Origin of the sequence: Bacillus cereus group sp. MYBK108-1, from assembly GCF_051917185.1 — a bacterium.
GTDB classification, from domain to species: Bacteria; Bacillota; Bacilli; order Bacillales; family Bacillaceae_G; genus Bacillus_A; species Bacillus_A cereus.
In genome coordinates, this window is sequence record NZ_JBQAHZ010000020.1 from 1 (window position 1) to 56,159 (window position 56,159).

Sequence of the window (56,159 nt, forward strand, 5' to 3'; positions counted from 1 at the left end):
TGATGGCAGAGAGGTCACACCCGTTCCCATACCGAACACGGAAGTTAAGCTCTCTAGCGCCGATGGTAGTTGGGACCTTGTCCCTGTGAGAGTAGGACGTTGCCAGGCAAAATGGAGGATTAGCTCAGCTGGGAGAGCACCTGCCTTACAAGCAGGGGGTCGGCGGTTCGATCCCGTCATCCTCCACCATATATGTCGGAGGGGTAGCGAAGTGGCTAAACGCGGCGGACTGTAAATCCGCTCCTTCGGGTTCGGCAGTTCGAATCTGCCCCCCTCCACCATTCTTAATTAATGGGCTATAGCCAAGCGGTAAGGCAACGGACTTTGACTCCGTCATGCGCTGGTTCGAATCCAGCTAGCCCAGCCATTAAGAGCCATTAGCTCAGTTGGTAGAGCATCTGACTTTTAATCAGAGGGTCGAAGGTTCGAGTCCTTCATGGCTCACCATTTTAATGAAATATGCGGGTGTGGCGGAATTGGCAGACGCACTAGACTTAGGATCTAGCGCCTTTGGCGTGGGGGTTCGACTCCCTTCACCCGCACTTTTAATAAAATAACTCATACATGTCTTGCGGAAGTAGTTCAGTGGTAGAATACAACCTTGCCAAGGTTGGGGTCGCGGGTTCGAATCCCGTCTTCCGCTCCAATTTTCAATATGACATGCCGGGGTGGCGGAACAGGCAGACGCACAGGACTTAAAATCCTGCGGTGGGTGACCACCGTGCGGGTTCGACCCCCGCCCTCGGCACCATATGCGCCCGTAGCTCAATTGGATAGAGCGTTTGACTACGGATCAAGAGGTTAGGGGTTCGACTCCTCTCGGGCGCGCTTTTATTAACGGGAAGTGGCTCAGCTTGGTAGAGCACCTGGTTTGGGACCAGGGGGTCGCAGGTTCAAATCCTGTCTTCCCGATATTCCCAAAAAACATGGGGCCTTAGCTCAGCTGGGAGAGCGCCTGCCTTGCACGCAGGAGGTCAGCGGTTCGATCCCGCTAGGCTCCACTTTATTTAATATATGTCTCGGAGGTATACCCAAGTTCGGCTGAAGGGATCGGTCTTGAAAACCGACAGGCGGTGAGAATCGCGCGGGGGTTCGAATCCCTCTACCTCCTCCATTTTTTCTTTAATGGCTTAGACATATAATAATAAAATATTTATTTTTCCCTTCATGGAGGTATACCCAAGTTCGGCTGAAGGGATCGGTCTTGAAAACCGACAGGCGGCGAGAGTCGCGCGGGGGTTCGAATCCCTCTACCTCCTCCATTTTTAAAACTTTATATTGTCGCGGGGTGGAGCAGCACGGTAGCTCGTCGGGCTCATAACCCGAAGGTCGCAGGTTCAAATCCTGTCCCCGCAACCAAATGGTCCCGTGGTGTAGTGGTTAACATGCCTGCCTGTCACGCAGGAGATCGCCGGTTCGACCCCGGTCGGGACCGCCATTTATGTTGGCTCGGTAGCTCAGTCGGTAGAGCAGAGGACTGAAAATCCTCGTGTCGGCGGTTCGATTCCGTCCCGAGCCACCATTTTTTTATGCCGGCTTAGCTCAATTGGTAGAGCAACTGACTTGTAATCAGTAGGTTGGGGGTTCAAGTCCTCTAGCCGGCATCATTTAGGGGCATAGTTTAAAGGTAGAACTGAGGTCTCCAAAACCTCCAGTGTGGGTTCGATTCCTACTGCCCCTGTAAAGTATATGGGCCTATAGCTCAGCTGGTTAGAGCGCACGCCTGATAAGCGTGAGGTCGATGGTTCGAGTCCATTTAGGCCCACCATATATTATTCCGCAGTAGCTCAGTGGTAGAGCTATCGGCTGTTAACCGATCGGTCGTAGGTTCGAGTCCTACCTGCGGAGCCATGGCCCGTTGGTCAAGTGGTTAAGACACCGCCCTTTCACGGCGGTAACACGGGTTCGAATCCCGTACGGGTCATACAAAAAAGAGTCAGCATTATGCTGGCTCTTTTTTATTTTGTTAATCCTTTTTATTACGTTACTTTCCAGAAATAAATAAAGGAATTTTGGAAAAGCTATGGTATGTATAAAAAGGAGGAAATCATAATGACACGAGTGAGAGACTTAATGAGTACCCATATTGTACATTGTACACCGCTAGACAATGTATATGAGGCAGCTGTAAAAATGAAGGAAGAATCGATTGGATTAATTCCTGTTGTTGAAAATGAGCAAGTTGTTGGGCTTGTTACTGATCGTGATTTAGTCGTTCGAGGGATTGCTGAAAAACATCCTGGATCTAATAAGATTACAAATGTAATGACAACAAATATTATCTCAGTTTCTCCAAATGATTCTATTGAAAAAGCTACAGAGCTAATGGCACAGCATCAAATTAGACGATTACCAGTAGTTGATAGTGGTCAACTTATTGGCATGTTAGCACTAGGAGATTTAGCTATAAGGGAATCAGCAGATGATCAAGCTGGATTTGCCTTGAGCGAAATCTCAGAGCGTACAGAGTAAATTGAAACTTTCATTAACCGAGAGTTTAATGGTCACTCATAAAGAGCTAAATTATATATAAATTTCAGATACATTATTCTAGTATATATGGATTAAACTAATATGTTAGCGTGATGTATCTGAGACATTATATAATAAGTATGTGGTTAATAATTTCAACATTTTTTTAAAATTTGTTATTCTTAATTTTTAATAAGAGAAAAGATGATATACTGATAGATATAAGTATTATGAGAGATTTTGAATATAACAATATTAATTTTTAGTGGTGCGATAATAAATTAATATTTCCTACATAGATGAAAAGGGAAGGGGAATTATATGAAGGCTGTACAGGGCGATCCAAATTGGAATTTGGTTACAGATACATATATAGAACCAAATAATTTCGCTGAATTATTTTCTTTGCTTGTACCTTGTCACCCAAAAGGTGAGGGGAAAGAACGAACTATATTAGTATGGAAAGAGAAAGAATTTTATAAAGAAGAAAATTTAGCGGCATTTATCGTATATGGCATGAATAAAGCAAAGAAATTACCGCAGTTTCATAAAGATGAAATTCCAACTTTAGTGCGTATTCTTCGCTTATGCCAAGAGATTGGTTGGTATGAAGAGGCAAATGATTTTATGATAGCGCAAGGATTAGCTGAGTTTGTTCATACTTCATTGGAATATGAAACATGGGATCTTTTGACGCAATCAGTTGCTTTAAATTATTTAATTATTAAATATCGTATAGGTGAATTGACAGATAGGGATATTGAAATTTGGGATAGAGTTAAATTTAATGAGAAGTGTATAACCGATTGTAAACATTTATTATCTCATAAAGAAGTATTGGAATTTACATTCTTTTATATGTGCAAGAGAGCGAAATCATTATCAAAAGAGCAATTAAATAGTGATATGATGAGTTTAGCAATGTATTGTAATACTTTTGTATATGATTTGTATACACATGATTTATTACGGAAATATCGTAAGTGTACAGATTTCCTATCATATTATGGACCTAGTCAGGCAGTTTTAGCATGTCAAAGAGCTGTATTATCTCAAATTTCCGATCGCTTAGACCCATTAAAGACAACGCATGTAGATGATTATTTATATGTGATGAAAGAAATGATGGAGCATATGACGATAGGAGTAATGGATCGATATGGTCATTTTATTGGAAAGCTACTATCTTATGTACCATTTTTCGAAATGATACAAGTTCCACAGCATGCATATTATTGTGAAGAATTACTGTATATTTGTAAGGGGATTGAATATAAAGAAGAAACACTACGCAATTATATATTTATACAATTACATGATTGTTTACCATCATTCTTTAGGCTATTTCTTAAAAATAAGCGTTACGCAACGATTCATGATATTCTTTTCTATTGGTGCGATGACGAACAACGAATGAGCTTAGAGAAAAAATATAATCTGAGCTTTATTTATGAAAAATATGCTTGTGGATAAACAATATTTTCGATATGAAAAATTAATATAAATTAAAAAGGATCTCCAGTTTATGTGAGATCCTTTTTTGTTAGTAAAACAAGGAGAAAGTGATTAAGACAAGAAACAACATTCCATATAGGAGAAGTTGTGCAGTATAACTTCCTTGTATACCAAAAAAAGTATTGGCTTTCTTATACAAATTCAATATGTATTTTATTGGAGTATCTTTGAAAGATTGGTACACAGTGTCTCCTCTTTCTAAGCTTCTTGTTTTTGTTTTTGGTTATAAGGGACATTAATATATCTAGCTACAAATAATAAAACAGCCATAAAGAATACTGGAAATACAGTAGATAAATAAAAGCCATTACTAATTATATTTGTTATGAGAGCACTCAAAAGAAAAATAGCATTATAAATATGGGCAATTTTTTGTTTTAGTTGCACTTGAAATGATTCCATCATAATTTCTAATGCAACAAAAGCAATAATAATAGATAAAAATACAATGTTTGTATTGTAAATGATTAAACAACAGATTAAACCTAAAAAGGCTACGTATTCAATTATAAGAGGTATATTGCGTGGCATACAATTTACCTAACTAAATATGGCAGTGGATTTACTGCATTTGTTTTTTCAAAATTCCATTCTCCATTATGTAATTCAAAATGAAGATGTTGCCCGTATGAATGACCTGTGTTTCCCATATGACCTATTAATTGTCCAGTTTGTACTTGATCACCAGCTTGTACAGTGCGATCCTTCATATGAGCATAAACAGTTGTATATAATTTCCCATTGATTTGATGCGCAATGAAAACAACATTGCCATAGCTAGCTGAATAATAAGATTTCACAACTTTACCTGCAGCAGCAGCTTGGATAGAGACGTTTCCTGGAGCGGCAATATCTATACCATAATGCATTTGTTCCCAGCGTATATCAAAGGTTGAGCTAATTCTTCCTTGAGCGGGGAATTTGAAAGCAGCTGGAATTGATGAAGGCTGATCTGTTTTAGCTTGTGGTTGATTTTGTACTACATAGTGTTTTGCTACATATCCGTATCCTGTGCCAAAACGAATTTTATACCAAGTACCTACAGTTTCTACTACTTGTACTTGTGTACCGTTTTGTAATGAACCGAGTAGAGCGCTACTTGTACTAGCGGTGCTACGTACATTTAGATTAGGTGTTGCAACAGTATATTTTGTATTATTTTGAACGGTGATTCCTTTTACTAAGGGTTGTGAACCATTAGAGATGAATGCTTTTTGTACGTAACCTGTTTGGCCATTATGTGATATTTTATACCATTCGCCTTGATCTTCTTGAACGGTAATAAACTTACCATTTGGTAATACATCTAAAATGGAAGATTCTAAATTAGGTTCAGAGCGAACGTTTAATGCATTAGCATTAACGATGTATTGATCATTAGATTGAAGTTTGTTTTTTAGTAAAATAGCATCTTTTTGTACATAACCTACTTTATTATGAACAGATACTTTATACCAACCATTAGTTGTTTCAAGGATGTTCACTTTTGTATTAAAGCGAATTGTATCAATTGATGTGCTTTTTACGTTATCTTCTGTATGTAATGCTACTTGATCGACTTTGACATACCCAGTTTTAATATTAGATAATTGTTCAGCGTTTGCTTTTTGTACATTTGTTTCACCCATAGAAGGAAGTAAAGAAGCAATCGCTACAGTAGTTGCTGTTAAAGCAGTAGCTTTCATATTCATGGAATAGAGACCTCCTCTAGTTGTATAGTTGTAATTTTATTATAGTATAAAGATATAATATAGTGGGGGTATTCACATAAATGTAATATGAAATCAATATAAAAATAAATTTTTTGAGGATAATGATTCCTTTTTATACAATTAATTGGGGTTTTATTTTCCAAAATAGAATGTATGTATTGTATAATTTTGATATTATGTTGATAATTAAGAAAATTAAAAAAGTTGATGATGTCTTATTAGGGTGTTATACTGACAGTGATAATTTTATAGTTTGCTAGGAGAGCTGGTGTTGCCAGCTGAGAGTAGGCCGTAAGCCTTTGATCCTTTTTATTACCTGATCTAGATTATGCTAGCGTAGGGAAGCAATTCGGACACTAACAATGAGTCCCCGTTTCTTTGCGTATAGAAACGGGGCTTTTTTATTTGAAAATTTCATATTGAAACCACTAGGGGTGCTTGACTTGCTGAGAGAGGAATAATCCTTAACCCTTACAACACCTGATCTAGGTAATACTAGCGAAGGGAAGTGGAACATCGAATAAATGTATAACTTTATTTGCTGTAACCACTTCTTATATATAGAAGTGGTTTTTTATTTAGATACATATATTGAAAGGGGATAGAGAAATGAAATTTTGCGATAGATTATTAGAAACTGTGCAACCGGTTTGGGAGATGAGTCATAATCATCCGTTTGTAGTGGGTATGGGAGATGGCACGTTAGAAAAAGATAAATTCCAGTATTATATTATTCAAGATTATTTATATCTGCTAGATTATGCAAAGTTATATGCGATTGGTGTTGTAAAAGCAACGAATCCACAAGTAATGGGAAAGTTCGCTGAACAAATTGATGGAATATTAAATGGCGAAATGACAATCCATAAACAATATGCAAAAAGACTTGGAATTTCTATAGAGGAGATAGAGTCTGCGAAACCATCTGCTAAAAATTTAGCTTATACAAATTACATGATGTCTGTATCTCAAAATGGCACACTTGCGGAATTAATAGCAGCGCTTCTTCCATGTATGTGGAGCTATTGGGAAATTGGAAAGCGTTTAAATGATATTCCTGGAGCAAGAGATCATGAGTTTTTTGGTGAGTGGATTCAAGGATATAGTTCGGAAGAATACGGTAATCTTTGTATTTGGTTAATAGATTTATTAAATGAAATGGCAGTTGGAAAGTCTGAGAAAGAACTAGAAAGATTAGAGGAGATCTTCTTATATTCCAGTCGATTTGAATATTTATTCTGGGATATGTCCTATCGTAAGGAGATGTGGGGATTTGAGGAGCAAGAACATACTACAGTTTCATAATGTTTCTTTTCATTACGATGAGAAACCAATCATCCATGAATTAAATGCTTCTATACATGAGAAAGAGTTTGTCAGTATTATCGGACCGAGTGGATGTGGAAAAAGTACTTTATTTCGCCTTATTACAGGTCTAGAAAAGGTAAGTACTGGACAGATAGAACTGACAGAAACAAAGAACCATCCTGTAGGATATATGCCGCAAAAAGATATGCTTTTGCCGTGGAGAACAATTATTGAGAATGCTGCCCTGCCGCTAGAGTGCCAAGGTGTACAGAAGAAAGAAGCAGAAGTAAAGGCAAAGGAACTGTTACATAAATTTGGTTTGCAAGGGTATGAGCAAAAATATCCGAAAGATTTATCTGGTGGTATGAGACAACGTGTATCTTTTATTCGAACTTTATTAACAGGCGGGGAGATATTGCTGTTAGATGAACCATTTAGTGCGTTGGATGCTTTAACGAAGACCTCTTTGCAAGAATGGTTGTTTGAACAATGGCAAGAGTGGGAAAAAACAATTTTATTCATTACTCATGATGTTGAAGAAGCGTTATTTCTTTCAAACCGAGTTTTAGTAGTGGAACAGCAGCCGATAACGACTTTGACTGAGCGGACTGTACCGCTTGATCATAACAGAACACGAAAAGATTTATATAAACCGGAAGTATTAGCGCTGAAAGATGAGCTTCTTAGTATGTTACAAAGGCAGGTACTTGTGTGATGAACCGATTGAAAGAATTAGTTCCTGCTATTACACTTTCTAGTATTTTACTAGCTGTGTGGGAAATAGGAGCAAGAATTGTAGATGAGATGTACATTTTACCGTCACCTTCTGCGATTTTAATGAAGATATGGAAACTAAAAGACATATTATTTACAGTTCATTTACCTGCAACGTTATACGTCGTTTTAATAGGTGTTGTTATCTCTATCGTATTAGGTGTAGGGCTAGCGATGTTAATGAATGCGAGTACATGGATGGAGAGAGCATTTTATCCATTATTAGTTGCTTCACAAACGATTCCGATTACTGCGCTTGCTCCGCTATTTGTTTTATGGTTTGGATATACAATTTGGAGTAAGGTTGTTGTCACAGTTTTAATTACGTTTTTCCCAATTGCGGTCAATACGTATGATGGACTGCGTAGTACGAAAAAAGAATGGGAGGAGCTCTTAGTTACATATGGAGCAACAAAAAGAGATATTTTTCTTAAATTAAAGTTGCCGTCTGCTCTTCCTTATTTTTTCTCAGCTTTAAAAATTGCAGTTCCGCTTAGTGTTATCGGAGCAGCAATTGGAGAATGGCTCGGTGCACAAGCTGGGCTTGGATATTTCAGTAAGAGGATGATGACGCAGTTAGATGGAGCTGGCGTATTTGCACCTATTGTATTGTTATCATTATTAGCTATTTTCTTCGTCGTAATTATTTCCATATTAGAAAAGAAATTCATTAGTTGGAGGAAGCATTCATGAAATTTTTAAAGCGCATCTTTGTGTTTACATTATTAATTGCAATAATTGCAGGATGTTCGAGTAATTCAGCATCAGACAAAAGTAAAAAAGAGAAAGAAATAACAGTCATGTTAGATTGGTATCCAAATGCGGTACATAGCTTTATCTATGCAGCAATTGAAAAAGGATACTTTAAAGAAGAAGGTGTAAAGGTAAATATTAAATTCCCTTCTAATCCGACTGATCCATTAACGCTAGCAGCAGCAGGGAAGGTGACAGTTGGCTTGTATTATCAGCCAGATGTTGTTATGGCGAGAGTGAATGAGCAAATTCCAGTGAAATCAATTGGGGCTGTCGTACGTTCACCATTAAATCATGTTGTATCACTGAAATCAGCGGGCATTCAATCACCGAAAGATTTAGAAGGAAAAACAGTAGGATACTCTGGAACACCATTAAGTGAGATGTATTTAAAAACGATGGTAAAAGAAGCTGGTGGTAATCCTGATACAGTGAAAGTAGTAGATGTTGGCTTTGATTTAGTACCAGCATTAATTACGAAGAAAGTAGATGCGGTAACAGGGGCATACATTAACCATGAAGTACCTGTTATGCGTCATGAAGGCCATGAACCAGCGTACTTTAATCCAGCTGATTACGGAGTACCAAACTATCATGAGCTTGTGTTTGTAACAGGTGATAAAACGTTGAAAAAAGATAAAGAGGCGTTGCAAGCTTTCTTACGTGGTACGAAAAAAGGCTATGATTTCATGAAGAAAAACCCAGATGAAGCATTGAATATTTTATTAAATCATCAAGAAAAAGAAAACTTCCCACTTGTGCCAGAAGTTGAAAAGGAAAGTATGAAAATTTTATTAGAGAAGATGGAAACGAAAGATGAGCCATTCTTATCAGATTCAAAAGAATCTTGGGAGAAACAAAATAAGTGGCTGAAGGACAAAGGAATGACGAAAGAAACCGTCCCAGCCGATGAATTATTCGAAAATATTTTAAAGTAGGCGAATGAATATGAAAAATGAGCTCCACGTAATCTCAAATGGCCATATGCCATTCGAAGAGTTAGTGAATGTAGCGATGCAAATTGAGAGTGAGATTGATTATTTGCATATTCGTGAGCGTGAGAAGAGTACGAAGGAATTATATGAAGGTGTGGAAAGTCTATTAATGGAGGGCTTTCCAGCTTCTAAAATTGTCATAAACGATCGAATTGATATTGCAATTTTATTAAATATTCCTCGTGTTCAACTAGGATATCGAAGTACAGATGTAAAGTCAGTGAAAGAAAAGTTTTCGTATTTGCATGTCGGTTATTCTGTGCATTCGCTAGATGAAGCAATAGTAGCTTTTAAAAATGGAGCGGATTCACTCGTTTATGGCCATGTATTTCCGACAGATTGTAAAAAAGGTGTGCCAGCGAGAGGGCTTGAAGAAATTTCAGACATTGCAAGGTGTTTATCTATACCGATTACAGCAATTGGAGGAATTACCCCAGAAAACACAGTGGATGTTCTTACTAACGGTGTAAGCGGTATAGCAGTTATGTCTGGAATTGTAAGTAGTAGTAACCCGTATAGCAAAGCGAAATCTTATAAGGAATCAATAAGAAAGTGGGCGGAAAAACATGTGTGAGAAGTATGATGTAGCGATTATTGGTGGTGGTGTAATTGGTAGTTCAGTTGCACATTTTCTAGCAGAAAGAGGACATAAAGTAGCGATTGTGGAGAAGCAAAGTATTGCATCGGAAGCTTCAAAAGCAGCTGCTGGTTTACTTGGTGTTCAGGCAGAATGGGATGCGTATGATCCGCTATTTGAACTTGCTAGAGAAAGCCGAGCTATATTTCCACAACTTGCAGCAGTTTTACGTGAAAAGACGGGTGTTGATATTGGATATGAAGAAAAAGGAATTTATCGTATTGCTCAAAATGAAGATGAGAAGGAAAGAATTCTTCACATTATGGATTGGCAGCAGAAAACAGGTGAAGATTCTTATTTTCTAACGGGAGACCATGTGCGGGAAAAAGAGCCATATCTATCCGAATCTATTATAGGAGCAGTATATTATCCGAAAGACGGTCATGTTATTGCACCAGAGCTTACGAAAGCATTCGCACATTCTGCAGCGATTTCCGGTGCTGATATATATGAACAGACAGAAGTATTTGATATCCGTATTGAAAATAATAAAGTGACTGGAGTTATTACAAGTGAAGGTATTGTCACATGTGAGAAAGTCGTTATTGCAGGAGGTTCATGGAGCACGAAGTTACTCAGTTATTTTCACCGCGATTGGGGTACATATCCAGTTAAAGGAGAAGTGGTTGCGGTAAGAAGTAGAAAACAACTTTTAAAAGCACCTATTTTTCAAGAAAGATTTTACATTACTCCAAAGCGCGGTGGACGTTACGTAATTGGGGCAACAATGAAGCCACATACGTTCAATAAAACTGTGCAGCCAGAAAGTATAACTTCTATATTAGAGCGTGCTTATACAATATTGCCAGCTTTAAAAGAAGCAGAATGGGAAAGCACGTGGGCAGGATTAAGACCACAATCGAATCATGAAGCTCCTTATATGGGAGAGCATGAAGAAATAAAAGGTTTATATGCTTGCACGGGCCATTATCGAAACGGTATTTTATTAAGTCCTATTTCTGGCCAATATATGGCTGATTTAATAGAAGGAAAGCAAGAGAATCATTTGCTAGATTCATTGCTTTCTAGAAGAGTTTAGAAAGGGGATGGAAGTTTGAATTTAAAAATTAATGGTAACCAAATTGAAGTGCCAGCGAGTGTAAAAACAGTAGCTGAGCTACTTACACATTTAGAGCTAGATAACAGAATTGTTGTAGTAGAGCGTAATAAAGATATTTTACAAAAAGATGATCATACAGATACATCTGTTTTTGATGGAGACCAAATTGAGATTGTAACTTTCGTAGGAGGCGGTTGATTATGTTAAACATTGGACCATTTTCATTTCATTCTAGACTTTTATTAGGAACAGGTAAATTCCCTGATTTTGACGTACAGCAAAAGGCAATTGACGTTTCTGAAGCTGAAATTTTAACGTTTGCAGTACGTCGTATGGATATCTTTGATGCAAAGCAACCTAATTTATTAGAGAAACTTGATGTGAAAAAATATACGTTATTACCAAATACAGCAGGAGCAAAAAACGCTGAAGAGGCTGTTCGTATTGCAAAATTAGCAAAAGCTTCTGGGCTTTGTGACATGATAAAGGTAGAAGTTATTGGTGATGATAGAACGTTATTACCTGATCCGGTAGAAACATTAAAGGCATCTGAAATGTTACTGGAAGAAGGATTTATCGTACTTCCGTATACATCTGATGATGTTGTATTAGCACGTAAATTACAAGAGCTTGGCGTGCATGCGATTATGCCAGGAGCATCTCCAATCGGATCAGGACTTGGTATTGTAAATCCATTAAATTTGAGCTTCATTATTGAACAAGCGACAGTACCAGTTATCGTTGATGCCGGTATTGGTAGCCCAGCTGATGCGGCATTTGCAATGGAATTAGGAGCAGATGGCGTGTTATTAAATACAGCTGTATCAGGAGCAAAAGATCCTATTAAAATGGCACAAGCAATGAAATTAAGTATTGAAGCAGGCCGTTTAGGATTTGAAGCAGGTCGCATTGCACGTAAGCGTTGTGCAACTGCAAGTAGTCCTTTAGAAGGAATGAGCGTAGTTGAATAATCGATATTCTCGCCAAGAACTATTTTCTCCAATTGGAGAAGAAGGACAGCAAAAGATAAGAGAAAAGCATGTGCTTATTATCGGTGCAGGTGCATTAGGTAGTGCAAATGCAGAGATGTTTGTAAGAGCAGGTGTTGGCAAGATAACAATTGTTGACCGTGATTATGTAGATTGGAGTAATTTACAAAGACAACAATTGTATGCAGAGAGCGACGTAAAGAATAATCTTCCAAAAGCTATAGCGGCTAAAAAACGTTTAGAAGAGATTAATAGTGATGTAACAATAGAAGCTCTCGTTCAAGATGTAACAGCTGAAGAGCTAGAAGAACTTGTTATAAATGTTGATGTAATTATTGATGCGACTGATAATTTCGAAACGCGCTTTATTGTAAATGATATATCACAAAAATATTCTATTCCATGGATTTACGGTGCATGTGTAGGTAGTTACGGTCTTTCTTACACAATCCTTCCTAGTAAAACACCATGTTTATCATGTTTATTACAGTCGATTCCGCTTGGCGGGGCAACATGTGATACAGCGGGTATTATATCACCTGCTGTATCTCTTGTCGTTTCTCATCAAGTAACAGAAGCTCTTAAACTGTTAGTAGAAGATTACGAATCACTTCGAGATGGGCTTGTATCGTTTGATATGTGGAAGAATGAGTATTCATGTATGAATGTGCAAAAACTTCGCCAGCATAATTGTCCTTCATGCGGAGAGAATGCATTATATCCGTATTTAAATAAAGAAAACACATCAAAAACAGCAGTCTTATGCGGGCGAAATACAGTTCAAATTAGACCACCTCATAAAGATGAAATGAATTTTGAACAATATAAAAAGTTGTTGGAAGGTCGTGTAAATGATTTAAATATAAATCCATATTTACTATCATTTTCTGTTGAAGACAAGAGGTTAGTAGCCTTTAAAGATGGCCGTGTGCTCGTACATGGAACGAAAGATATAAGCGAAGCAAAAACAATTTATCATCGCTATTTTGGATAGAAAAGGATGAGTGGGATGAAAGTGAATAAAGCTTTAACAATTGCAGGGTCTGATAGCGGCGGCGGTGCTGGAATTCAGGCAGATTTAAAAACATTCCAAGAGCTTGGTGTATACGGAATGACGGCTATTACGGCAATTACTGCTCAAAACACGCTTGGCGTTCAAGGGGTATATCCTGTTCCGTTAGAAGGTATTACAGAACAGCTGAATTCAATTGGTACGGATTTAACACCAGATGCAGTGAAACTAGGAATGTTATTTAGTAGGGAAATAATTCAAATTGTTGCAGAACAAATTAAAAAATTTGGCTGGAATAATATTGTGCTAGATCCCGTTATGATCGCAAAAGGCGGTGCATCATTATTACAGCAAGAAGCAGTTCATGCATTAAAAGAATATTTATTACCAGTAGCAACCGTTATAACACCGAATGTTCCAGAAGCAGAAGTGTTAACTGGGGTGGAGATTCATAATGTTGAAGATAGTAAGGAAGCTGCAAAAGTATTGCACGAATTAGGTGCTAAATATGTGCTTATGAAGGGCGGACATGCAGAATATCAAGGTAATGAAGTAATTGATTTCCTCTTTGATGGAGAAGAATTTATTGAGTTTAGAAGCGAGCGAATTCCTTCAAAGCAAACGCACGGAAGTGGGTGCACATTTGCTTCAGCGGTTACAGCAGGACTTGCGAAAGGATACTCAATTGAAGATGCTGTTCAAGAAGCAAAACGATTTATTAGTATAGCAATTGAAGAGCCATTGAATATTGGTAGTGGTCATGGACCAACGAATCATTTTGCGTATAAAGTGAATAGAACGCGTGTATAGATAAGTGAAAAGCCAGTTTTATAACTGGCTTTTTTTCTGTTTACTTTTTCAAAATACAGGAGTAATATATCAGCCAGAATATATTTTTTTGTAAACGCTGAGTCCAATTATATGGAGCGGAGGAACCAATTTGTGCAGTGTCACTAGGGGTGAATCTTTCAAATTTGAAAGTAGGGCTACTCTCAAAGCCCGAATCCGACAGCTAACTTCGTAAGCGTCTTGAGAGAGGACGGTGCCATGATGGATACATCACTTCATCGATCTGATTAGTATAGGGGAATATCAATCTATGTTTGATTTCTTTTATACTAAGGAGGATGAGGTACATGGAACTAACACTTATTTGTGTTGGAGAAGAAAGTAAGGTAAATAGTTTAAGAGATCTAGTTGCATTTCAACATGAGTTAGTTATTTTTACAGCAAATGAAGAGGTAGCGGCTGAAGTTAGGAATTGTGGGTTTGATTGGACTTATAGTTGTAGTAAGGAGCAGGATTTTACTAGTATTTGTGAGTGTATTAAGAAGGTCATTTTACTAGGGGATGAGCTTCCAATCGTTAGTTTCTTCACAGAACACATTCGTTTTTCTTTTCAAGCACCTATTACTGTTGTTACAAGGAATAAACGATATCCAGCGAGGCTCTATGAAACCATTGGAGCTAAGTTTGTCGTGTTTACAAATTGTGATAATATTTCTTTTTTATTTTTTGAATAGGGCGGGGGAAGAAATGATGAAGGTACTATTACTTGGAGATATAGCAAATCGTTGGGCAGTATCGGTAGAGCGAGTTCAAGAATTGGTCCAGATTGATCCCCTTTTTCCAGGGCCATATATTATATTACCATCAAAAGATGCTTTGTATTTAGAGATGGATATTACCGAGTATGAGCAGCTACATGCAGAATTGACACAAGTTTATATTCGTGGGAGAAATTTACGTGCATTTTTACGAGGAGAATAAAGGTTGAATAAAAAAGAGCGAATGCTGAGTGCAACAAGCTATGCACTTCATGTCATTCGCTCTTTTTATTTCATATTTAAAAGGTCATTTTTAAGAAAAGAAAAGAGAAATAAAGAAAATAGATGAAATAACAGTAATAATCTTCAATGTAAGCGTTTAAATGAATGTAAATATTATTATTTTCAGTAATTTACCCCTTTACAAGTGAAATATAGAGGAGTATATTTACTCTCATAAATCATTCATAAAATTTCCAAAAAAACCTAAAATCGCTGAGTTCCAGAAATGGAGCGGGGGAACCAATTTTGTGCATCGTCACTTGGGGTGAATCTTTCAGTTTTGAAAGTAGGGCTACTCTTTAGGCCCGAATCCGACAGCTAACCTCGTAAGCGTTTAGAGAGGAGGTTTACTTTTTGTTGTTCATTTTTTGAACACTGAGTAGAGCTCAGTGTTCTTTTTTAATATTTAAATGGTAAATTTTAACAAAAAGAGAGGGATAGTTATGTTAGATGTTGTAATGGTCGGGATTTTTATTTTATTAGTTGCATCGATGGCAAGTCTTGCAAGTTGGTCAGATAAAGTTGTGAAAGAAGGAAAGCAATCATGATGATTGTCTTATCGGTTATTGTCGCAGCAATTACAGTGTATTTAGTGTATGCATTATTAAATCCAGAGAAGTTTTAATTAGGGGGAATCATTCATTATGATTTGGGTTGCAGTCATTATTACAATGCTCTTGTTTATTTTAGTAGCAAAGCCAACGGGGATTTATTTAGAAAAAGCTTTTCAAGGTAGCAAAACGTTAGATAAAGTATTCGGGCCTTTTGAAAAACTTATTTTTAAAATTACGGGTGTAAAAGCATACAATCAAACGTGGAAACAGTACGCATTATCATTAGTTTTATTAAATGGATTTATGATCGTTGTCGTATACTTCATTTTCAGATTACAAGGTGTGCTGCCACTAAATCCAGCGCATATTGAAGGGATGGAGCCTACGCTCGCTTTTAATACAGCAATTAGTTTTATGGCTGATACAAACTTACAGCATTATAGCGGTGAAAATGGTTTATCTTATTTATCACAATTAATCGGAATTACATTTTTAATGTTTGCGGCACCAGCAACGACATTAGCGCTCGTTATGGCTTTTATAAGAGGACTTGCTGGAAAAGAACTTGGTAACTTTTTCGTTGATTTTACGAGAGCGTTAACGAGAGTGTTTCTTCCTATTGCATTTATTGCGGCACTAGTTTTTGTCGCACTTGGCGTACCACAAACGTTAGATGGGGCGGTTACAGCACAAACGATTGAAGGTGCAAAGCAAAGTATTTTACGTGGACCTGTTGCATCATTCGTTTCCATTAAGGAACTTGGAAATAATGGCGGTGGATTTTTCGGAGCAAACTCTACGCATCCTTTCGAAAATCCAGGACAAATGAGTAATATTTTGCAAATGATGCTTATGATGTTATTACCAACAGCACTTCCATTTACGTACGGACGAATGGTCGGAAATAAAAAACAAGGCCGCATCCTTTTCGTGTCACTATTTATGGTATTTTTACTAGGGTTTATAACGATTACGACATCTGAACTAAACGGGAACCCGGCATTAAATGGAATGGGTATCGAACATGTACAAGGAAGTACAGAAGGGAAAGAAGTACGATTTGGAACAGTATTTTCTTCACTATACGCAACGGTAACGACAGCTGCTGAAACAGGCGCTGTTAATACGATGCATGATACGTTAACACCAATTGGCGGTTTAGTTCCGCTTGTAAATATGATGTTAAATACTGTGTATGGCGGCGTTGGAGCAGGTTTTGTAAACATTATTATGTATGCAATTATCGCGGTGTTTATATCTGGGTTAATGGTTGGACGGACACCAGAGTTTTTAGGTAAAAAGATTGAAGGTAAGGAAATGAAATTAATCGCGGTCACGATTTTATTTCATCCATTGCTCATTTTAGGATTTTCGGCATTAGCTCTTTCAACAAATTTAGGGACGGATGCTATTTCTCATTCCGGTTTCCACGGTTTGACGCAAGTGGTATATGAATATACATCGTCAGCTGCGAATAACGGATCTGGATTTGAAGGATTAGGAGATAATACACCGTTTTGGAATATTACGACTGGTTTAGTTATGTTTTTAGGACGTTACTTCAGTTTAATTACGATGCTAGCTGTGGCAGCTTCATTGAAAGAAAAAACGGTAGTGCCAGAAACAGTCGGAACGTTCCGTACAGATAATAGTTTATTTGGTGGCATCTTCATCGGAACAATTGTAATTGTCGGTGCATTAACATTCTTCCCGATGTTAGTACTCGGTCCAATTGCAGAATTTCTTACATTGAAGTAATGGAGGGTAAATGATGAGACCGGTAGTAGTAAAAGAAAAACAATTAAATGAGTCACAAATACATGCTGTAGAAGATGAAGTTAGACAAGCGAAAACGATGGATCGTGATATCGTAACACATGCGATGAAGCAATCCGTTGCGAAATTGAATCCGAAAGTCATGATAAAGAATCCGATTATGTTCGTTGTGGAAATTGGATTTATCATTACGTTCATTTTATCTTTTCTTCCAAGCAGTTCTAGTAGTATACCAGGATGGTTTAATATAACAGTTTCTCTCATTCTATTATTTACAGTTTTATTTGCGAATTTTGCAGAAGCATTAGCAGAAGGTCGTGGTAAAGCGCAAGCCGATTCTTTAAAGCAGTCGAAGAAAGATGTGTTTGCAAATGTAGTAAAAGAAAATGGAGACATTGTCCAAGTTTCAGCAACTGATCTTAGAAAAGGTGACGTTGTTATCGTAAAACAAGGAGAAATGATTCCAAGTGATGGCGAAGTAATCAAAGGATTAGCATCTGTAGATGAATCTGCAATTACAGGTGAATCAGCTCCTGTTATAAAAGAAGCAGGCGGTGATTTTTGTTCCGTAACAGGTGGAACGATGGTCGTAAGTGATGAAATTACAATTGTCATTACGAGTAATCCTGGTGAATCATTTATCGATAAAATGATTTCTTTAGTAGAAGGAGCTGCTCGTCAAAAAACGCCGAATGAGATTGCTTTAAATACAGTATTAACGAGCTTAACTCTTATTTTCTTAATCGTCGTTGTGACGTTGCCGATTTTCACAAATTATTTAGGTTTTCAAATTGATACTGCTGTACTTGTAGCGTTGTTAGTATGTTTAATTCCAACGACAATTGGTGGTTTGCTATCAGCGATTGGTATTGCGGGGATGGATCGGGTGACAAAATTTAACGTGCTAGCGATGTCAGGGAAAGCAGTAGAAGCTGCGGGCGATATTAATACAATTATTTTAGATAAAACAGGTACAATTACTTTTGGGAACCGAATGGCTCATACATTATTGCCTGTAGGAAATGAAACGATTGAGCAAGTTGGAAAGTGGGCCGCTATTAGTTCTGTTTTAGATGAAACACCAGAAGGTCGATCTGTTATCGAGTATGTGCAGGGAAAATCTATATCATATAATAGAGAACTTGCAGAACAAGGTGAGTTTGTTCCGTTTAAAGCAGAAACGAGAATGAGTGGTGTTGATTTACAAGACGGAACGAAAGTGAGAAAAGGTGCTGTAGGTGCCGTTATTGAATGGGTTGAGTCACAAGGCGGAACAATTCCGAAAGATGTAAATCAAAAAGCAGACTTAATTTCAAAAGAGGGCGGAACACCACTTGTAGTTGCAGTAGATAATCGTATTTACGGTTTAATTTATTTAAAGGATACAGTAAAACCGGGTATGCGTGAGCGTTTTGAACAGTTACGCCAAATGGGGATTAAAACGGTTATGTGTACAGGTGATAATCCGTTAACAGCAGCAACCATTGCAAAAGAAGCTGGAGTAGATGAATTCGTTGCCGAGTGTAAACCGGAAGATAAAATTGCTGTCATTAAAGCAGAGCAAGATAAAGGGAAACTTGTAGCGATGACAGGTGATGGTACAAATGATGCTCCAGCATTAGCACAGGCGGACGTTGGATTAGCGATGAACAGTGGTACGACAGCAGCGAAAGAAGCGGCAAACATGATTGATCTAGACTCGAATCCAACGAAAATTATTGAGGTTGTAGGAATCGGTAAGCAATTGTTAATGACGCGAGGTGCTTTAACGACGTTTAGTATTGCGAATGATATAGCAAAATATTTTGCAATCATTCCAGCAATGTTTACACTTGCGATTCCGCAAATGGAGGCATTGAACATTATGAAATTAACATCACCACTGTCAGCGATTTTATCAGCATTAATATTTAACGCTGTTATTATTCCATTACTCATTCCGTTAGCGATGAAAGGTATTGCATATAAACCGATGAGTTCTAATGCATTGCTTAGCCGAAACTTACTTATTTATGGGCTTGGCGGAGTTATCGTTCCGTTCATTGGAATTAAGTTAATTGATATGATTATCGGCTTGTTTATATAAGGAAGAGGGGAAAAAGATGGAGAAGAAACAAAGTATACTATCACCAATTATCCGTATTACTTTTACATTTCTAGTGTTGTGCGGACTTGTATACCCGCTTATTGTTACTGGTATTGCACAAGCCGTGATGAAGGATAATGCGGATGGAAGTCTAATATATAATGATAAAAATGAAGTGATTGGTTCTAAATTAATCGGGCAAAACTTCACGGATCCACGTTATTTTCAAGGGCGTGTTTCTAGTATTGAATATAAGGCTGAAGCATCTGGTTCAAATAACTATGCACCATCTAATCCAGATTTAGAGAAACGAGTAGAGAAAAGTATTGAAGAGTGGAAGAAACAAAATCCGAGCGTTCCAGTTACAGAAGTACCGATTGATTTAGTGACAAATTCAGGTTCAGGGCTTGATCCTGATATTAGTCCGAAGGCAGCTTCTGTGCAGGTGGATCGCATATCGAAATTAACGAATATTCCGAAAGAAAAACTTAATCAATTGATTAAAGATCAAACAGAAGGTGCTGCGCTTGGTTTATTTGGAGAGACCCGCGTAAACGTCTTAAAGCTAAATTTGGCATTACAGGAATTAATGAAATAGTAACAGTGCTACCTCAATCTAACGGATTGAGGTAGCGTTGTTTCGAATGAAAGGTAGTGTTTATTTTGTATGCGGATGATTATGAACCGAAGTTTCAAAGGCGAACGCCAGAGGAATATTTAGAATATATTCGTCAGCAAAATCGCGGAAAGTTAAAGTTATATGTAGGAGCAGCTCCAGGCGTAGGAAAAAGTTATAAAATGCTCTTTGATGCAAGGGAAATGAAAAAAGATGGAATTGATATTGTAATTGGTTTAATTGAAACGCATGGAAGAAAAGAGACGGAAGAAGCAATTGCTGATTTAGAAAAAGTTCCTTTGAAAGAAATACAGTATAAAGGAAAGGTATTTTATGAGCTTGATGTGGAAGGAATAAAAAAACGCGCGCCGCAAGTAGTCGTAGTGGATGAACTTGCGCATAGTAATGTTCCTGGTTCTAAGCATAAAAAACGTTATATGGATGTGCAGGAATTGTTAGAGGCTGGTATATCGGTATTATCAGCTTTTAATATTCAACATTTAGAAAGTGTTCATGATATTGTAGCTCAAATTACGAATGTAAAAGTAAGAGAACGAGTTCCAGATTTTATTTTACAAAAAGCAAATGAAATTCAGCTCGTTGATGCAACACCGGAAGTACTTCGGAAGAGGTTAATAGACGGAAAGATATATAAAGAAGAAAAAATTCAGCAAAGCTTACAAAATTTCTTTACGCTTAATAATTTAGGAGCACTTAGGGAATTATCACTTCGCGAGGTTGCCGATGATATGGACGAGAAAATTAGCCAAACAGTAATAGAACCAATTGGCGTAAAAGAAAAAATTCTTGTTTGTGTACAATACAGTTCAACAGCGGAGAAATTAATAAGACGGGGATGGCGCATGGCTGATCGGTTAAATGCTGAATTGTATGTATTAAATGTTGAAAGAGAAAATATAGACTCTCTTTCAGCTGGTAAAAAACAAACAATTGAAGAGTGGAAGACGCTCACGAATCAATTTGATGCGAGTTTTGTATTAGAAGAAGCAAAGGGAAGAAAGCCAGCGGATGTTATTATTGAAGTCGCGAAAAGATTGCAAGTAACACAAATTTTACTTGGGCAATCAGCGAGAACGCGGTGGGAAGAAATTCGAAAAGGTTCTATTGTAAATGAAATTATGAGACAAACAAAGTATATTGATATTCATATTGTTGCGGATCAAAGAGGGTAAAATAGAGCCGACATTTTTGGGGCTCTATTTTAATTTTTGTACAGCATGAAGGCTTAGCATTTTCATTGTATATAAGATTACAAGTAAAAACATAATTGCGCCTAGGAAGAAAATCCAAAAGTAATTTTGGTTAAATAAAAGAAATCCACCTATAAGTGGCCCTGTGCCCATACCAAGATAGCGGATGAAGTTGTACATACCGATAGCTGTTGCGCGTTCTTGTACGAATTCTTCTGTTAATAAAGTAGTGTGAGTTGGCATAGAAAGTCCCATACTAAAACCGTACAAAGATGTAACGATAATAATGAATGGGATATTGATGCTATATGTGAAAGAGAATAAAACGACACATATAATATTGAAGAAACTCGTAATAAATAAAGCTTGCTTTGTTGTGAGTCGTTTTTGCAAAAACTTGTAGCAAAAACTTCCTAGCATGATAGAAAGAGACATTGGTACAAACATAAGACCAATTTTATTTACAGTTAAATGAAATGAATTTGTTAAAATACTCGGTAAAAAAACGAGAAAGCAAAAGTAAATACAAAATTGAATGAAGCCAATAAGAGTAATAGAAAATCCAGTTTTATTTTTTAAGATAAGAGAGTAATTCTTTTGTGCTTTAGATTGTTTAATTATATTTGGCTTTGTTTCTGGGAGTAGTGAAATGTTTATAATTAATAAGATAATGCCAAGTGTAGATAAAAAGAGAAATACAGATAAGTGACCATTTATACTGCCAAGATAACCACCTATGAGAGGAGCCATTGCAGGTGCGAGGGCAAGTAACATTTGGTATAGGCTCATCGCTTCTCCGCGTTCTTTTCCTTCAAATAAATCGCCGATAATCGTTGCTGAAACTACAGGTATAGCCGCTATTCCTATAGCTTGAACAGCTCTAAAAAAGAGAAATAAATAAATGTTTGCCGAAAAAGCACATCCGATTGAACCAATTGTACTAATGACTAAACTAGGGATAAGGACAGATTTTCTCCCTTTTGTATCAATTAAAGGTCCATATACGAGCTGCATAATTGCAAGAACGAATGTGAAAAGTGAAACTGTTACATTTACAAGATAAAGAGAAGTGTGAAAAGAATTTTGAATCATCGGTAAGATAGGTGTGTAAATATTTTGAGCGAAGGAACCGAGTAAGGCACTAATACAGACAACATATAAAATGAAAGTTAGTTTAGATTTTTTCATCTTGTTAACCTCCTTGTATTTTAGTTTCCTTAGAAACTAAATTTATTTTAACATGATTTTCTTACTTGTAAAGATGAAAAAATGGTTTTAAAATGGTATATAGTTAAATTGTTTCTTTGGAAACTTAGGAGGCGAACGGATTGAAGCATGCAACGAAGCAAATGGAAATACTGTCGGACATTCGTACACTTTTGCATAAAAAAGAAGAACATTTAAAACGACAAAATGAGAAGTTTCTTCGTGAGACAGGCGTAAGTAGTATGTCTTTATCTGAGTTACATGTAATCGAATGTATCGGAAAAAATGGTTTGATGAATGTAACGGCAATTACGACAGAAATGGGCATGACGAAGGGAGCAATCTCTAAAATTTGTACAAAGTTGTTTCAAAAACAATTCGTTGAGAAGATGCAAATGTTAGATAATCAAAAAGAAATCTTCTTCAGCTTAACGGAGAGTGGGAATGAAATATATAAAGCTCATGAAAAATTGCATAAGCAAGCTGAAGAAAAGTGGTTGTTACTTTTAGATGGATATACGAAAGAAGAGCAAGACTTTATTCAAAGGTTTATAAAGGATGTCTCCGGTCATTTGGAAATATAATTGGAAGAAAAAACTCCTTTTTCTCAAGTCTTTTAAATATAATTTCTGAAAGAACTCATATATAATAGAAAAAGATACTTAACATGGTGAATAATTAAAGAGTCAATATATATAGAGGAGAGAGTAACATGCTTGAAAATACGGGGTTAGTATTAGAAGGCGGCGGTATGCGTGGTGTATACACGGGCGGGATATTAGAATACTTTATGGAACAAGATTTATATTTTCCATATGTAATCGGTGTATCAGCTGGTGCTTGTCATGCAGCGTCGTATCTTTCCAGACAAAGAAATAGAAATAAAACGGTCAATATTGATTATGCATCACATCCGAAATATTTATCGTATAAAAACTTATGGAGAAAACGTCAGCTATTTGATATGGATTTCATTTTCCACGAAATCCCAGAAAAGCATGTGCCGTTTGATTTTGAAACATACTTTAATAGCCCGGAACGTTTCCTTGTAGGAACGACGGATTGTGAAACAGGGCAATCAGTTTATTTTGAAAAAGAAGGCACGAATGATGATGCGCTAAATTTATTACAAGCGTCTAGTTCATTGCCTTTCATTGCACCAGTAGTAAATTATCGTGGTAAGCAACTGTTAGATGGCGGGATTTCTGATCCAATTCCAGTTCGTAAAGCACAGGAAGATGGATTTAAAAAATCAGTCGTAATTTTAACGAGAAATCATGGTTACGCAAAGAAAAAATCAAGATTTGGGTGGATTGCTGCGAAAGCTTATAAAAAATATCCGAACCTTGTGAACACGATGCTAAATCGTTATGAAGTGTATAATGAAACACTTCACTATATTGAAAAAGAAGAACAAGCTGGCAATTTATTTGTTATTCGCCCAGAAGTGCCGCTTCAAGTAGATCGTATGGAAAAAGATACAGCAAAACTACAAAATTTATACGAGCAAGGCTATGAAGATGCAAAGAGGCAATTTGAAGATTTGCAGGCGTTCTTGCAAAAATAAATATTAGGCTGTGGAGATGGAGTTCTCTGCAGTCTTTTTATATTGCTTTTAAAAAAGGAAAATAGAGCATCGAATTTCGATGCTCTACTTTTTATGTATAAAAAAATCCCTCTTTATGAGAGATTTTAATGTGGTAAGAATATCAATTGATAAGCAAACAAAATTCCAAATACATATACAAGTGGGTGAACAGCACGGAATTTACCTTTTGCCACTTTCATAAGTGGATATGAAATAAATCCAAGTGCGATACCTGTTGCGATACTTGATGTAAGTGGCATGCTTAAGATTACTAAAAATGCTGGGAATGCTTCATCAAATGCGTCCCAATCGATGTGGCGAACTGAACCCATCATAAGACTACCAACGATAATTAATGATGGTGCAGTAATAGCTGATACACCAGAAACAGCACTTACTAATGGGCCGAAGAATGCTGCTAGTGCGAATAGAACCGCTACTGTAACAGTTGTTAAACCAGTACGACCACCAGCTGCAACACCAGCAGATGATTCAATGTAAGCTGTTGATGGTGTCGTTCCGAACATAGAACCAATAGTTGCTGAGAATGAGTCAGATAGAAGAGCTCGTCCTGCTTTTGGAAGCTTTCCGTCTTTCATAAATCCACCTTGTTGTGCAACGCCAAGTAATGTACCTGTTGTATCGAATAGTGTAACAAGGAAGAATGAGAATACAACGCCGTATAATCCGTAGTTAATTACGTCAGATACAGCAGTAATTGGATTTGAAACGATAATTCCTTCTGGTAAACCAGGCATTGATGTAACACCGTTTGAGAATGATAATTGTCCCGTGAAGAAAGCGATAATACCAGTTAATAGCATCCCGATAAATAGTGCGCCATTTACATTTAAAGACATAAGGACAATTGTAATTCCAAGTCCAGCTAATGCTAGTAGTACTGGAGCAGAGTGAAGATCACCAAGTCCAACTAAGTTTGCATCATTTTTTGTAACGATACCTGTTAAACGTAAACCGATAAAGGCGATAAATAGCCCGATACCAGCAGTAATTGCATGTTTTAAGTTTTCAGGAATTGCTTCCATTAATTTTGTACGGAAAGATGTAAATGATAGCAAAATTAAAATCATACCTGCTACGAATACAGCAGAGAATGCAATTGCGAAAGTCATGCCTTCATGCGCTTTTACAACAGAGTAAGAGAAGTAAGCATTTAATCCCATACCTGGCGCGATTGCGATTGGTAAGTTTGTAAAGATTGCCATAAATAATGTTCCGACAACAGCAGCGATAATTGTTGCTGTAAATGCTTGTTCAAATGGAACACCTGCATCTCCAAGGATAACAGGGTTTACGACAATGATATATGCCATTGTTAAGAAGGTAATAATACCTGCCATAATTTCAGTTTTAATAGAAGTTTTATGTTTTGAAAGGTTAAACATATAAACATCCTTTCTGTTTACGAATAATTTTCACAACAGTTATATATAATATTCGTTTTTTATCTATTTTGCAATAGTTTTGCATAAAAAGTTTATAACAATTCATATTTTGTGTCTTAAATTCGAATATTAATCGTAAAACGATGTGTGAATTTCAGCTTTTTATTGTGCACATGCTAAGGAAAAGGAGTTGAAAGCAGCTATGCCACAGCAAAAAAACTTTATAACAATGCCTGCGCAACATCAAAATAAGCAGCCAGGTATTGAATCATTAATGAGCCCCCTTCCGCAGTTTGAAGATGCAAACTATAAAGGAAGTGAAAAGTTAAAAGGGAAGAATGTGTTAATTACGGGAGGAGATAGCGGAATTGGACGAGCAGTTTCCATCGCTTTTGCAAAAGAGGGAGCAAATGTTGCGATTGCTTATTTAGATGAGGAAGAAGATGCAAATGAGACGAAACAACGTGTTGAAAAAGAAGGTGTAAAGTGTGTATTGTTGCCGGGGGATTTGAGTAATGAACAGCATTGTAAAGATATTGTGGAAGAGACCGCCCGGCAGTTAGGTAGTTTAAATATTTTAGTGAATAACGTTGCACAGCAATATCCGCAGCAAGGGCTAGAGTATATTACAGCAGAACAGCTAGAAAAAACATTTCGTATTAATATTTTTTCTTATTTTCACGTTACGAAAGCAGCCCTTTCTCATTTGAAGAAAGGGGATGTCATTATAAATACGGCATCTATCGTTGCATATGAAGGAAATGAAACGTTAATTGATTATTCCGCAACGAAAGGAGCAATCGTAGCTTTTACAAGATCACTTTCTCAATCGTTAGTGCAAAAAGGGATTCGGGTAAATGGTGTTGCACCAGGCCCGATTTGGACACCGCTTATTCCATCGAGCTTTGATGAGAAGAAAGTCTCTCAGTTTGGGAGCAATGTTCCGATGCAACGGCCTGGTCAACCATATGAATTAGCGCCGGCATACGTATACTTGGCATCTGGTGATTCATCCTATGTTACTGGGCAAATGATACATGTAAATGGGGGCGTTATTGTAAATGGATAGTTTTCATTTATAAGAGCAAAGTAATGTTAATTCCACTTATTATAGGGAGCGCTAGGGGGGATATAGCTGAAAAAGTTATGTTTCATCATACTATTATTTTTCATCCTACCGGTTAGTGCTTTTGCTAATACAGATCATTTAATATTAGTAAATCTTACGACGAACCAGTTGTCTTTTTTTGAAAATGGAAATTACACAAAAACATTTCCAGTAACGACTGGAAGAGATCGTACACCTACGCCTGAAGGTAATTTTTGTATTATAACTAAATTTAAAAATAAAGAATACCATCGAAAAAAAATACCTGGGGGTGCACCGAATAACCCTCTTGGTACGAGGTGGCTTGGACTAGATAAGAATGAATATGCAATTCACGGGACGAACCGGGAATGGACGATTGGAAGTAGGGAATCAAATGGCTGTATTCGTATGCATGACAGGGATATACAATGGTTATATGACCGAGTACAATTACAAACAAAAGTAATCATTTCTCGTTTTCATACGAGCCCCGAATATGAAGCGAATAAACTTGGTTATCGCGTTGTGAGCTGGAATGGTCGAAAAATAGAAAAAGAACAAATTGGAGTACTTACGTTAGTAGACCGCGCGGATATATATTGGCAAGAACCAAATGGACAGTTAACGAAAGTGAAAACGGTATTGCCAAATGAAAGATATCCAGTGTACTCAAAACGAAAAGATGGAATATATTATATAGGAAACAATTCGTATATTATAGATGAAACAGGAGAGAAAGTTCGTTACGAGCAAATTCCTTCTTCGATTTTAAGTAATATATATAAACGGAAATACAATGTTCCGTAATGGCTACCGTATTATAGACGGTAGCTTATTTATACTTGGAGTTTAACTGCAACTATTGTATTTTGCTGAATATAATACAGTACAGATAGGGGGCGGTTATATTATGAAAAGTGAATTTGCGTTTAAAGTTTTCTTAGTAACGACCTGTTTATTTATCGTGTATTTATATGCGTTTCTCGTCTTTTCTTTTTATGTTCCATATGTTGATTTAATATTATTCTTCGGATTTATTTGGGCGTTTGTGAAAGCGAGGGAAGGAGAGAAGAGTATATATCGGCGCATTACCCTATGCGGGACGGCCGTTCTCGTTATTTTGTACTTTTTTATTATGCATGATTTTTGGAGAGGAATGTAAAAAAAGCATACGATTAATCGTATGCTTTTATATCTGTTAATGATGGAAGAGAGGCAATTGCACCGTAATTTGTACATGTGATAGCGCCTACTTTATTGGCAAAGGAGATAAATGCTGTTAAGTCTTTGAAATGATACGAAAGTGTATGTTCACTTTGGGCAATCTGATATAACATTGCTCCAACGAAAGCGTCACCAGCACCAGTTGTATCGACTTGTTGAATGGAAATAGAAGAGACAATAGTTTGACCTTCATTTGTCGCAAGAAGGGTACCGTCTTTTCCAAGTGTAATAGCTACTACTTTTGCGCCATAATTTAATAATTTGAGTGCAGCTTGTTGTAAATCACTCTCTTTAGAGAGCATAGTAGCTTCCTCTTGACTTACTTTTACGAAGTGTGCATGTTTTATAAAGGTTAGACAATCTTGAGAGAATTGTTCTGTATTTGTAATGAGTGCACTTCGATAATTTGGATCAAAAGAAATGAAATGGCCTTTATCTTTCGCATATTGTAACAACTGAAAATACGTTTCTTTTAATGGGCTTGATAGTAAAGCTGTCGCTGAACCGAAATGTATTAAATCATTCGTTTGTATTTTTGATAAATCAATGCTATTGAATTGATATTCACCATCTGCACCACGCATAAAAGTAAAATCACGTTCGCCATCTTGATCGATGGATACGAATGCAAGTGTTGTTTGTTTATCTTTTATGAGCATGGATGTATCGACTTGCGCACGCTGTAAAGTTTGTTCAAGAAACTCACCAAATGGGTCGTTTCCTACTTGCCCCATAAATGTAGCGTGTCCACCTAATTTTGTAATCGCAGCAGCAACGTTAGCGGGTGCTCCACCAGCTTTTTTTTCGAAATCTGAACCGTTTACTAAAGAAACATTAGTATTTCGGCACACAAAATCAATTAATAGTTCACCTATACAAAAGACATTTCTCATACAATCCCTCTTTTCAGCTTATATTGTGTGATGGTAAAGTTTAGTTTTGCATCTGAAAAGATTGCGATATGATGTTTCATGTCTTTTCGAGGAAAAACTCGGGACGTAAAGACTGTTGAACCATCGTATAAGAAAATTTCCACGATGCTTTTATCTACAAATATTTGTAGTTCTATCGTATCTTGAATATCGATTTTTTTACAGCGTTCAAATCCATATTCTCCGCCAAATTGATGGTAGAAGTTGCCCCTGTCTATAGAAATAGTACCTTGTTCCCGATTAAATGTAATGGGGAAACATTCCTCCTCATTGTGGAAGAGAGAAAGACCAAAACGTTTTGCATCTTCTGTTTTAAGTGTAACAATTAATTCATAGGAGTCTTCATCATCAAGCGTTGATAATACATTTAATCCAGCTGTTATATCTCCTGAAATGTCTTTTTTTGTTGTTCGTAGTTTTGTTAATTCTGAAACTGGTTTTTGTTTTAAGATGTTATCTTCTAATGTTAATTCACGTGGAAGTGTTAGGCAATGAGCCCACATATAATCATCAGAAGGATATGTGATTTCACTTGATCCTGCCCAAGCAAACAATAGGCGACGACTAGTAGAGTCTTCTAAAGTTTGAGGGGCATAAAAATCGAACCCTTTATCAGCTTCGTAATAGGAATCAACATGGAAATATAAATTTTTAATATCGAAATGGCCTATAGCATAAACGACATTGTATACATTGTGAAAGTTTTCTCCGTCTTTTTCAATTCCTTGCGGTGAAAAGAGAAGTACATCTTTCCCTGATAATTGGAAGTAATCGGGGCATTCCCACATAAATCCGGATTCTTTTAAGTTTGTTGTAATTTCGCCTTGGAAATGCCAATTGTATAGGTCTTGTGATTTGTATAGTAATAGAGTTCCTGTTTTATTTTCACGTTGGGCACCGAGTAACATATAGTACATATCATTATGTTTCCAGACTTTTGGATCACGTACATGTTTTGTATATCCGTCAGGAATTATATCAATAACAGGATTATTACTATATTTCGTCATCGTATATTGTGAATCCATTGTTGCCATACATTGTTTTGCATCACGGGAATCATCAGGCTTTTTTATATTCCCTGTATAAAGTAGATGAAGAAGGCCATCTTTTACGATAGCACTACCAGAATATGCACCGTGTGATTCATAGCTTTCAGTAGGGATGATGGCTACAGGCATACGCTCCCAGTTAATAAGGTCTTTTGACCTCACATGCCCCCAATGCTTCATTCCATGAATGGGACCAAATGGATACCACTGATAAAAAACGTGATATTCATCATTGTAGTATGATACACCGTTAGGATCATTCATTAATCCAAATGGTGGGTGGATATGATAAATTGGTTTCCATGAATCTTGGTTTGCAATTTCATATAAAGAATGTAATTCGTCTTTATTAGATTGCAGTATTGTTTTATATTTTGACATAGGTTTTCACCCCGTTATTATTTACTTTCTTTATATAAAATGAATGTGGCAACAAAAGCAGTGATAACTGCAATAGCGAAACCAATTATATAGTGAATCATGTTCATCATGCCAAGAGGTGCAACAATTGTAAGCATCGGAATACCTGTTAAACCGTATGCATTAGCCGCTACTTGCATCCAAACAACGTAAGCGCCTCCAATTGCGCCGCCAATAGCTGCTGCAATAAATGGTTTACCAAGTTTTAAATTGACACCAAAAATAGCTGGTTCTGTAATTCCTAAAAATGCTGAAGCTGCTGCTGGAATTGCAATTTCTTTCGTTTTTTTGTTTTTTGTTTTGAAATAGACAGCTAAAGTAGCACCGCCCTGTGCAACGTTCGCCATTGACCAAATAGGGAGTAAGAAATTGACACCGATATCTTTATTTGCGAGTAAGCCCGCTTCAATAGCGTGGAAGCTATGATGTAAGCCAGTAAGAACAATTGTTGAATACAATCCACCGAATATAAGTCCAGCTACTGGTCCTGCAAATTGATAAATTGTATTTAAAAGGTACGTAATGCCGTCACCGATTTTATATCCAATTGGTCCGATAATAATAAGTGATAAAAAGCCAGTTATAATAATTGTTAAGAATGGTGTAACTAATAAATCTAAAGAGTTCGGAACACGTTTTCGAAGTTCTTTTTCAATTGTACTCATAACATATACACATAATAAAATAGGTAAAACAGTACCTTGATAGCCAATCATATCAATATCCATACCAAGGAAATGTAAAACTGTGGGTTTTGCATTTGAAAGAGTCCAAGGATTTGTTAAGCTTGGGTGAGTTAATATACCACCAACAACTGCACCTAAGAAAATGTTTCCACCAAATTCTTTAGCGGCACTAACTCCAATTAAAATAGGTAAAATGATGAAAGCTGCACTTGAGAACATATCAAGTAATTGGATAAGTGAGTGATCTCCAGGAACTAATTTAAACGCTTTCAACATTCCGAGTAGACCCATAAGTAAACCGCTTGCAACGATAGCTGGAATAATTGGAACAAAAATATTAGATAGTGTCTTTGCTAGGCGGGCGACAGGATTCATTTTTTTCTTAGGTATATCGTTTGATGTTGTAGAATCTAGTTCGGCTATTCCAATTAGTTTTGAGAATTCATCATATACTTTGTTTACTATGCCAGTTCCAAAAATAATTTGATATTGCTCGGTCGTTGCAAAAGCACCTTTTACTCCATCGATGTTTTCGATTTCTGCAGCGTTTATTTTCGTATCATCCTTTAATATAAGACGAAGGCGAGTCGCACAATGTGTGGCACGAACAATGTTTTCCTTTCCACCAATATTCTGTATTACTTGAGTTGCAATTTGTTTCATATCCATAAAAATTCCCCCTTACTATAAATTCTCTTTTATGGAACCGGTTCCGCAATAAGTTAAAATAAAAAACAGGGAAATGATGTTGAAAATCCTGTTTTTAAAATGTGGAACCGGTTTTAATTTTATTATAGAGCGCCTTTATATTTTGTCAACGCTTTCTTGGATTTTTAATGTATAACGGGAGTGTAATATTTTTGGTATAGTTTTGTTTTCAACAAGCTGTGAAAGAGAAGTGGCAGCAAGCTTTCCAGCATACTCATAGTCAAACGCAATTGTCGTTAAACTAGGGTGTACCATTTCTGAAATATCATATCCACCGAATCCTGTTACAGAAATATCACCTGGTACAGAAAGAGAGTGGGAGTGAATGACTTTCATTGCGCCAAGTGCGATGTTATCTGTAGCACATACGATAAGAGTTGGGCGATTATTATCTAAAATATGTTGTACTTGTTTCATGGCATCTTCTATGCGGAAAGTTGTTTCGTAATATGAAACGTTGCAAGTCGGTTCTAAATTTTCAATTGCTTTTTGAAAACCATTTTTTCGATTTATTCCAACAGAAATATCATCTTTTTCTATCCCTAAATAGGCAATATGTCGATGGCCTTGCGATAAAACGTATGCCCCTAACTCATAAGCTGCATCATAATCATCGTGAACGAGGCAATATTGATCTTTATATTCTTGCCCGACGAATAAAATAGGGATGTTTGAATTAGCCATAATTTTTTGATGTTCATTCGTCAATGTTTTTGTTAATAAAATAATGCCAGCTACCTTTTGTTTTATAAAGTTTTCAATTGCTTGTATTTCAGTTCCGGTTGTTTGATTTGCATTTGCTACAAGCATTTGATAGTTATTTTCCTGTAATGTTTTATCGATCCCGATAAGTGTTTTCATTGTAGCGAAGGAGTCTAATCGGGGGATGATGACACCAATTAAATTTGTTGTTTTTGCTTTTAAACTTTGAGCAAATGTATTGGGAGAGAAATTTGTTTCTTGAATAATACCTTCGATTTTAAGTTTTGTTTTATCACTTACATATCCGCCGTTTAAGTAACGAGAGACTGTGCTTTTTGCAACTCCAGCCAATTTGGCGATATCTGCAATTGTTTTAGCCATAGTATTTCACCTTCGTATTCATAAAAATGTTAACTTTATTATAGGGAGAATTAGAGATGACGTAAACAAGAAGAGGAAAAGAAAAAACCACCTCACGTATATGAGGTGGAATAATTGTTAATATCTAGGCTTAAATGTATGACAACAAGTCTCTACACTCGTTGCTACAGAACTTTCTAGCGTCTCGTTTGTTAAAACAGCAGCTGTATATGAATCATTTTCAGTTTGACCAGTTTCATCTGCATCAGGCTGAACGATGATCGCACTTGCTTGACAAAAGTTACCTTGTCCCCAAAAAGAACAGTTGGAAACAGAACATCTTACTTCTGGCATAAAACCCCCTCCTTATACATTAGTGTGGGATTTTACGCCCATTTCATGTGTAGAAGGAGTTTCCTTTTCTAATTACTTTTTCGTTTGTTCAAGCCATTCTTTTAATTTGTCTTTCGGCTGTTCACCGCTAATACGGCTCACTTCTTTGCCATCTTTAAAATGAATGATTGTTGGTGTACCTTGAATTTTATATTCATCCCAAGGAGCATCTAATTTTTCAATATCCATAACTTTCATATCAACGTTCAAGTCTTTAGCCATTGGCACTACGACAGGAGATAATTTTTGGCAATGAACGCAAGATGTTTGATAAAAGTATACTGTTTCTTCTTTTTTCTCTTTTAAGTTCTTTTGAAGATCTGAAAGAGAAATTTTATTTGTGTAGTAGTCAGGACCATCTGTTTGACTACCAGTAGCATTATCAATTTTTTGGCTAGTTGAAGCGTTTTTTTCTTCCATTTGTGTTACAGCGAAAATTGCCGCAAACAAGGCGATAATAATACCACCAAATATAAGCATTTTTTTCATTCTTTCATCTCCTTATTTGTTTTTGATGACAATAAAGCTACAAACAGCGATTGTAATAAAGCCGATAAGTGCTAAAAACGGGATTGTCACAAAACCGAACCAGTTTATGTATTCTCCCGTACATGGTACACGTCCACAAGCTGCCCCAGCAGCTGAAAATGCTGCGACTTTTTGAATTGCATAGTGATATAAAGAAATACAAGCACCAATAGTTGCGATTGGTAAAGAATAACTTGCAATGCGATAATCTTTCTTTGCTACAGCGATACCAAGCCATAAAACGAATGGATACATAAAAATACGTTGATACCAACAAAGAACACAAGGCTCAAATTTCATGATTTCGGAAAAGTACAGACTTCCTAGTGTAGCGATAAAAGAAGCTCCCCATGCGGTAAGTAAAGCATATTCTTGCTTTTTTTCTCGTCCCATATTTTATACCTCTCTTATAATAGTTACATACTAAATTATAGTATGAAGTAGTATGGAAAAGAAAGAAAAAATATGTTTATCAATAAAAGTTTTATAAGGAGAAACTTTTATTGATATAAACATTTTAAAAAAGCGCCATTCTCCGGAAGAGAATAGCGCTATATTTTACATTTGAATTTGTTCTACTTCTTCTACATGCGACTTTTGGGATGCGTGGTCAATATATTGAAATAGGAGCTGCAATTGTTTATCAACTTCTGGAAGTTCTTTACTGTATTGATAAGCGTGTAAAAAATGCTCAATACGTTTAGAAAATAATTGATCGTTCGTTTGAACCATGAGAACGAGTAATTTATCCCAATTACAGCAATACGTGTAATAGAGAGCTTTATCATAGTCGTTATATGTTTGCACTGTGTACCCTCCTTACCGAGAGTTATATATAGTGTGTGATAAGTAAGGGGAAATACACTTGAAAGAATTTGTTAAGAAAAAAAGTGAATGAAAAGAAAAAACGAGGAGTTTCCTCGTTTTTTAAGCTTTTGGCATTGGCGTAGGTGTTGGTTTGCCATAGCCTTCTTTGTATTTATTATCGATATAGTTACGAATTTCAAGCGTTGATTTTCCTTTTTGTTTCATGGAAGCAGATTCAACTGCGATTTCTAGGCAATTGACGCAAGTCGTTGCATGGGAGTCCCAAACAACTTCACCATTCTTTTTAATTTCACGAATAAAGCAGTTTTTATTATTTTTATGTCCTACACTTTCACCGCAACCACAATAGCATGGAATCCAATCTAATAGTTCTGCATTTTGTCCAGCGACAGTGTAGATATCTTTCATTTGTGGATCAAGCTTGTCTAGGAAGGTAGGAAGTGTGTCGACTCCTTTTGTTTTCTCTTGAATGTCAGCTTGCTGAGTGTGCGATGCGTGGTCATGTTCTTCTTTTTTTGATTCAGAAGATTTTTGGTCATTTGTACTAGTACTTCCGCATCCAGCAAGAATTAAGCTTAGTACTGCAAGTAAAGAAAATACATACTTTTTCATTCGCTTGTCCCCTTTATAAATGTATTAATCAAATTGTATCAGACTAAGGGACACCTAGGGAGAAGTTTTTTTTGAACGATTTTTGAAGTACCATCTTAGTGAATGAAACAAAAATAAAATTGGGATATAAGCGTATACAATATATAAACCTGCTTGAGATAGTACGGTATTTAATGTGTTGATACTTTCACGGTTTGTGAAAAGTAGAGAAGCTGAAAATATGATGAAAATAAAAAACGGTAATGTAAATTTAAATGAAATATGAAAGGAACGCTTCATCGTTTGACATGATGACCAAATGGTTAAGCAGAGGTTTGGTAAAATAATTAAAAACCAAACGAAAATAATAATATATTCAAAGCGCTGGATAAAAGGAACTTTAATTATTTTTAACATCGTTAAAGTAGGCCAAATAGTACGGTTTAATTGTCCCTCGCTGTAATACATAAAAGATACGATAGCTAAAACTACATAAATTAAGGTGCTAAAAGCAATTCCAGCATGGGCCCATCGCTTTAAAGATTTTCCTTTTTCAATAAAGGGATAAAAGATAAGAATTGTTTCAAACCCCAGAAATTCCAATGCGGATTGTTTTGCAGATATAAGCATGTCAAAAGGTGAATGTGTAAAAATAGGTAAAATATTACGAAAATGAGCATATTTCATTGGATAGATTAAAAAGAATACAACGAAAATAGGAAGAACAATACCCCAAAAACATATCCCTGTCACAGAACGGAAGCCACCTTTTATAATGTAGTAAGTGACTAATAAAAACATAAGCGTAAGTTTCCATAACTTAATGGTAGGGAAAATCCAAACTTGTATCACTTCCATATACGTACGAAGAACCGTAAGGCAAAATAATAAGCAATAAAGAGTGAAAATTACAGAAAATATAGAGCCAACCCATTTTCCAAAGGTTGTTGTATGAATGCTAATTAAATCTCCGTCTTTTTCAAGCATTTTTAACATACAAAACAGCACAATATGAGTTGCAATTCCCGCAATAATAAGAGAAATCCAGGCATCATAACCAGCGTTTTTTAAAATTACACGTTGATATCCGAGAATTCCTATACCAATCTGGAGAGAATGCAATAAAATAAATGCAAAATATGGAGAGACTGTCTTTGTTTTATTCATTGTATTCATTGCTTATTTCACCTCACTATTCTCCGATTCCAGATTGTACAATATTAAGATCTAAATTTACATCCACCGCTACATTTTTATACATATTTCGAATTTGTGTTATATTCCATTTTCTCGTATGGCTTCTAATTTCATCTCGTATTCCTAAAGGATCAATTTCCTTTTCTTGAAATTGTTTTATTAGATCTTCACAGTCTTTTTCAACATTTCGTTCAATTTGTTTTTTTATATAGTTGATATTTGTTTCTTTTCTTAAATCAATCCAATTAGGAGAGTTTTTAATTAATCCATTTAATTTTAAATGGATTTTTACTTTTGGTATGTCGCCAGTTTGATCTATATTATACTTATTTTCCCCAGCTAAGTTTTGTATAACAACCATACCTTTATGTTTATCCTTTTTTATCGCTGCTTCGTAACGTCCATTTTTCGTAGGATTAATAAGTAATTTTGCTAAAACAGAATGTCTTTTATCCGTATACATAACGACTTTATCGCCTTTTAAAAAGGCAAGCCCTTTGACAGCGACAGAATGATTATCGTCCATTTTAATATAAGGAACATAGGCATCACATACGGAAGAGTAATAATTATATAAAAAAATGTTTAATTCGGTTTGTGGAATGTTTTCATTTCTTATATTTTGTTCGAGTAAATCAGCAATATATAAAGACCCATTTTTTTTTCCGTAATTTAAAAGCTCTTCAGCTGATCCATCTACAATTGCTAGTTGTACATCACGCCCGATATTTGGGTCACGTTGTAAGTTAGTAATAATCTCTCCCATTCCGCGTTCTCCTAGAGCTTTTCCAAATAGGACGACACGCATTTGACCTACAACGACATTGTGAGGAGATTTTGCATTTAATCGTGAAGCGATTGTCTCAAGTGAACGGGCAGATGTTGATTGCGTTTCTGGTTTAGACTTTACACCATGTGTGTACTCTGGGAATAGAATAGTTCCTTGGAATCTTTTGTTTTTTGTGATGTCAAATCCAGCGATATGAATGATACGCTGCGTATCCACTATATAGGTTTGTGTACAGCCAGTTTGTAAAATGAAGAAGATAATTATAATAAGGTGCAATAAAAATTTTTTCATTCATTCTCACCATCACGTTTTTGCTTCGCTTTGTTTGGATTATAGCGCCATTTTGATTTTGGTCTAAGAAAAGAAGGTCTTTGAGCTGTTTGACTAAATGGTAATCGAAGAAAACCTTCTGCTGTACCTAAACCACGAAATGGATATAAAGGTAACAAATAAGGTGATCCAAGTGATTTTAATTTAATTAAATGAGCTAAAATAAATACAAATCCGACAATAAGGCCTAATCCTCCGAATGCACCGGCTAAAAGAATAAGGGGAAAGCGTAACAACCGGATAGTAGAAGACATCTTTACTGTTGGTGTTGTGAAAGATGCAAGAGCGGATAAAGCAACTGCAATTAATAAAATTGTACTTGTCAAAGCTGCCTCCACGGATGCTTGGCCAATTACAATCCCCCCAACAATCCCGATCGTTTGTCCGACTTTTGTCGGTAAACGCGCTCCCGCTTCACGAAGCAATTCGATTGTAATTTCTAAAAAGAGTGCTTCTAGAATAGGAGGAAAAGGTACGTTAGCTCTCGAGAAAATAATAGGACCTAGTAAATCGGCAGGAATCATTTGATAATGATATGTTAAAGCCGCTGTATAAATAGCGGAGGAAAAAAGAGAAAATATAGCTCCGAAAAAACGAATAATACGAAAGAACGATCCAATCATCCACGGTAAATAATAATCTTCTGGTGAAATGAAAAAATCCAGTAACGTGGTTGGTCCTGATAAAGCATATGGAGAGCCATCTGTTAAAATTAAAACTTCCCCGTTAATTAATGCAAATACAGCTCGATCTAATCGTTCTGTAGGTAATAGAACAGGAAAAGGTGAATTGCTATTATCACTAATAAATTGCTCAATCATAGTTGAATCAAATGGGACATCAAAGTCAATGTCTTCTAGCCGTTGAATTGCGGTGTTGATGAATTGTTCATTTGTAACTCCTTCTATATAAGCAACTGCTACTTTCGTTTTTGACATAGATCCGACGGTAACTTCTTTAAAAATGAGTTGCTCCGTTACGATATTTCGGCGTAATAAGTGTATATTTGTATCAAGGTTTTCAACGAAACCGATTTTAGGCCCGATTACGCTATACTCATTTTCTGTATCGTTATATAATCGTGTTCCTAAAACAGTACTTTCGGCACGAATTAAAGCATATTGATCAGGATTCGAATTGTTTTTTAAGCGTATTAAAATATATCCACCTAATAATTTCTCACGAATATCATCAATAGAAGGGGAGGTAATAATGTCTTCAATAGAGACGATATTACATAAATCAGAGATGTTTTGGATTTGTTCCGATTCCTTTTTTAGAGGAGTTAAAATGAATTGTTTAATAATAAGTGCTTCCACGACAGATTTATAATAAAACAAGCACAATGTTTCATTTTCAAGTACGTTATGAGAAACAAAGTCGCTTGATTCTTTCATGGTTTGTATAAATTCTGGAATAGAACAAAGTGTTTTTGTATTAGTCTTTTTTGATTTTTTAGATGATAAACCGAACATTTTCTCACCCCTAACTTACATCATTTACTTGTGTTAGTTTTTGGGAAAGACGGGAATTTATACTTAAAAATTGAAAGTTCATAAAGAAAAGGAAGAGTGGTGAATGCCTCTTCCTTTTTAGCATTTTAATTTGTTTTTTGTTCTTTAATAGACTTCACTAATTTCATCATTTCCGCTCGTATATCTTCTCTTTTTACATTTAATGTTTCGGCAATTTGTTTAATGTCCATTCCATCTTTTTTCATCTTTAATACATCATCAAGAGGAGTATTGCTTTTTTGAGAGATGATTGTTAACACAGTAAGATGACGCAATTTGATGTTATATTCTTTCATTTTTTGCTTTAGCTGATCCGGTGTGGATTTTTGCATAGTTGCTAACTGTTGTAGCAGTGCTTGCTTTGTTTCTTTATTCATATGATGCTTTTTCAGCTTACTTGGATCTATACCGAAATGCTCGGCTGTTTTCTCCCAAGATTTATTTTGCTTATAGTAAGCTAAAACATCTTTTATTTCTTTATTACTAATTCTTGCAATATGAGCAGCTTTCCAAATTTCATGTTTGTTATAGCCGAGTTTTTCTAGCGATTGTATTTCTTCATCTGAAATTGGTTTATGGTGATGCATTGTTACTTCTTTTGGGGTGGCAGCGGAAGCGGGGAAGATAATTGCTCCGCATAATAATGCTGCCATAGTCATACTTACCGCGATTTTTTTGTACATGTAAACTCCTCCTAGATGGATAATGTAGAAAACTGTACACATATCATTTCCATAAAATGTGAAATACTTGTGAACAAGTTAAGTTTTTTTATTCACAGCATGGAATGACGTTTTTAGAAGTTTTCCAACATAAAACATTGATTAATAGTAAAAAACTAAGGTATAATCGAAATTGAAAATCAATATCAATACTAATGATAAACTTATACATATAGATAAAAATAAGGGAGAGATAAATATGACTACATATACTTCCATCGCTAATGTGATTAAAGAAAGACGCTCTGTTCGTACATTTACAGACAAAGCAGTAGAAAAAGATTTATTAATTGAACTATTAAACGATGCAACATGGGCACCAAATCATAAGCACCGTGAACCATGGAATTGTAAACTATACATCGGAGAAGGCCGCAAGAAATTAGTAGATGCGGTATTAAACTCTTTCACGGAAGAAGAAAGAGCGAAACGCGGTAAAATTTTATCAGATCGTTTCTTAAGCACGCCTGCACAAATCGTTGTATATATAAATGAAGATCCACGTCAAATTCAACGTGATGAAGATTACGCTGCAACATGTGCATTTATGCAAAACTTCCAACTTCTTGCTTGGGAACGTGGATTAGGTTGCGTTTGGAAATCAGGCGGATTAAACTACAATCCATTATTTATAGAAGGAATCGGTTTAACAAGAGGCCAACGTATCGTTGGAATTCTTCATATCGGCTATTTCGATAAAGCACCAGAAGGAAAAGCTCGTACTCCGATTACGGAGAAGATGGAGATTATTGAAGGTTAATAGATAAGACATTCTCGTTTTTGCGGGGGTGTCTTTTTATTATGCAATCAATCCTCATGAAAGCTTGTTTTTCATCATACACTTTCTTAAGGGAAAGTGTAAGGAGGGAAAATAATGAGAGCAAGTGACGATAAAGCACTGCAATATGCGATTGCGGAAATTACGGAAATTGCGACTGGATTTGGGCTTGATTTTTATCCGATGCGTTATGAAATATGTCCAGCGGAAATTATTTATACATTTGGTGCATATGGGATGCCGACAAGGTTTTCACATTGGAGTTTTGGAAAACAATTTTTCAGAATGAAATTACAATACGATTTAGGACTTAGTAAAATATACGAACTCGTTATTAACTCTGATCCATGTTACGCCTTTTTATTAGATACGAACTCTTTAATTCAAAACAAATTAATTGTAGCGCACGTTTTAGCACACTGTGATTTCTTCAAAAATAATATTCGTTTTTCAAATACGAAGCGAGACATGGTGGAGAGTATGGCGGCAACAGCGGACCGTGTGAAAGCGTATGAGCATAAGTACGGAAAGGCAGAGGTAGAAACATTTTTAGATGCCGTACTTGCCATTCAAGAGCATATTGATCCGTCGCTTATGCGTCCGAAGCTCGCATGGAGTATTGATGATTTAGAAGATGAAGAAGTAGAAAAGAAAAAGGTGTCGCAATACGATGATTTATGGAATTTAGATAATCGCAATAAAAAGCAGGAACGTTCTAATGTGCGTAAAAAGAAGAAAATTCCACCACAACCAGAGAAAGATTTACTGCTCTTTATTGAAGAATATAGCCGTGAGTTAGAAGATTGGCAGCGTGATATATTAACGATGATGCGCGAAGAAATGTTATATTTTTGGCCACAGCTTGAAACGAAAATCATGAACGAAGGATGGGCATCCTACTGGCATCAACGCATACTTCGTGAAATGGACTTAACATCTGATGAGGCTATTGAATTTGCGAAATTAAATGCAGGTGTTGTACAGCCGTCAAAAACAAGTATTAATCCATACTACCTAGGTATTAAAATCTTTGAAGATATTGAAGAACGGTACAACAATCCAACAGAAGAAATGAAACGACGAGGCGTAAAACCAGGATCTGGCCGTGATAAAATGTTTGAAGTACGCGAAATTGAATGGGACGTATCGTTCCTAAGAAACTACTTAAATAAAGATCTTGTTATGCGAGAAGATATGTACTTATTCCAGCGCCAAGGAAAAGAATATAAAGTCATAGATAAAGAATGGGAAAATGTGCGTGATCAACTCGTAAATATGCGGACAAATGGTGGGTTCCCGTACTTAGTAGTAGAAGATGGAGACTACTTAAAGAACGGAGAATTATACATTAAACATAGTTACGAAGGAATCGAGCTCGATTTAAAATACTTAGAAAAGGTATTACCATATCTTCATCAGCTATGGGGAAGAACGGTGCATATGGAGTCCATTGTGGAGAGTAAGGGCGTTGTGTTTTCTTATGATGGGAAGATGGTGCATCGGAAGTATGTGTGAGGGGAAGAACGGACATAGGATACTGTGTCCGTTCTTTTTTATTTAAAATAGGAAAAATATGCTATTCTTGAAAAAAGGGAGTTACATAGAGAAATGGAGAGGTTCAAATGAGCAAAGTAGGGGTATGTAAGGTGGATATTACGCCGCCTATAGGTATTGATTTTGTCGGATACCATAGAGAGACAGGAATAAATAATATTGAAGAACGTATTTATGGAACGGTTTTTGTATTTGAAAAAGATGAAATGAAAACTGTGTTTATAAGTATTGATAATATTGGAATGTTAGTAGAAGATACGAATATGATTCGTGAGCGAGTAGCAAGTAGGCTTCATGTGCCATTTGAGCGAATAACTGTTGTTTATACACATACACACTCTGGGCCGGAAACAGTCGGTGATCATCCTTTAGTAAAGTCGTATAAAACGATTTTAGTAAATAATGTAGTGCATGGTGCTGTTACTGCGAATAACAACTTGAAGCTATGTGAAGTTGGCTGGGGTGTTACGACAGGTGATATTGGGGTAAATCGAAGAGAGAGAACATCTGATGGAAAAGCGAAGATGGGCATAAATATAGAAGGTGTTGTAGATAACCGAATTGGCATGTTAGCAATAAGAGATGCTGAAACGAAGAAGTTATCTGGGATTTTAGTATTTTGTACTGCGCATCCGAATGTTTTAAAAGAAAATAGTGATGAATTATCAGCGGATTATCCTGGAATGACGAGAGAGATTTTAGAGCAGATAGTGAACTGCCCTGTTATTATCGTTCAAGGTGCCGCTGGAAATGTGAATGCGAAGTACCGCGGTTCAAGTGAAGCGTTAAAACAAATGGCTTATTTACTTAGTGGACATGTATTAACGATGTTACCAACAGTTACATATAGCCCAATTGTAAATTTAAGAACAGTTTCAAGTATGCTGCAAATGAAGTTGAAGGATATTCCTGAAATTGATGAGATACGAAGCATGGCTCAATTAGCCGAGAAGCAGTGGGGCGTGAATACGGATGAATGGCTTACTATCGTTTTAGAGAAATTTGAGCAAGGTATTCGGCGGTTAAGTATTGATTTAGAAGTGCAACTGTTTCAAGTTAATGATGGGATTTTCTCTGGTATACCGATGGAACCTTTTTCAGAAACTGCCCTAGAAATGAAAGAGATCCTTCAAAATGAATTAGCTTTCTTTGGTGGATATACGAACGGATATATTGGTTATTTACCAACGAAGGAAGAATTCGCATATGGTGGATATGAAGTGGAATTAAGTCCTGTAGTGTATGGACCGATTACGAATTTATTGATGCCACCGGAGGAAACTACTGCGGAGCTGATTGTGAAGAAGGTTACGAGTTTATGTAATAAAGTGAACCTTTAATGAGACAGATTTTTGAACGCGGAGTAAAGAATATGACTAATTGTGTGATTTTGTTAAGTCAATGTAATTAATAATGATTATCATTATTAATTACATTGACTTCTAAAAAAAGAAAAACTAGAATTTATAAAGGGATCTTCAATTGTTCGCTATCATTTGTATAGGAGGTAAGTTATGTTGGATAGCCTTATTTCTATAAGATGTAGGTTGGCTCTTTATAGTTTTGGTGTTCTTTTTATCTTTTTTTGTATAGTATTTTTGGTGAATCAAAAGGTGTATGCAGAAGATGTACCGTGGACATCAGTTTCAAATGAGGGAGAGCGTGTACTTTTTCAAGAACAATCTTTGTATAGTAATGATCGAAGGGGAGAAGATCTTGTTTCGCCTTCATTTGAAGGGCGAAAACATGGTAGGGAAGATTTGGGATACTTATTAAGAGACAGTAATTTTAATTATCCATTCTCGTACGGGTGTAACAATAATAGCTACCCATACAGTTGGAAGTAATTATTGGAATTCTGGAAACTGGGTGACAGAAGATGTTTTTAATAATCTTAAAAAATGGTCTGAATAAATATAATAAGCTTTTATGGATTTTATGTTGTGTACTGGTCATAATCATAATGTCTAGTTCTATAGCAAATAATGAAAAGAAGTTTAGTAAGGTTGTTAATTTTGTAACTTTTCACGTGGAAAATAAAGAAAAACAGCCAATAAAAGATTTTGAAATTATACTTATGAAAGACGAATCACCTCAGCCCAGTAAAGAAATTGGGATTTCAATAGGGAAAACAGACGAAGAAGGAAAAGTTATTTGGAGGAATGTGAGAACGGGAAAATATATCTTATTTTTGCCAAATAACGAGACACAGATGGTTATGATTAATGATAGAGGTGCAACGAAAAAAATAAATATATCATTGTAGAAAAAGAGTCCATTGGGATTCGTTTTCTTAGGTTGTGGCATTAAAGAATTTTACGTGGAATGGATTTAACCTTATGTGAAGAAGCTATTGATTTTGAAAATTTAAATACAGGTGTATTTCAGTTATTAAAACACGTATTTATACATTGGTTTAATCGTACAGAAAGTTATAGAACTATACGTAAAAGAACTTGGAGATATCTAAGTTCTTTTTTATCTCGCTATTTGCCAGGCAGTAAGACCCCCACCTCAAAATTCAGCGAAAGCAAAGAAGTTAGGTGGGGGATGATTAAAGTTTCACTTTATTTGTTTCAAATTTGTGAAAGAAAGACATATTGATTGAAATTAAATTTTTTATAATTTATTATATACCCGTACAGGTATAGGTTTTATATGTGTGATATATGAAGGAATTAAATAATAAATAATATGGAGGTTTGACATATGTCTAGAAAAATTGTTGTAGTAGGCGGAGTTGCTGGCGGGGCATCAGTAGCTGCAAGGCTTCGTCGTTTAAGTGAGGAAGATGAAATTATTATGTTTGAACGCGGTGAATACATTTCGTTCGCAAACTGTGGATTGCCATATTATATTGGCGGTGTCATTACAGAAAGACAAAAGTTATTAGTACAAACTGTTGAAAGGATGTCAAAACGTTTTAATTTAGATATACGTGTATTGAGTGAAGTTGTAAAGATTAATAAAGAAGAGAAAACAATTACGATAAAGAATGTAACTACAGATGAAACATATAACGAGGAATATGATGTTTTGATTCTTTCACCAGGGGCGAAACCAATTGTTCCACCTATTCCGGGCATTGAAGAAGCGAAGGCGTTGTTTACGTTACGAAATGTACCTGATACAGATCGTATAAAAGCGTATATTGATGAGAAGAAACCACGTCATGCGACGGTTATTGGTGGAGGATTTATTGGAGTGGAAATGGTTGAGAATTTAAGAGAACGCGGGATTGAGGTTACTCTTGTAGAGATGGCAAATCAAGTGATGCCACCAATTGATTACGAAATGGCGGCATATGTACATGAGCATATGAAGGTGCACAATGTTGAGCTTGTTTTTGAAGATAGTGTAGATGCGTTAGAAGAGAATGGGACTGTTGTACGTTTAAAAAGTGGCTCAGTTATAAAAACAGATATGATTATTTTAGCAATTGGTGTACAACCAGAGAGTAGTTTAGCGAAAGATGCAGGATTAGCATTAGGAGTTAGAGGAACGATAAAGGTAAATGAGAAATTTCAAACATCTGACCCATATGTATATGCAATTGGTGATGCGATTGAAGTGAAAGATTTTGTTACAGAAACAGAAACGATGATTCCTTTAGCGTGGCCCGCGAATCGTCAAGGTCGCATGTTAGCAGATATTATTCATGGTCATACGGATTCTTTATATAAAGGTACGATGGGAACTTCTGTGGCTAAAGTTTTTGATTTAACAGTTGCTTCGACTGGAGTAAATGAGAAAATATTAAAACGATTAAATATACCCTATGAGGTAGTACATGTACAGGCAAATTCTCATGCGGGATACTATCCGAATGCTACGCCAGTGCTAATAAAATTAATCTTTAATAAAGAAAGCGGAAAAATTTACGGAGCACAGGCTTTAGGGCGTGACGGGGTAGATAAGCGTATAGATGTTATCGCGACGGCAATGAAGGCAAACTTAACTGTAATCGATTTACCGGATTTAGAATTATCATATGCCCCGCCGTATTCTTCTGCAAAAGATCCAGTAAACATGGTGGGGTATGCTGCAAGTAATATAGTAGATGGTTTTGTGGAAACGGTACAATGGCATGAAATAGATCGTATTGTTGACAATGGTGGATATCTTATAGATGTTCGGGAGCCCAATGAACTAAAACAAGGAATGATTAAAGGCTCTATTAATATTCCGTTAGATGAATTACGTGATCGATTGGATGAAGTGCCAATGGACAAAGAAATATATATCACTTGTCAACTTGGTATGAGAGGGTATGTTGCAGCGCGTATGTTAATGGAAAAGGGATATAAGGTAAAGAATGTAGATGGTGGTTTTAAATTGTATGGGACAGTATTGCCAGAACGTGTTGTATATTGATATTTTTCATTTTCTATTTCAAGATTTAGTGGAAGATGAAAATCTATAGATTAAGGTTTTACTTTTTGTTTTGCGAACATATAAGGCGAAAAATAAAAATAGGGGTTTACAAAATACCCTATAGGGTATAATATATTGTCATAGGTTATAAATAGTGACATAATGGTAATGAGGTGATTATAGGATGGAATATAATCAAGATATGAAAAATAGATTGAAACGTATTGAAGGTCAAGTTCGTGGTGTGCTTCGTATGATGGAAGAAGGAAAAGATTGCCGAGAGGTTATTACACAGTTAACGGCATCTCGTTCTGCACTTGATCGTACAATTGGACTCGTTGTTGGAACGAATTTAGAGCAATGTTTGCGTGAACAGTTTGAAAGTGGAAATGGTTCAAATGAAGAGTTAATTAAAGAAGCCGTTCAATTACTTGTAAAAAGCCGATAATCTGTCAAACGTAAGTGTTGACAGATTTTCAAAAACGCTTTAATATACCCCTACAGGTATATGTATATAAATTGTGGAGGAATCAATTATGAGTATAAAAGTGGATATGAGTTTAGATTGTAAAGGTTTGGCTTGTCCGATGCCTATTGTGAAAACGAAGAAGGCGATAGAAGGATTAGCACCAGGGCAAGTGATTGAAGTTAAGGCAACAGATAAAGGATCTACGGTAGATATAAAAAGTTGGGCGAGTAAAGTAGGACATCAATATATCGGGACGAAACACGAGGGTGATGTATTGGTGCATTATGTTAGGAAAGTAAACGAGCATGAAGTGAATGAAGTTGTGAAATATCCACATACAATTACGAATGCAGAATTACAGTCTATATTGTCTCATGGAGAAGAGAGCATTGTATTAGATGTTCGCGAAGCAGCGGAATTTGCTTTTGGCCATATTCCATCCGCCATTTCGATACCATTAGGTGAATTAGACAGCGCAGTATTAGATAAGATGAAGCAAATTTATGTTATTTGTCGAACTGGTAACCGTAGTGATGTAGCTTGCCACATGTTGAAAGAGAAAGGTTATGCAAATGTGAAAAATGTCATCCCAGGCATGTTAGAGTGGAAAGGGAATGTGGAAAAATAAAATTTTTTAAATAAAAATATACCTACGGGGGTAATGAGATGGATGTTAAAGCATTACAAGAAAAAGATGTTGCAGAGAAAGTTTTATTCGGAGAGTTATTCATTTTAGATGTTCGTAATGAGGCGGATTATGAAGATTGGAAAATTGAAGGGAAACAAGTTTCTTCTATTAATAAACCTTATTTTGACTTGTTAGATGGTGTAGATCATATTGTCAGTGAACTACCTAAAGATAAAGATGTTTTAGTAGTATGTGCAAAAGAAGGGTCTTCTATATTTGTGGCAGAGCAATTAACAGAGGCTGGATTAGAAAATATTTATTATTTATCTGGTGGTATGAAGGCTTGGAGTGAATATGTAAAGCCTATAAAAGTGGGAGATTTAAAAGATGGCGGAAGTATGTATCAGTTTAACCGTCTTGGAAAAGGTTGTTTATCATATATGGTTATTTCAAACGGTGAAGCAGCAGTTATTGATGCAGTAAGAACAGCCGAGGCATATGAAGAATTTGCGAAAGAGCATGCTGTTACGATTACGAATGTAATGGATACACATTTACATGCAGACCATATTTCCGGAGGACGTAAGTTAGCGGAAAAGGTAGGTGGTACGTATTGGTTACCACCAAAAGATGCAGAGGAAGTTGTTTTCTCATACGAACCGCTTGTTGAAGGATCTGTTATTACGGTGGGGGGTACTAAAATTGTAATTGACGCATTATACTCACCAGGGCATACGATTGGAAGTACGTCATTCATTGTAGATGATTCTTATTTATTATCAGGCGATATTTTATTTGTAGATTCAATTGGGCGTCCTGATCTTGCTGGTAAGGCTGAAGATTGGGTGAGTGATTTACGTAATACTTTGTATAGCCGATATAAAGAGCTATCTCAAAACTTAGTTGTGTTACCGGCTCATTATTCAAAAATAAGTGAAATGAACGAAAGTAGTATTGTTAGCGCAAAATTAAAAGATTTATTTGAGCATAATGCAGGATTAAATATTGAGGATGAGGGAGAGTTCCGTAAAGTTGTAACAGAAAACTTACCACCTCAGCCAAATGCATATGAAGAAATTCGTCAAACCAATATGGGTAAAATTCACCCAAGTGTGGATAAAGAGCGTGAAATGGAGATTGGTCCAAATCGTTGTGCAGTGCACGAATAATGAAATAAATAAAAAATGGAGGAATTGATGATGAATATAAAACAAGTGTTAGATGCGAAAGGTTTAGCATGTCCAATGCCGATTGTAAGAACAAAGAGAGCAATGGATGCTCTACAAACTGGAGAAGTGTTAGAAATACATGTAACGGATAAAGGGTCAGTTAAGGATATTCCAGCGTGGGCAAATAAATGTGGCCATGACATCGTAAAGCTTGAAGAAGAAGGCGATGTGCTGAAGTTTTGGATTAGGAAGGCGTAGTGAAGCAATAGTTTTGTAAATATAGAGAGGTTGGTTATATGAACACAATATTAAGTACGCTTTTCATTGTACTTGCTGCATGGTTTGTTATTTCACGATTTTTACCAGTAAAAGGTGTTCAAAATATAAATGGCAAAGAATTGAAAAGTATAGTGGGGAAAAAGGGGAAGTATTTTATTGATGTCCGTACAGTAGGTGAATATAGAGGGAATCATATGAAAGGCTTTCAAAATATCCCCCTAAATGATCTAGCAAGTAAGGCGAATCAATTAGATAAGAATAAGGAAGTAATCGTTATTTGCCAAAGTGGAATGAGAAGTAAGCAAGCAGCAAAGGTATTGAAAAAACTAGGGTTTCAGCAAGTAATAAACGTTTCAGGCGGGATGAATAGTTTGTGAGGAGGAAATTTAAAATGAAAGAAATGACTACAAAAGAATTAGAAGAAAAATTGTTGCGTAAAGAAGTGGTAAATATTGTGGATGTACGTGAAGTAGAAGAAGTAGCTGAAGGGAAAATTCCAGAAGCATGTAATATTCCACTAGGACTATTAGAGTTTCGTATGCATGAATTAAATAAAAATCAGGAATATATTATCGTTTGTCGTTCAGGCGGGAGAAGTGCAAGAGCTGTTCAATTTTTAGAAAGTTACGGTTTTCAAGTGATCAATATGGTAGGTGGTATGTTAGCTTGGGAAGGTAAAGTAGAGTAGAGCGAACATAAACGATTTTTTATAACAATCAAAATACCCCTATAGGTAATTCGGAGGAGAGAAAACATGGAACAGAAGAAAACAACAATCGTTTTATTTAGCGGAGATTATGATAAAGCAATGGCTGCTTATATTATTGCAAATGGTGCAGCGGCGTATGATCAAGAGGTAACTATTTTTCATACTTTTTGGGGATTAAATGCTTTAAGGAAAGATGAGCATGTGAAGGTAAAGAAAACTTTTATAGAAAAAGTGTTTGGAAAAATGATGCCACGCGGTGCGGATAAGATGGGATTATCAAAAATGAATTTTGCAGGTATGGGACCAAAGATGATTAAAGGTATTATGAAAAAACATAATGCGATGCCTTTACCAGATTTAATCGATTTGGCGAAAGAACAGGGGATTAAACTTGTCGCTTGTCAAATGACAGTAGATTTATTAGGGTTAAAAGAGGAAGAGATTATGGAAGGGGTAGAGTTTGCAGGTGTAGGGGCATATTTAGCAGATGCTTCGGATGGGAATGTAAACTTATTCATTTAATCACCTTCTTTTTAGAAGGAGGGGGATGTAAGGTGAGTGGAGTATTATTACTTTTTATAATTGGGTTTATAGGATCGTTTATATCAGGAATGGTTGGAATTGGCGGTGCAATTATTAATTATCCGATGATCTTATATATTCCAGTATTGTTAGGATTTACTGGCTATACGTCACATGAAGTGAGCGGTATTACAGCAGTACAAGTATTCTTTGCAACTTTTGCAGGTGCCTGGGCATATCGGAAAAGTACTGATATGAATAAAATGTTAGTTGTGTATATGGGAGCTAGTATATTAATAGGAAGTTTTATAGGAAGTTTTAGTGCAAATCTATTAGATGAACACGCTGTAAATGTTGTTTATACAGTATTGGCGACCATTGCAGCTATGATGATGTTTGTACCGAAGAAAAATAATAGTGGAGCAGTTAAGTATAATAAATGGTTAGCAAGTGTGTTAGCGTTTATTGTAGGAGGTGTTTCGGGCATTATTGGAGCTGGAGGTGCGTTTCTTTTAGTTCCTATTATGCTAGTTATTTTAAAATTACCATTGCGCATGACGATAGCGACATCTATCGCTATTACGTTTATTTCCTCAGTAGGGATTACGACTGGAAAAGTGATTACTGGACAAGTAGTTATCATTCCAGCTCTAATTATTGCGGTTGCAAGTATATTTGCTGCGCCACTTGGAGCGCGAGTCGGGAAGAGGATAAATCAAAAAGTACTACAATATATGTTATCGATTTTAATTGTCGGCACTGCTATTAAGATGTGGATTGATATGATATCGAAATAAAAGGATGGGCTGCTTGCAGCCCATCCTTTTATTTATGCCCAAATAACTTTCATTAAGTTTTTATATTCGTCATTTGCTAATTTATATAGCATTCTCGTATGTTCAAAGACAAGTGCTGGATTAAAGTTTGGTTCTGAGAATGCAAGAGATGTTGAAATATCAATTGCATTTTGCTTATTTAATGTGAATTTTGCAAAGCGATAAGATGTATTTAATTCATTGATGACATGTAAAATATCATTTGTTGATGTTGCATCAGGTACGTGAGCAACATTGAAGCAGTATATATCCACCGTAGGATGTTCGTTTTGGAAAGCAGCGATAAGTTGAATTTTTGCGCCAGCTTCAGTCTCTAATCCTACTGAAAAATGAACAGAGCCATCATTTTCATCTATATTTTCTTCCATGTATATATCGTTGGATTTTAAGTAGTCTTTAAAATCTGAGATGTTATGTTTTACTGCAGCTTTCATATGTATGAGCCCCCTGATAATTGGAATAGATTGCTACTATTTATTATAATTTAAAAATATTAAAAAAGATAGTTAGAAAGTTCTGATTTTTAATTCTGAAGAAATAAAAAGAAGCCGTACTCTACCTCCATAGAGTACGGCTTCTTTACTATTCATTGTCGTTAGACGATGTTTCTGTATCTTCACTGCTATTTTTGTTCTTATTTTTCACTTCATTGTTACTTGATTCGCGTTCACTTGAATTTTCAGACTTAGATTCTTTTGTCTTTTTCGAATCAGAGTCTGAGTCAAACTTTGTATATGCAGGTAGTCCAAGATGAGTACGAAGTTCATTTGTAACATTAGCTAATTCTTTTTTATCTGGATTGTAGTAGTAAGTTCGACCACCACCAGCAGATTTGCTACAAGTATCGTCACCTTTTGCCATATAGCAATCATCACCTTGGATTTGTAATTTCTCAATTTCCGAATCCGATCCATATTTATAGAATGAAAGCATATCATCAAATGTTAAGTTTGTAACGAATTGGCCGTTAATATCATCAATGATGTTGCCAACTTTTGTTACAGAACCAACACTTGTTAGCTTCTTTAAAATAGCCTCGATAACGAGTTGTTGACGTTGTCCACGCATTGCGTCACTATCGATGTGTCTTGTTCTAGCAAGAGCAAGAGCTTCTTCGCCATTTAACTTTTGAACACCTTTTTCTAGATGAATTGCCTCAGCATTATCATTGCTATCTTGCTCAGTAAATTCAACTGGTACATCAACTTCAACACCGCCCAAGTCATCGACGATTTTTATAAATGATTTAAAGTTAAATTTCACAAAATAATCGACAGGAACATTCATTAATTTTTCAACTGCATCAATGCTTGCTTGTGGTCCACCATTTTTTCCGTTTTTAGCAGAACCGAATGCATGAGCGTGTGTAATTTTATCTTTTTTCTTTTCTATTGGGATATAAGTATATGTGTCACGTGGGATACTTAATAGTTTAACAGTTTTGCTATCTTTATTAAATGTTGCAAGTAAAAGCGCATCTGTTCTTATAGCTTCACCATATTCTTTTCCTCGGACATCGCTTTCATCAACACCCATTATTAAAACAGAGACGTTATTTGTAATAGGTTTTACAGCTTTATCTCGTAAATCAGATTTATCACCGCGTGCTAAATCGTGTGCGGCATTTCGAACAGCAGAAGATGCTTTATTTACTAAAAACCAAGTATAACCGCCGCCTATTAATAAAACGAATAGTATAGCGCTTATAATAATTTTTATTTTTTTCTTATTTTTTTTCGGTTTATTGCGTGTATTTTCTTGCAAAGATGGGTTTTGCTCCATTTCCTGTACTCCTTCATTTGGATTGAAATACGACACTCATATCCACTTATTATAATGAAATTTAGCGAAAAAAAACATTACAAAACATTTACATTTCGTAAAAATTCAATATATTTATAAAAAGTCAGATTTTCTATATTATCTTTTTTAGATGTAGAATAAGTATAAGTTGTTTTAGTAGAAATGAAAATATGTATTGTGAGAAAGTGATAGAGAAGTAAGATTTGTTGAAATATAGCCAAGAAGAAATGAGTAAGCTTACTTATTTCTTCTATATAATAAAGAAGAATTTGACGGATAAAGGAGAGAGCATAATGAATCATACATCATTCCGAGCAATCGTTGTGAACGAAACGGAAAATCATCAGTTTGTAAGAAAAGTTGTTGAGAGAGAAGTAAGTAGTTTACCTGAGGGAGACGTATTCATACAAGTTCATTATTCTTCATTAAATTATAAAGATGCTCTTTCAGCTACTGGTAATAAGGGTGTTACGAGAACATATCCTCATACGCCAGGAATTGATGCTGCAGGAGTGGTTGTGAGTAGTGAAGATGCTACCATTAAAGCAGGAGATCAAGTTATTGTAACGGGATATGACTTAGGTATGAATACCTCTGGTGGTTTCGGAGAATATATTCGCGTGCCATCATCTTGGGTCGTGCCTTTACCGGAAGGAATGTCATTAAAGGAGAGTATGATGTATGGGACAGCAGGTTTTACTGCGGCTTTGTCGGTATATAAGCTTATTGGAGCAGGAGTTAAGCCTAGTATGGGAGATGTTTTAGTAACGGGTGCTACAGGCGGCGTAGGGAGTGTAGCTGTTAGTATATTAAGTAAGCTAGGGTTTAACGTAGTAGGAGCGACAGGAAAAATGGAAGAGGAAGATATGCTACTACGTCTAGGAGCGAAAAAGGTGATTCATCGCGCGGAATTGAATGATGAATCAGGAAGACCGATGTTAAAAGGGATATACGCGGGAGTTATCGATACTGTAGGTGGACATATGCTAGAAACAGCTTTAAAAACAGTAAAGTATGGTGGTTGTGTAACGACATGCGGTAATGTGGCAGGCCAGGAACTACAAACAACGGTATATCCGTTTATTTTACGAGGTATAAGCCTTTTAGGGATAGATTCCGTGCAATGCCCAGTAGATGTGAGAAGAGATGTTTGGACGCTTTTAGCGAAAGAATGGGGAAATAAAGAGTTACTATCTTATACAGAAGAATGTACATTAGAAGAATTAGAGAAGAAGTTTGCACTTATATTGCAAGGAAAGTTAAAAGGAAGAACAGTTGTTAAAATATAATGAAAAAAGAGACGCTTAAGTTAGCGTCTCTTTCTTATTATAATGATTGTTTTAGATTAATTTTTCCTTGTTCACCTAAAACACCGTCAGCGATATTTACAGCGTGATCGCCAATGCGCTCTAAGTTACTTACCATATCGACGAAGATGATACTTGCATCACCTGAACAGCTGCGTTCGTTTAGACGTAATACGTGACGTTTACGAAGAACACGTTCCATTTGGTCGATTTTGCGTTCTTTGGCAATAACAGTTTGAGCTAGTTCAGTATCGAAGTTTGTTAAAGCTTCAACTGAGTCTTGCAGTGTTGAAATTGTTAACTCAAGCATTTCGTTTAATTCAGCTAATGCTTCATCTGATAGTGAAACACGGTTTGAAATTTGGAAATCTACAAGTTCTACAAGATTTTCTACATGATCACCGACACGTTCAATATCTCCAACAACACCTGCTAAAACAGAATGTTTTTCAGAATCCGTAGGTGAAAGTGGCTTTTCTGATAGTAAAACTAAATACTCGGTAATTTTTTTATCTAAATTGTTAATAGCTCCTTCTAATTGAGTAGCCATGTTTGCGTGTTTTTTGTCTTGTGTATTTAAAAATTGATTTGCTTCTTTTAATCCATGTAATGAGAACTCAGCCATACGGATAATCTCTTTTTGAGCTTCAGTTAAAGCGATGGCTGGAGATTGTTCAATAAAGATTGGATTTAAATGTTGTGGTTTGAAGTCAATCGCTGCATCTTCACCACGAATAATTTTTGTTACAATCCATGCTAACACTGCAATGAACGGGAATTGAATGATTGTATTTGTTACGTTAAATGTTCCGTGTGCAAATGCAATAGTCATTTCTGGATTCAAGTTTAATGATGTTTGGAAATATTGAATTAAACTTGTAAATGGTATTAATAAAATTGTAAAGATAATTGTACCGATAATATTAAAGATAACGTGAACTAATGCTGCACGTCTTGCTGCAATTGAAGTACCGATTGCTGCTAATACAGCTGTAATTGTTGTACCGATGTTATCACCGAATAATACAGGAAGAGCTGCTTGTAAATCGATTGCACCTTGACCGAATAGTTCTTGTAAAATACCGATTGTTGCACTTGAACTTTGTACAATTAAAGTAAAGACTGTACCGACAACAATTCCTAAAATTGGATTATCACTCATGCTCACTGTTAATTCTTGGAATGATTCTAAAGAACGAAGAGGTTTCATACCTGCGCTCATTAATTCTAAACCGAAGAATAACATACCAAAACCGAATACAACTTGACCTACAGAATGTACTTTTTTATTTTTAAAGAAGAATAGTAAGATTGCTCCAACTGCCATAACTGGGAGAGCATATTCTCCGATTTTAATTCCGATAATAAATGCAGTAACTGTCGTACCGATGTTTGCACCCATAATAACACCGATTGCTTGTCTTAATGTCATAAATCCGGCACTTACAAGTCCGACTGTTAAAGCGGTTGTTCCTGAACTGGATTGGATTAATACAGTAACTAACATACCTGCTAGTACACCCATAAGTGGGTTTGTTGTAAAACGATCTAGAATATCGCGAAGACGATCTCCAGCTGCTTGTTGCAGTCCATCGCCCATGTATTTAATCCCGAATAAGAAAATACCTAATCCACCAATGAACTGGAAGATCATATCTTGAACATTATATTCCACGCATTCCACTCCTTAAATTTCATGTACGATGTAATTATTAACTGAACCTTGAGTCACTGTAAACGGTTTGCTAGTAAAATTTACACTAAATTTACAAAGGGAATAAAAGTTTACAATCCCTTAAAGAAACAACTGCATTTCATTGGTTTTTATCTTGTATAAATCTTAATTTTGTAAAGAAATCACACTTTTTAGAATAATGTTGTTCAGTCGAATATCAAGGAAAGCGTATGCAAGTTCATCGTATATTTTTTGATGAACGGTAAAAAAATATGTAGGGAAATGCATGTAGTTTTAGAACAGCAAAATGAGGGAAAACAATTCTTTTAACATGATAAAAAAGCCACTGAATTATCCAGCAGCTTTTTCCGTGTTTTTATCGCCATGCTTTTGTTTTCTTATGCTTGTAATGTAAATGAAGAGAAAAGCAATAAGTAATAGAGAGGAGTAACGATATACAGTTGCATAGTTTGTAAAGTGAGCAATAAAT

The 56,159-nt window shown here is 36.0% G+C and carries 61 protein-coding genes, 20 tRNA genes, 1 rRNA gene, 1 pseudogene and 4 riboswitches (1 of these 87 running past the window's edge); of the genes and pseudogenes, 62 read left to right on the forward strand and 21 right to left on the reverse strand.

Going from position 1 to position 56,159, the window contains the following annotated elements; translation table 11 throughout:
* From rrf to ACTFSL_RS22355, 23 genes are all read left to right on the forward strand, one after another.
* Positions 1-108: ribosomal RNA gene (gene rrf / locus ACTFSL_RS22245) — 5S ribosomal RNA — on the forward strand; the annotation flags it as partial.
* A 5-nt stretch (positions 109-113) separates the two neighbouring features.
* Positions 114-189 (forward strand) — tRNA-Val (locus tag ACTFSL_RS22250).
* An 8-nt stretch (positions 190-197) separates the two neighbouring features.
* Positions 198-281: transfer RNA gene (locus tag ACTFSL_RS22255), tRNA-Tyr, on the forward strand.
* Positions 282-292: 11 nt separating this feature from the next.
* Positions 293-367, forward strand: a tRNA-Gln gene (locus ACTFSL_RS22260).
* A 4-nt stretch (positions 368-371) separates the two neighbouring features.
* Positions 372-447 (forward strand) — tRNA-Lys (locus ACTFSL_RS22265).
* Positions 448-461: 14 nt separating this feature from the next.
* Positions 462-542, forward strand: a tRNA-Leu gene (locus tag ACTFSL_RS22270).
* A gap of 29 nt (positions 543-571) precedes the next feature.
* A tRNA-Gly gene (locus ACTFSL_RS22275) sits at positions 572-646 on the forward strand.
* Between the two features lie 16 nt (positions 647-662).
* Positions 663-751 (forward strand) — tRNA-Leu (locus tag ACTFSL_RS22280).
* A 3-nt stretch (positions 752-754) separates the two neighbouring features.
* Positions 755-828: transfer RNA gene (locus ACTFSL_RS22285), tRNA-Arg, on the forward strand.
* A 10-nt stretch (positions 829-838) separates the two neighbouring features.
* Positions 839-912 (forward strand) — tRNA-Pro (locus ACTFSL_RS22290).
* Positions 913-928: 16 nt separating this feature from the next.
* Positions 929-1,001 (forward strand) — tRNA-Ala (locus tag ACTFSL_RS22295).
* A gap of 20 nt (positions 1,002-1,021) precedes the next feature.
* Positions 1,022-1,114, forward strand: a tRNA-Ser gene (locus ACTFSL_RS22300).
* Positions 1,115-1,169: 55 nt separating this feature from the next.
* A tRNA-Ser gene (locus ACTFSL_RS22305) sits at positions 1,170-1,262 on the forward strand.
* Between the two features lie 20 nt (positions 1,263-1,282).
* Positions 1,283-1,359, forward strand: a tRNA-Met gene (locus tag ACTFSL_RS22310).
* A gap of 3 nt (positions 1,360-1,362) precedes the next feature.
* Positions 1,363-1,438, forward strand: a tRNA-Asp gene (locus ACTFSL_RS22315).
* A gap of 8 nt (positions 1,439-1,446) precedes the next feature.
* A tRNA-Phe gene (locus ACTFSL_RS22320) sits at positions 1,447-1,522 on the forward strand.
* Between the two features lie 9 nt (positions 1,523-1,531).
* Positions 1,532-1,604, forward strand: a tRNA-Thr gene (locus ACTFSL_RS22325).
* 6 nt (positions 1,605-1,610) lie between these two features.
* Positions 1,611-1,681 (forward strand) — tRNA-Trp (locus tag ACTFSL_RS22330).
* 10 nt (positions 1,682-1,691) lie between these two features.
* Positions 1,692-1,768: transfer RNA gene (locus ACTFSL_RS22335), tRNA-Ile, on the forward strand.
* 8 nt (positions 1,769-1,776) lie between these two features.
* A tRNA-Asn gene (locus ACTFSL_RS22340) sits at positions 1,777-1,851 on the forward strand.
* Between the two features lies 1 nt (position 1,852).
* Positions 1,853-1,924, forward strand: a tRNA-Glu gene (locus ACTFSL_RS22345).
* A 128-nt stretch (positions 1,925-2,052) separates the two neighbouring features.
* Positions 2,053-2,472, forward strand: coding sequence for a CBS domain-containing protein (locus tag ACTFSL_RS22350; protein WP_000199006.1), 420 nt, complete (start codon positions 2,053-2,055; stop codon positions 2,470-2,472).
* A gap of 321 nt (positions 2,473-2,793) precedes the next feature.
* Complete coding sequence (locus ACTFSL_RS22355; protein ID WP_000648912.1) at positions 2,794-3,945, forward strand: DUF3965 domain-containing protein; 1,152 nt, start codon at positions 2,794-2,796, stop codon at positions 3,943-3,945.
* A gap of 240 nt (positions 3,946-4,185) precedes the next feature.
* Here ACTFSL_RS22355 and ACTFSL_RS22360 read toward each other — a convergent pair whose 3' ends face one another.
* Together ACTFSL_RS22360 and ACTFSL_RS22365 are read right to left on the reverse strand one after the other, a co-directional pair.
* Positions 4,186-4,518, reverse strand: a complete 333-nt coding sequence (locus ACTFSL_RS22360) for a hypothetical protein (protein WP_001137823.1) — start codon at positions 4,516-4,518, stop codon at positions 4,186-4,188.
* 5 nt (positions 4,519-4,523) lie between these two features.
* On the reverse strand, positions 4,524-5,678 hold the full coding sequence (locus ACTFSL_RS22365) for an SH3 domain-containing protein (protein WP_001056037.1): 1,155 nt from the start codon (positions 5,676-5,678) through the stop codon (positions 4,524-4,526).
* 269 nt (positions 5,679-5,947) lie between these two features.
* Positions 5,948-6,059: riboswitch (TPP riboswitch) on the forward strand.
* Between the two features lie 60 nt (positions 6,060-6,119).
* A riboswitch (TPP riboswitch) is annotated at positions 6,120-6,223 on the forward strand.
* A gap of 85 nt (positions 6,224-6,308) precedes the next feature.
* Here ACTFSL_RS22365 and tenA point away from each other — a divergent pair.
* From tenA to kdpDN, 19 genes are all read left to right on the forward strand, one after another.
* Positions 6,309-7,004, forward strand: a complete 696-nt coding sequence (gene tenA, locus ACTFSL_RS22370) for a thiaminase II (RefSeq protein ID WP_000666827.1) — start codon at positions 6,309-6,311, stop codon at positions 7,002-7,004.
* Complete coding sequence (locus tag ACTFSL_RS22375; protein ID WP_016125481.1) at positions 6,973-7,722, forward strand: ABC transporter ATP-binding protein; 750 nt, start codon at positions 6,973-6,975, stop codon at positions 7,720-7,722. Before tenA ends, ACTFSL_RS22375 begins: the two co-directional genes overlap by 32 nt.
* Positions 7,722-8,474: an ABC transporter permease gene (locus tag ACTFSL_RS22380; RefSeq protein ID WP_001080853.1), complete on the forward strand. Its 753-nt coding sequence runs from the start codon at positions 7,722-7,724 to the stop codon at positions 8,472-8,474. The genes ACTFSL_RS22375 and ACTFSL_RS22380 overlap by 1 nt, the downstream gene beginning before the upstream one ends.
* Positions 8,471-9,472, forward strand: coding sequence for an ABC transporter substrate-binding protein (locus ACTFSL_RS22385; protein ID WP_440042411.1), 1,002 nt, complete (start codon positions 8,471-8,473; stop codon positions 9,470-9,472). The genes ACTFSL_RS22380 and ACTFSL_RS22385 overlap by 4 nt, the downstream gene beginning before the upstream one ends.
* A 10-nt stretch (positions 9,473-9,482) precedes the next feature.
* On the forward strand, positions 9,483-10,103 hold the full coding sequence (gene tenI / locus ACTFSL_RS22390; protein ID WP_000787170.1) for a thiazole tautomerase TenI: 621 nt from the start codon (positions 9,483-9,485) through the stop codon (positions 10,101-10,103).
* Complete coding sequence (gene thiO / locus ACTFSL_RS22395) at positions 10,096-11,205, forward strand: glycine oxidase ThiO (protein WP_000333313.1); 1,110 nt, start codon at positions 10,096-10,098, stop codon at positions 11,203-11,205. The genes tenI and thiO overlap by 8 nt, the downstream gene beginning before the upstream one ends.
* Before the next feature lie 15 nt (positions 11,206-11,220).
* Positions 11,221-11,424, forward strand: a complete 204-nt coding sequence (thiS, locus tag ACTFSL_RS22400) for a sulfur carrier protein ThiS (RefSeq protein ID WP_001049502.1) — start codon at positions 11,221-11,223, stop codon at positions 11,422-11,424.
* 2 nt (positions 11,425-11,426) lie between these two features.
* Complete coding sequence (gene thiG / locus ACTFSL_RS22405; RefSeq protein WP_000931981.1) at positions 11,427-12,197, forward strand: thiazole synthase; 771 nt, start codon at positions 11,427-11,429, stop codon at positions 12,195-12,197.
* Positions 12,190-13,209, forward strand: a complete 1,020-nt coding sequence (thiF, locus tag ACTFSL_RS22410; protein ID WP_001065418.1) for a thiazole biosynthesis adenylyltransferase ThiF — start codon at positions 12,190-12,192, stop codon at positions 13,207-13,209. Before thiG ends, thiF begins: the two co-directional genes overlap by 8 nt.
* 15 nt (positions 13,210-13,224) lie before the next feature.
* Positions 13,225-14,037: a bifunctional hydroxymethylpyrimidine kinase/phosphomethylpyrimidine kinase gene (thiD, locus tag ACTFSL_RS22415; protein ID WP_440042414.1), complete on the forward strand. Its 813-nt coding sequence runs from the start codon at positions 13,225-13,227 to the stop codon at positions 14,035-14,037.
* Positions 14,038-14,122: 85 nt separating this feature from the next.
* A riboswitch (cyclic di-AMP (ydaO/yuaA leader) is annotated at positions 14,123-14,270 on the forward strand.
* 93 nt (positions 14,271-14,363) lie between these two features.
* The gene (locus ACTFSL_RS22420) at positions 14,364-14,750 is read left to right on the forward strand and encodes a hypothetical protein (RefSeq protein WP_000424087.1); all 387 of its coding nucleotides are present in this window, start codon (positions 14,364-14,366) and stop codon (positions 14,748-14,750) included.
* A 13-nt stretch (positions 14,751-14,763) separates the two neighbouring features.
* Positions 14,764-14,997 (forward strand): hypothetical protein, encoded by a 234-nt coding sequence (locus ACTFSL_RS22425; protein WP_002025339.1) that lies wholly within the window; start codon positions 14,764-14,766, stop codon positions 14,995-14,997.
* Between the two features lie 3 nt (positions 14,998-15,000).
* A complete protein-coding gene (locus ACTFSL_RS22430) occupies positions 15,001-15,123 on the forward strand; it encodes a hypothetical protein (protein WP_001034421.1) in 123 nt (40 codons plus the stop codon).
* A 134-nt stretch (positions 15,124-15,257) separates the two neighbouring features.
* Positions 15,258-15,403: riboswitch (cyclic di-AMP (ydaO/yuaA leader) on the forward strand.
* A gap of 96 nt (positions 15,404-15,499) precedes the next feature.
* A complete protein-coding gene (locus ACTFSL_RS22435) occupies positions 15,500-15,604 on the forward strand; it encodes a SipW-dependent-type signal peptide-containing protein (RefSeq protein WP_000887894.1) in 105 nt (34 codons plus the stop codon).
* On the forward strand, positions 15,604-15,681 hold the full coding sequence (kdpF, locus tag ACTFSL_RS22440; protein ID WP_223153441.1) for a K(+)-transporting ATPase subunit F: 78 nt from the start codon (positions 15,604-15,606) through the stop codon (positions 15,679-15,681). The genes ACTFSL_RS22435 and kdpF overlap by 1 nt, the downstream gene beginning before the upstream one ends.
* 19 nt (positions 15,682-15,700) lie before the next feature.
* A complete protein-coding gene (gene kdpA, locus ACTFSL_RS22445) occupies positions 15,701-17,368 on the forward strand; it encodes a potassium-transporting ATPase subunit KdpA (RefSeq protein ID WP_000638330.1) in 1,668 nt (555 codons plus the stop codon).
* A 13-nt stretch (positions 17,369-17,381) separates the two neighbouring features.
* Positions 17,382-19,472 (forward strand): potassium-transporting ATPase subunit KdpB, encoded by a 2,091-nt coding sequence (gene kdpB / locus ACTFSL_RS22450; RefSeq protein ID WP_071740631.1) that lies wholly within the window; start codon positions 17,382-17,384, stop codon positions 19,470-19,472.
* A 16-nt stretch (positions 19,473-19,488) separates the two neighbouring features.
* Positions 19,489-20,070 (forward strand): K(+)-transporting ATPase subunit C, encoded by a 582-nt coding sequence (gene kdpC / locus ACTFSL_RS22455; RefSeq protein ID WP_000412608.1) that lies wholly within the window; start codon positions 19,489-19,491, stop codon positions 20,068-20,070.
* 56 nt (positions 20,071-20,126) lie between these two features.
* Positions 20,127-21,281: a KdpD-like non-kinase potassium sensor gene (gene kdpDN, locus ACTFSL_RS22460; RefSeq protein ID WP_002195165.1), complete on the forward strand. Its 1,155-nt coding sequence runs from the start codon at positions 20,127-20,129 to the stop codon at positions 21,279-21,281.
* A gap of 24 nt (positions 21,282-21,305) precedes the next feature.
* On the opposite strand, the gene ACTFSL_RS22465 is transcribed toward kdpDN, so the two are convergent.
* Positions 21,306-22,487 carry an MFS transporter gene (locus ACTFSL_RS22465; RefSeq protein ID WP_000748728.1) on the reverse strand — a complete coding sequence of 394 codons (1,182 nt, stop codon included), beginning with the start codon at positions 22,485-22,487 and terminating at the stop codon, positions 21,306-21,308.
* 140 nt (positions 22,488-22,627) lie between these two features.
* On the opposite strand from ACTFSL_RS22465, the gene ACTFSL_RS22470 reads away from it, so the two are divergent.
* A complete protein-coding gene (locus ACTFSL_RS22470; RefSeq protein WP_000679681.1) occupies positions 22,628-23,089 on the forward strand; it encodes a MarR family transcriptional regulator in 462 nt (153 codons plus the stop codon).
* Between the two features lie 128 nt (positions 23,090-23,217).
* Positions 23,218-24,072, forward strand: coding sequence for a patatin-like phospholipase family protein (locus tag ACTFSL_RS22475; RefSeq protein ID WP_440042418.1), 855 nt, complete (start codon positions 23,218-23,220; stop codon positions 24,070-24,072).
* A 125-nt stretch (positions 24,073-24,197) separates the two neighbouring features.
* Here the strand turns inward: ACTFSL_RS22475 and ACTFSL_RS22480 are convergent, their stop codons facing one another.
* Positions 24,198-25,499, reverse strand: a complete 1,302-nt coding sequence (locus tag ACTFSL_RS22480) for an NCS2 family permease (RefSeq protein WP_000482713.1) — start codon at positions 25,497-25,499, stop codon at positions 24,198-24,200.
* 202 nt (positions 25,500-25,701) lie between these two features.
* Between ACTFSL_RS22480 and ACTFSL_RS22485 the strand changes: the two genes are divergently transcribed.
* From ACTFSL_RS22485 to ACTFSL_RS22495, 3 genes are all read left to right on the forward strand, one after another.
* Entirely contained in the window at positions 25,702-26,568 is an 867-nt protein-coding gene (locus ACTFSL_RS22485) for an SDR family oxidoreductase (protein ID WP_001136261.1), read from the forward strand.
* Between the two features lie 66 nt (positions 26,569-26,634).
* Positions 26,635-27,396: a L,D-transpeptidase gene (locus tag ACTFSL_RS22490; RefSeq protein WP_025921749.1), complete on the forward strand. Its 762-nt coding sequence runs from the start codon at positions 26,635-26,637 to the stop codon at positions 27,394-27,396.
* Positions 27,397-27,499: 103 nt separating this feature from the next.
* A complete protein-coding gene (locus ACTFSL_RS22495; RefSeq protein ID WP_000834195.1) occupies positions 27,500-27,751 on the forward strand; it encodes a hypothetical protein in 252 nt (83 codons plus the stop codon).
* Between the two features lie 13 nt (positions 27,752-27,764).
* Here ACTFSL_RS22495 and ACTFSL_RS22500 read toward each other — a convergent pair whose 3' ends face one another.
* From ACTFSL_RS22500 to ACTFSL_RS22560, 13 genes are all read right to left on the reverse strand, one after another.
* Complete coding sequence (locus ACTFSL_RS22500; RefSeq protein ID WP_001246640.1) at positions 27,765-28,706, reverse strand: carbohydrate kinase family protein; 942 nt, start codon at positions 28,704-28,706, stop codon at positions 27,765-27,767.
* The gene (scrB, locus tag ACTFSL_RS22505) at positions 28,703-30,178 is read right to left on the reverse strand and encodes a beta-fructofuranosidase (protein ID WP_440042420.1); all 1,476 of its coding nucleotides are present in this window, start codon (positions 30,176-30,178) and stop codon (positions 28,703-28,705) included. The genes ACTFSL_RS22500 and scrB overlap by 4 nt, the downstream gene beginning before the upstream one ends.
* Before the next feature lie 17 nt (positions 30,179-30,195).
* Positions 30,196-31,572, reverse strand: a complete 1,377-nt coding sequence (locus ACTFSL_RS22510) for a sucrose-specific PTS transporter subunit IIBC (RefSeq protein WP_000367321.1) — start codon at positions 31,570-31,572, stop codon at positions 30,196-30,198.
* Positions 31,573-31,707: 135 nt separating this feature from the next.
* Positions 31,708-32,694, reverse strand: coding sequence for a LacI family DNA-binding transcriptional regulator (locus ACTFSL_RS22515; RefSeq protein ID WP_001140402.1), 987 nt, complete (start codon positions 32,692-32,694; stop codon positions 31,708-31,710).
* A gap of 117 nt (positions 32,695-32,811) precedes the next feature.
* A complete protein-coding gene (locus ACTFSL_RS22520) occupies positions 32,812-33,027 on the reverse strand; it encodes a DUF1540 domain-containing protein (protein ID WP_001115482.1) in 216 nt (71 codons plus the stop codon).
* Positions 33,028-33,099: 72 nt separating this feature from the next.
* A complete protein-coding gene (locus ACTFSL_RS22525) occupies positions 33,100-33,555 on the reverse strand; it encodes a thioredoxin family protein (RefSeq protein WP_000738435.1) in 456 nt (151 codons plus the stop codon).
* Positions 33,556-33,567: 12 nt separating this feature from the next.
* Complete coding sequence (locus ACTFSL_RS22530; protein ID WP_000532265.1) at positions 33,568-33,987, reverse strand: disulfide formation protein C; 420 nt, start codon at positions 33,985-33,987, stop codon at positions 33,568-33,570.
* Positions 33,988-34,152: 165 nt separating this feature from the next.
* Positions 34,153-34,401, reverse strand: coding sequence for a YhdB family protein (locus ACTFSL_RS22535; protein ID WP_001195459.1), 249 nt, complete (start codon positions 34,399-34,401; stop codon positions 34,153-34,155).
* Positions 34,402-34,521: 120 nt separating this feature from the next.
* Positions 34,522-35,034 (reverse strand): PCYCGC domain-containing protein, encoded by a 513-nt coding sequence (locus ACTFSL_RS22540; protein ID WP_000761036.1) that lies wholly within the window; start codon positions 35,032-35,034, stop codon positions 34,522-34,524.
* A 54-nt stretch (positions 35,035-35,088) separates the two neighbouring features.
* Positions 35,089-36,189, reverse strand: coding sequence for a GerAB/ArcD/ProY family transporter (locus ACTFSL_RS22545; protein WP_001095038.1), 1,101 nt, complete (start codon positions 36,187-36,189; stop codon positions 35,089-35,091).
* A gap of 16 nt (positions 36,190-36,205) precedes the next feature.
* Positions 36,206-37,291 (reverse strand): Ger(x)C family spore germination protein, encoded by a 1,086-nt coding sequence (locus ACTFSL_RS22550; RefSeq protein WP_000714134.1) that lies wholly within the window; start codon positions 37,289-37,291, stop codon positions 36,206-36,208.
* Positions 37,288-38,805: a spore germination protein gene (locus ACTFSL_RS22555; protein WP_061456809.1), complete on the reverse strand. Its 1,518-nt coding sequence runs from the start codon at positions 38,803-38,805 to the stop codon at positions 37,288-37,290. Before ACTFSL_RS22555 ends, ACTFSL_RS22550 begins: the two co-directional genes overlap by 4 nt.
* A 125-nt stretch (positions 38,806-38,930) precedes the next feature.
* Positions 38,931-39,527: a hypothetical protein gene (locus ACTFSL_RS22560; protein WP_440042422.1), complete on the reverse strand. Its 597-nt coding sequence runs from the start codon at positions 39,525-39,527 to the stop codon at positions 38,931-38,933.
* 238 nt (positions 39,528-39,765) lie between these two features.
* Here ACTFSL_RS22560 and ACTFSL_RS22565 point away from each other — a divergent pair, with 238 nt between their 5' ends.
* From ACTFSL_RS22565 to ACTFSL_RS22630, 14 genes and pseudogenes are all read left to right on the forward strand, one after another.
* The gene (locus ACTFSL_RS22565; RefSeq protein WP_000214819.1) at positions 39,766-40,326 is read left to right on the forward strand and encodes a nitroreductase family protein; all 561 of its coding nucleotides are present in this window, start codon (positions 39,766-39,768) and stop codon (positions 40,324-40,326) included.
* A 114-nt stretch (positions 40,327-40,440) separates the two neighbouring features.
* Positions 40,441-41,859 (forward strand): stage V sporulation protein SpoVR, encoded by a 1,419-nt coding sequence (gene spoVR, locus ACTFSL_RS22570; protein ID WP_001202693.1) that lies wholly within the window; start codon positions 40,441-40,443, stop codon positions 41,857-41,859.
* A 107-nt stretch (positions 41,860-41,966) separates the two neighbouring features.
* Positions 41,967-43,238, forward strand: a complete 1,272-nt coding sequence (locus tag ACTFSL_RS22575) for a neutral/alkaline non-lysosomal ceramidase N-terminal domain-containing protein (protein WP_440042424.1) — start codon at positions 41,967-41,969, stop codon at positions 43,236-43,238.
* Positions 43,239-43,412: 174 nt separating this feature from the next.
* A pseudogene (locus tag ACTFSL_RS22580) lies at positions 43,413-43,697 on the forward strand (glutamyl endopeptidase); the annotation flags it as partial.
* 80 nt (positions 43,698-43,777) lie between these two features.
* The gene (locus tag ACTFSL_RS22585) at positions 43,778-44,164 is read left to right on the forward strand and encodes a DUF2606 family protein (protein WP_016125499.1); all 387 of its coding nucleotides are present in this window, start codon (positions 43,778-43,780) and stop codon (positions 44,162-44,164) included.
* A 443-nt stretch (positions 44,165-44,607) separates the two neighbouring features.
* Entirely contained in the window at positions 44,608-46,272 is a 1,665-nt protein-coding gene (cdr, locus tag ACTFSL_RS22590) for a CoA-disulfide reductase (RefSeq protein ID WP_017673121.1), read from the forward strand.
* A gap of 184 nt (positions 46,273-46,456) precedes the next feature.
* Positions 46,457-46,720, forward strand: coding sequence for a metal-sensitive transcriptional regulator (locus ACTFSL_RS22595; protein WP_000456206.1), 264 nt, complete (start codon positions 46,457-46,459; stop codon positions 46,718-46,720).
* Between the two features lie 88 nt (positions 46,721-46,808).
* Entirely contained in the window at positions 46,809-47,369 is a 561-nt protein-coding gene (locus tag ACTFSL_RS22600; protein WP_135277404.1) for a sulfurtransferase TusA family protein, read from the forward strand.
* 38 nt (positions 47,370-47,407) lie between these two features.
* A complete protein-coding gene (locus tag ACTFSL_RS22605) occupies positions 47,408-48,538 on the forward strand; it encodes an MBL fold metallo-hydrolase (RefSeq protein WP_440042427.1) in 1,131 nt (376 codons plus the stop codon).
* A gap of 27 nt (positions 48,539-48,565) precedes the next feature.
* Positions 48,566-48,796: a sulfurtransferase TusA family protein gene (locus ACTFSL_RS22610; RefSeq protein WP_002093886.1), complete on the forward strand. Its 231-nt coding sequence runs from the start codon at positions 48,566-48,568 to the stop codon at positions 48,794-48,796.
* A gap of 38 nt (positions 48,797-48,834) precedes the next feature.
* Positions 48,835-49,194, forward strand: coding sequence for a rhodanese-like domain-containing protein (locus ACTFSL_RS22615; protein ID WP_001092319.1), 360 nt, complete (start codon positions 48,835-48,837; stop codon positions 49,192-49,194).
* Positions 49,195-49,208: 14 nt separating this feature from the next.
* On the forward strand, positions 49,209-49,505 hold the full coding sequence (locus ACTFSL_RS22620) for a rhodanese-like domain-containing protein (RefSeq protein ID WP_135277408.1): 297 nt from the start codon (positions 49,209-49,211) through the stop codon (positions 49,503-49,505).
* 66 nt (positions 49,506-49,571) lie between these two features.
* Positions 49,572-50,048, forward strand: coding sequence for a DsrE/DsrF/DrsH-like family protein (locus ACTFSL_RS22625; protein WP_000435815.1), 477 nt, complete (start codon positions 49,572-49,574; stop codon positions 50,046-50,048).
* Between the two features lie 32 nt (positions 50,049-50,080).
* The gene (locus ACTFSL_RS22630) at positions 50,081-50,845 is read left to right on the forward strand and encodes a sulfite exporter TauE/SafE family protein (protein ID WP_000017249.1); all 765 of its coding nucleotides are present in this window, start codon (positions 50,081-50,083) and stop codon (positions 50,843-50,845) included.
* A gap of 32 nt (positions 50,846-50,877) precedes the next feature.
* Here the strand turns inward: ACTFSL_RS22630 and ACTFSL_RS22635 are convergent, their stop codons facing one another.
* Together ACTFSL_RS22635 and ACTFSL_RS22640 are read right to left on the reverse strand one after the other, a co-directional pair.
* Positions 50,878-51,318, reverse strand: coding sequence for a hypothetical protein (locus ACTFSL_RS22635; RefSeq protein WP_000642362.1), 441 nt, complete (start codon positions 51,316-51,318; stop codon positions 50,878-50,880).
* 148 nt (positions 51,319-51,466) lie between these two features.
* Positions 51,467-52,666: an LCP family protein gene (locus tag ACTFSL_RS22640; protein WP_000437390.1), complete on the reverse strand. Its 1,200-nt coding sequence runs from the start codon at positions 52,664-52,666 to the stop codon at positions 51,467-51,469.
* A 314-nt stretch (positions 52,667-52,980) separates the two neighbouring features.
* Here ACTFSL_RS22640 and ACTFSL_RS22645 point away from each other — a divergent pair, with 314 nt between their 5' ends.
* Complete coding sequence (locus tag ACTFSL_RS22645; protein ID WP_001016967.1) at positions 52,981-53,976, forward strand: YhdH/YhfP family quinone oxidoreductase; 996 nt, start codon at positions 52,981-52,983, stop codon at positions 53,974-53,976.
* A gap of 37 nt (positions 53,977-54,013) precedes the next feature.
* Here the strand turns inward: ACTFSL_RS22645 and ACTFSL_RS22650 are convergent, their stop codons facing one another.
* Complete coding sequence (locus tag ACTFSL_RS22650; RefSeq protein ID WP_000456278.1) at positions 54,014-55,669, reverse strand: Na/Pi cotransporter family protein; 1,656 nt, start codon at positions 55,667-55,669, stop codon at positions 54,014-54,016.
* Between the two features lie 351 nt (positions 55,670-56,020).
* A protein-coding gene (locus ACTFSL_RS22655; protein ID WP_000503245.1) for an MFS transporter crosses the window boundary here: on the reverse strand, positions 56,021-56,159 show its 3' end. It continues 1,064 nt past the right edge of the window; the window shows 139 of its 1,203 coding nt (coding positions 1,065-1,203); its start codon lies off the right edge, out of view; the stop codon is at positions 56,021-56,023.

Coding starts and splice junctions, on each gene's coding strand:
- ACTFSL_RS22350 (WP_000199006.1), top strand. CDS start 2,053: ATGACACGAGTGAGAGACTTAATGAGTACCCATATTGTACATTGTACA.
- ACTFSL_RS22355 (WP_000648912.1), top strand. CDS start 2,794: ATGAAGGCTGTACAGGGCGATCCAAATTGGAATTTGGTTACAGATACA.
- ACTFSL_RS22360 (WP_001137823.1), bottom strand. CDS start 4,518: ATGCCACGCAATATACCTCTTATAATTGAATACGTAGCCTTTTTAGGT.
- ACTFSL_RS22365 (WP_001056037.1), bottom strand. CDS start 5,678: ATGAATATGAAAGCTACTGCTTTAACAGCAACTACTGTAGCGATTGCT.
- tenA (WP_000666827.1), top strand. CDS start 6,309: ATGAAATTTTGCGATAGATTATTAGAAACTGTGCAACCGGTTTGGGAG.
- ACTFSL_RS22380 (WP_001080853.1), top strand. CDS start 7,722: ATGAACCGATTGAAAGAATTAGTTCCTGCTATTACACTTTCTAGTATT.
- ACTFSL_RS22385 (WP_440042411.1), top strand. CDS start 8,471: ATGAAATTTTTAAAGCGCATCTTTGTGTTTACATTATTAATTGCAATA.
- tenI (WP_000787170.1), top strand. CDS start 9,483: ATGAAAAATGAGCTCCACGTAATCTCAAATGGCCATATGCCATTCGAA.
- thiO (WP_000333313.1), top strand. CDS start 10,096: ATGTGTGAGAAGTATGATGTAGCGATTATTGGTGGTGGTGTAATTGGT.
- thiG (WP_000931981.1), top strand. CDS start 11,427: ATGTTAAACATTGGACCATTTTCATTTCATTCTAGACTTTTATTAGGA.
- thiD (WP_440042414.1), top strand. CDS start 13,225: ATGAAAGTGAATAAAGCTTTAACAATTGCAGGGTCTGATAGCGGCGGC.
- ACTFSL_RS22420 (WP_000424087.1), top strand. CDS start 14,364: ATGGAACTAACACTTATTTGTGTTGGAGAAGAAAGTAAGGTAAATAGT.
- ACTFSL_RS22425 (WP_002025339.1), top strand. CDS start 14,764: ATGATGAAGGTACTATTACTTGGAGATATAGCAAATCGTTGGGCAGTA.
- ACTFSL_RS22435 (WP_000887894.1), top strand. CDS start 15,500: ATGTTAGATGTTGTAATGGTCGGGATTTTTATTTTATTAGTTGCATCG.
- kdpF (WP_223153441.1), top strand. CDS start 15,604: ATGATTGTCTTATCGGTTATTGTCGCAGCAATTACAGTGTATTTAGTG.
- kdpA (WP_000638330.1), top strand. CDS start 15,701: ATGATTTGGGTTGCAGTCATTATTACAATGCTCTTGTTTATTTTAGTA.
- kdpB (WP_071740631.1), top strand. CDS start 17,382: ATGAGACCGGTAGTAGTAAAAGAAAAACAATTAAATGAGTCACAAATA.
- kdpC (WP_000412608.1), top strand. CDS start 19,489: ATGGAGAAGAAACAAAGTATACTATCACCAATTATCCGTATTACTTTT.
- ACTFSL_RS22465 (WP_000748728.1), bottom strand. CDS start 22,487: ATGAAAAAATCTAAACTAACTTTCATTTTATATGTTGTCTGTATTAGT.
- ACTFSL_RS22475 (WP_440042418.1), top strand. CDS start 23,218: ATGCTTGAAAATACGGGGTTAGTATTAGAAGGCGGCGGTATGCGTGGT.
- ACTFSL_RS22480 (WP_000482713.1), bottom strand. CDS start 25,499: ATGTTTAACCTTTCAAAACATAAAACTTCTATTAAAACTGAAATTATG.
- ACTFSL_RS22485 (WP_001136261.1), top strand. CDS start 25,702: ATGCCACAGCAAAAAAACTTTATAACAATGCCTGCGCAACATCAAAAT.
- ACTFSL_RS22495 (WP_000834195.1), top strand. CDS start 27,500: ATGAAAAGTGAATTTGCGTTTAAAGTTTTCTTAGTAACGACCTGTTTA.
- ACTFSL_RS22500 (WP_001246640.1), bottom strand. CDS start 28,706: ATGAGAAATGTCTTTTGTATAGGTGAACTATTAATTGATTTTGTGTGC.
- scrB (WP_440042420.1), bottom strand. CDS start 30,178: ATGTCAAAATATAAAACAATACTGCAATCTAATAAAGACGAATTACAT.
- ACTFSL_RS22510 (WP_000367321.1), bottom strand. CDS start 31,572: ATGGATATGAAACAAATTGCAACTCAAGTAATACAGAATATTGGTGGA.
- ACTFSL_RS22515 (WP_001140402.1), bottom strand. CDS start 32,694: ATGGCTAAAACAATTGCAGATATCGCCAAATTGGCTGGAGTTGCAAAA.
- ACTFSL_RS22520 (WP_001115482.1), bottom strand. CDS start 33,027: ATGCCAGAAGTAAGATGTTCTGTTTCCAACTGTTCTTTTTGGGGACAA.
- ACTFSL_RS22525 (WP_000738435.1), bottom strand. CDS start 33,555: ATGAAAAAAATGCTTATATTTGGTGGTATTATTATCGCCTTGTTTGCG.
- ACTFSL_RS22530 (WP_000532265.1), bottom strand. CDS start 33,987: ATGGGACGAGAAAAAAAGCAAGAATATGCTTTACTTACCGCATGGGGA.
- ACTFSL_RS22540 (WP_000761036.1), bottom strand. CDS start 35,034: ATGAAAAAGTATGTATTTTCTTTACTTGCAGTACTAAGCTTAATTCTT.
- ACTFSL_RS22545 (WP_001095038.1), bottom strand. CDS start 36,189: ATGAATACAATGAATAAAACAAAGACAGTCTCTCCATATTTTGCATTT.
- ACTFSL_RS22550 (WP_000714134.1), bottom strand. CDS start 37,291: ATGAAAAAATTTTTATTGCACCTTATTATAATTATCTTCTTCATTTTA.
- ACTFSL_RS22555 (WP_061456809.1), bottom strand. CDS start 38,805: ATGTTCGGTTTATCATCTAAAAAATCAAAAAAGACTAATACAAAAACA.
- ACTFSL_RS22560 (WP_440042422.1), bottom strand. CDS start 39,527: ATGTACAAAAAAATCGCGGTAAGTATGACTATGGCAGCATTATTATGC.
- ACTFSL_RS22565 (WP_000214819.1), top strand. CDS start 39,766: ATGACTACATATACTTCCATCGCTAATGTGATTAAAGAAAGACGCTCT.
- spoVR (WP_001202693.1), top strand. CDS start 40,441: ATGAGAGCAAGTGACGATAAAGCACTGCAATATGCGATTGCGGAAATT.
- ACTFSL_RS22575 (WP_440042424.1), top strand. CDS start 41,967: ATGAGCAAAGTAGGGGTATGTAAGGTGGATATTACGCCGCCTATAGGT.
- ACTFSL_RS22585 (WP_016125499.1), top strand. CDS start 43,778: ATGTTTTTAATAATCTTAAAAAATGGTCTGAATAAATATAATAAGCTT.
- cdr (WP_017673121.1), top strand. CDS start 44,608: ATGTCTAGAAAAATTGTTGTAGTAGGCGGAGTTGCTGGCGGGGCATCA.
- ACTFSL_RS22595 (WP_000456206.1), top strand. CDS start 46,457: ATGGAATATAATCAAGATATGAAAAATAGATTGAAACGTATTGAAGGT.
- ACTFSL_RS22600 (WP_135277404.1), top strand. CDS start 46,809: ATGAGTATAAAAGTGGATATGAGTTTAGATTGTAAAGGTTTGGCTTGT.
- ACTFSL_RS22605 (WP_440042427.1), top strand. CDS start 47,408: ATGGATGTTAAAGCATTACAAGAAAAAGATGTTGCAGAGAAAGTTTTA.
- ACTFSL_RS22610 (WP_002093886.1), top strand. CDS start 48,566: ATGATGAATATAAAACAAGTGTTAGATGCGAAAGGTTTAGCATGTCCA.
- ACTFSL_RS22615 (WP_001092319.1), top strand. CDS start 48,835: ATGAACACAATATTAAGTACGCTTTTCATTGTACTTGCTGCATGGTTT.
- ACTFSL_RS22620 (WP_135277408.1), top strand. CDS start 49,209: ATGAAAGAAATGACTACAAAAGAATTAGAAGAAAAATTGTTGCGTAAA.
- ACTFSL_RS22625 (WP_000435815.1), top strand. CDS start 49,572: ATGGAACAGAAGAAAACAACAATCGTTTTATTTAGCGGAGATTATGAT.
- ACTFSL_RS22635 (WP_000642362.1), bottom strand. CDS start 51,318: ATGAAAGCTGCAGTAAAACATAACATCTCAGATTTTAAAGACTACTTA.
- ACTFSL_RS22640 (WP_000437390.1), bottom strand. CDS start 52,666: ATGGAGCAAAACCCATCTTTGCAAGAAAATACACGCAATAAACCGAAA.
- ACTFSL_RS22645 (WP_001016967.1), top strand. CDS start 52,981: ATGAATCATACATCATTCCGAGCAATCGTTGTGAACGAAACGGAAAAT.